The organism is Nonomuraea mangrovi (assembly GCF_042681425.1).
Classification (GTDB): Bacteria; Actinomycetota; Actinomycetes; order Streptosporangiales; family Streptosporangiaceae; genus Nonomuraea; species Nonomuraea mangrovi.
Genome location: NZ_JBHUFV010000005.1, coordinates 162,590 through 216,328, shown reverse-complemented (window position 1 = coordinate 216,328; position 53,739 = coordinate 162,590). Strand labels below are relative to the sequence as shown.

The window sequence follows — 53,739 nt, the reverse complement described above, 5'->3', positions numbered from 1 at the left end:
ATCGTCCAACTCCCAGTCCTCGTACCGTTTGCCCGGGTAGACGGGGCAGGCATCGCCGCAGCCCATCGTGATGACGACGTCGGCGGCGCGGACGATCTCCTCGGTCCAGGGTTTGGGGAACTCGCCGGCGATGTCGATGCCCCGCTCGGCCATCGATGCCACGGCCGCGGGGTTGATCTCGCCGGCGAACTCCGAGCCGCCGGACCAGGCCAGCGCTCGGTCGGCGGCCAGGTGCTGGAAGAAGCCCAGTGCCATCTGGGAGCGTCCGGCGTTGTGGACGCAGAGGAACAGCACGACGGGCCGTCCGTCGCTGTGGCCTTCCACGCGGGCCAGGGCGTGAAGGCGCTGGCGGGCGAAGCGTTCGGCCAGGAGCGGCAGATAGTTGGGGATCTTGCCGTGGATGGCGAACTGGTCGTAGCTGGTGTGCAGGAACCGTTCGATGGTCTCGGTGCCGAAGGTGCCGGTGAATTCCTCGGCCAGACGGCGGGCGGCGGTGAACAGGGCGTGCTGCTGATCGATGGACAGGTCAGGGTGGCGGTAGGTCTGGGACATGGCTCACTCCTGCGGGGGGTGCACGGCGGGCGCCAGCCGTTGGACGCGGTCGGCGATGTCGGTGTAAGCCCGTTCGAACGCCTCGTCGTCGCCGGCGCGGACGGGGTCAGGGATGGACCAGTGCAGCCGGTCGATGTCGAGGAGCTGCTCGTGGGCGGCGTCGCAGACGGCCACGACGAGGTCGTCGGGGCGCAGCGTCTGATCCACGTGGCGGGTGGCGGCGTGGTCGAGGTCGAGGCCGTGATGGGCGGCCAGGGTGAGCGCGCGGGGGTGGACGCGCGAAGCGGGGTGGGTGCCTGCCGACGTGGCGGGCACGGTGCTGGCGCGGCTCCACAGGGCGGCGGCCAGCTGGGAGCGGGCGGAGTTGTGGGTGCAGACGAAGACGATGCGAGGGGCGGGCCGGGCCGCGGCCGGCAGCAGGCCGGACAGCGATTGCGGCACCAGCCGCAGGTACGTGCGCCTGCGGTCGCCTTCGGATCGGTGGCGTTCGACGACGCCCGCTTCCTGCAGCAGCTTCACGTGGTGGGCGAGCAGGTTGGTGCGCAGGCCGAGCGCCTGGCCGAGCTCGCCCGGCGACGCGTCGCCCAGCAGCAGCCGATCCACGATGGCCAACCGTCCCGCGTCGCCGAGCGCGGCGTGCACTCGCGCTCGGGCCTCCACCGAAGAACTCCAGTCAGCGTTCATTGAGTCAATAATTATTGAGTAATCATGACCGCGTCAAGCGGCGACCGGTCAGCGGGAGTCCGGATGCGGGACGACCGGCTCGGCCGTGCCCACCGCCGGGCGGCCGAACAAACCGTGGACCAGCAGCAGGCCGATAATGCCGCCGGCCAGTTGGGCGACGACGAAGCCGGGCAGCGAGGCGGGGGCGATGCCGGCGAAGGTGTCGGAGAAGGCGCGGCCGACGCTGACGGCGGGGTTGGCGAAGCTGGTGGAGGAGGTGAACCAGTACGCAGCGCCGATGTAGCCGCCCACGGCCAGCGGGGCGAAAGCCGTACCGCCCGACCGGGTCAGGCAGAAGATCACCAGCACCAGGCCCGCCGTAGCGACGACCTCTCCCAGCCACAGGTGCGCGCTCGCCCGCTCCGTGGTGGACCAGGTGATCGCGGGCTTGTCGAACATCGCGTTGGCCAGCACCGCGCCGCCGATGCCGCCCAGCACCTGGGCAGCGATGTAGCCGCCGAGCTCGCCCGTCTGCAGCCCCAGGCCGGTCTGCCGTCCCTGCCACCAGTCGGCCAGCGACACCACCGGGTTGAAGTGGGCGCCGGAGACCGGGCCCAGCACGACGATGAGCACGGCCAGGCCGAAGACGGTGGCGGTGGAGTTCTCCAGCAGCTGCAGGCCCACGTCGTCCGGAGAGAGGGTCTGGGCCATGATGCCCGACCCCACGACCACGGTCACCAGCAGCGCGGTGCCGAGGAACTCGGCCAGCAGCCGGCGCCTCACTTGGTCACCTCGGCGGGTGCGGCGAGGAGGGCGGACAGCTCGGCGAGCCGGTCGGGCACGATCCGGTAGTACACCCACGAGGCACGCCGCTCGCTGGTCAGCAGGCCGGCGTCCTTGAGCACCTTGAGGTGGTGGCTGATCGTCGGCTGGGCCAGGTCGAAGCTCGCGGTCAGGTCGCACACACACGCCTCGCCGCCCTCGTGCGCGGACACGATCGAGATGATGCGCAGCCGTACCGGGTCGCCCAGCGCCTTGAACGCCCGCGCCGGCCCTGCGGCGCTCTCCTCGTCCAGCGGTTCTCGCGCCAGGGGCGCGCAGCAGTCCAAGACCGTCAGCTCATCCATGGGCGTCAATATTGACGTCCATGGATATCAGCATGGTCAAGCCGACATGAACGTCAGATGGACGCGCCCTCCACGCCGACCTCCGAGCTCCGGCGCTCCATGAGGATCACGTCGCGCCAGAGACCGTGTTGGCGGCCGATGCGTCCGCGGGTGCCGACCATCCGGAAGCCCAGCGCCTGGTGCAGGGAGAGGCTGGCGGTGTTCTCCGGGAAGATGCCGGACTGGATCGTCCAGATGCCGGCGTCCTCGCTGGCGGCGATGAAGGCGGTCAGCAGGGCGCGGCCGATGCCGTGGGCCTGGCAGCCGGGGTGGACGTAGACACTGTGCTCGATCACCCCGGCGTAGACCGGCCGGGAGGACACCGGGGAGGCGGCGATCCAGCCGACCACCTCGCCGGTCTCGGTGTCGGCGGCGACGTAGCGCAGCTGCGGAAGCTTCCCCTCGGTGAAGCCCTCCCAGCTGGGGGCGACGGTCTCGAAGCTGGCCTGCCCGGTGTCCAGCCCGGCCTGGTAGATGGCCAGCACCTGGCTCGCGTCGGCCTCGCACATCGGGCGGATCTCCAGGCCAGGGCCGATCGCGGGTTTGACCGCCTGGACGATGGCCGAGTGGACGCCGTCGCCGTGGTCGGCGGTGAGGGTGACCGAGGTGCCGACGAAGCCGGTCGAGCGCAGCAGGTCGCGGTACTCGGCCACCTCCAGGGAGCCGGCGACGCAGCCCACCCGCTGCTCGGCGGCGGCGCGCCGTACCGGGTCGAGCGTGCCTTCGGTCACCATGTCGCTGATCCCCAGCCGCCCGCCCGGGCGTAGGACGCGGAAGGCCTCGGCGAGCACGGCCGCCTTGTCGTCGGACAGGTTGATCACGCAGTTGGAGATGACGACGTCCACCGACTGGTCCGATAGCGGGATGGCCTCGATGGTGCCGTGCAGGAACTCGACGTTGGCCGCGCCGGCCTCCGCGGCGTTGCGCCTGGCGAGCTCGGTCATGTCGCCGCTGGCGTCCAGGCCGTAGGCCTTGCCGTACGGGCCTACCCTGCGGGCCGACAGCAGGACGTCGATGCCGCCGCCCGAACCGAGGTCGAGCACGGTCTCGCCGGCGCGCAGCTCGGCGACGGCGACCGGGTTGCCGCAGCCGAGGCTGGCCCGCGCGGCGCCGCCTGGCAGCTCCGCGATGTCGTCGTAGCCGGCGGTGCCGAAGCAGCCCTTGTCGAACTCGTCGGCCGAACAGTCGATGATCGTCTCGCCGGTCATCGCCGCGCGAGCGAGTCCGGAGTATCGCTTGACGACCTCGTCGTGGGCCATGGCTGTCTCCTTCAGTCGCAGATCGGAGTGGCGGGAACGGGCTTGCCCATCACCACGTCGGCGGCGGTGGGGAAGCAGCTCACGCAGTTCTCGTTGATCCGGTACAGGCTGCTGGTGCCCTGCCGTTCGACCAGGACGAAGCGCACCTCAGCCAGGATCTTCAGGTGGTGCGACACGGTCGACTGGCCGACGCCCGAGGCGGTCACGATCTCGCCTACGGTCATCGGCTCGCGGCGGCGCGCCAGCAGCGACACGATCTGGATGCGCGTGGCGTCGGCCAGCGCTTTGAACCAGCTCGCGTACTCCTCGGCCTCGGCCCGGTCCAGCGGCTTCGCATCGTTATTCATCGATTATCGACGATAGTCGATTATCAAGCCAAGGTCTAGGGGGCGGTGCTGAAGCACGCCCGGGACCGGCTTACCCTTGATCGCCTTCTCGGCGAACCAAGGAGGGCGGGTGACACGTCCCAACGGGATGAGATCTCTTCGGGTAGTGCTCGCCCTGCTCTCCGTCCTTGTTCTGACCGAGCGGGACAGCGCGGAGGACAAGATCCCACAAGTGGATCACGTCGTCACCGCTTCCTGCCCGAAGATACCCAGCCCCGACTTGTTCTCCATGCCCCGCCAGAAGCTCCCCGCCGGCTTCGTCACGGCTCAGGTCATCCGCTGCCGCTGGGGGTTCCGTTACTTGGCCGGGAAGGGAAAGTGGGAGGTTGTGGTCGAGGAGCACGCCGACGGCCCGGCCGACGGGCTGATGAAGGAGCTACGCCGCCCCTCCGAGAGTTCGTTCTTTCCCCCGATGTGCACGATGGAAGCCGTCCTCGTTGACTACTTCGTCGTGGTGGACTCCTCTGGCAAGGCGGTGCTGCCCAAGCTGCCGACCGGGATATGTGGAAAGCCATTCCGCTCCGCCTTGGACGCCCTTCGCCACCTGCCGTTCCAGGTGGATGGACAGATACCCGTCCGGATGCTCGAGAGCGAGAAGTCATTCCAGGCCGGTTGCTACAAGAAGTATCTGGACGTGCTCCAACGCTTTGGACGGCCGAAGGGCCCGCAGACACGGAATCGCCCGCGTACCTGGAACCCCGCACCCGAGGGCCTGCGGGTATGCATCTTCCGTACCGCGAATAAGACCTCTGACAGGCCTGACCCGGTGGACATTCCATGGGGAAGATTCGAGTCCTCGCGCATCCTCAAGGGCCGTAGTATGCGCGCCCTACTCGCCGCCCTGGACAGCGCGCCGGCCAGTGACTGTCCCAGCCACCACACCCGCTTCGCCATTCTGGACCCCGGCTACTCGGAGGCATACGTCGAGCTTGACGGATGCCGTAACCTCCTGCGCCCCGACGGAACCCTTGGCCGTCTCACTCCTGATGCTGTTGCACTTCTGACGAAGTGATCAGATCTGCCATCAAGAACGTCTTCGTGCGCACTTGGGAGAGGGCTCGGTCCTCATATTCGTGCGGCCACGAAGGTGCACGATCGACGGTGACTCAGGCGCCCCGGTCTACACCTTCCGCAAGAGCGATGGATACGTGGTGGCCAAGGGCATTCACCACGGCAGCGAAAGCGCCGACAACAACCCTGTCCAGTCCACCTGCATCAATTACTTCACCGACATCCATGACGTGATGAAGGCCGTCGGCAAGGATACCTACAAGAAATGAACCCCTGGCGCATGTGCTGCCTCCTGGTGCTGGCCGTCGCCGTCTCCATGGTGGCTGGCATGCGGGAGTCCCGGCCGGTCGAACCACCCTTTCCCGGGCGGATCGACACGGTCATGGTGGAAGGACGGGTCCTCATCCTGCACGTCTTCGGCGGGGCGAGCGACTCGGCATGTCTCCAAACCGACAAAGTCGAAGCCGTCGAGTCCGAGGCGGGTGTTCGGCTTCGGATAGTGCTTCGCGACGCCTGCCCGCCCCCCGGGCGCACGCTGCTGGAGATGTGGCGGGACGAGTTGTGGCCGCCTGCCGTGCTCGACATCCTCCGTGGCGTCGAAGTGCCGGTCCTGCTCGAGCGGCCCTTGGGACGCAGGAAGGTCGTCGACGAGACAGGCCGCGAGCTCAGGGTCTGCCCGATCACGGGCTCGCGACGGAAGACCATGCAACAGTGCCTGACGTAGGGTGCGGGCGCCGAATCTCCAGCCAAGCGCACGTCTGGAGTTGGCGGCGCGATTCGTAGTGTCGCCAGCCCTACCTTTCTCGCTTTCGGGCGGCTCCTGGCAGCGGGACCGCCTCGGGGGTGAGCATCTCGGCGGTAACGCAATCTGCCCCGCCGCCGCCACGGCTGGGCAGATTGCGTTACCGCTATCAGGCGGCGAGGCTGTACTCGAACCTGGGCAGCTCGATGCCGAGAATCGCCTCGATGATGGCGCAGGTCAGGACCGCGGCCATGGGCGGCGGGATCGCGTTGCCGATGAGCCCACCCGCGATCAGTGGGCGCTGCGCGGGCTCAAGCACCGGGCGGCGGGGGAGATCAGGCCGGTTCCGATCCAACCTGAGTTGTGCGCTCTGCTCAGGGAGCACATCAAGAGATTCGGAACCGGTTCTGGTGGACGGATCTTCATCGGCCCCAGGGGAGGGCTCATGACTGACCGCGCCTATCTCAAGGTGTTCCACGAGGCGCGCGAGAAGGCGTTCACCGAGGCGGAGTTCAAGTCGCCCCTTGTGGATGTCCCGTACGCCCTTCGTCACGCGGCTGTCTCCACGCGGCTCAACGCCGGTGTTCCGGCCCCGCAGGTCGCCGAGTGGGCAGGGCACAGCGTGGACGTTCTCTTGCGTGTCTATGCCAAGTGCATCCATGGCCAGGAAGCGGCGGCAATGAAACGAATCCTGGGATGCGACTCGATCATGATTCCCCGAGGGAACGAATAAGGAACGATCAACCGTGAATCGCCGTAGGCGACCGTAACCAACCGGAGTGAACAAAAGAGGCCCGCCACCGCGTTTCCGCTGGTGACGGGCCTCTTCGTACTGCTGTGGCAGGTCCAGGGTTCGAACCTGGGTAGGCTAAGCCGACGGATTTACAGTCCGCTCCCATTGGCCACTCGGGCAACCTGCCGTGTCATCCGCTCGCGGCGACAGACAGAAGAATAGCGGACTTTGGAGGTGTGCGTGACATCGGTTTGTCCCATGCCCGATCCCCACCCCAGCGCCTCGTGGTCGCTAAGGTCGGAGGGGACGAAGAGAGGACACTCACACCGATGGCCGACAGCAGCTTTGACATCGTCAGCAAGATCGACCGCCAGGAGGTCGACAACGCGCTGAACCAGACGGTCAAGGAGATCGGACACCGCTTCGACTTCAAGGGCACTGGGGCGGCGATCAGCTGGTCCGGGCAGAACAACATCGAGCTCAAGGCCAACAGCGAGGAGCGGGTCAACGCCGCGCTCGACGTCTTCAAGGAGAAGGTGGTCAAGCGCGGCCTCTCCCTGAAGATCCTCGACGCCGACGAGCCGAAGCTGTCCGGCAAGGAGTACCGGCTGCTGGTCGCCCTCAAGGAGGGCATCGACCAGGAGCATGCCAAGAAGATCTCGAAGATCATCAGGGACGAGGGCCCCAAGGGGGTCAAGGCCCAGATCCAGGGCGAGGAGCTCAGGGTCAGTTCCAAGAAGAAGGACGAACTGCAGGACGTCATCTCGCTGCTCAAGGGCAAGGATCTCGACATCGCCCTGCAGTTCACGAACTACCGCTGAAAGCGGGTGGATCACGGCTCCGGCCTGGGCGGTTGCCGCCGGGAGGAGCGTGGAGGGCACATCCGGGGCACACGGTCAGCGCGCTGTCCGCGAGGGCACGCGTCTTCTCGTGTGCCTCGGGCCGCTCCTCCCGATGTGATCATCGGCGAGGAGCGGCCGAGGGCGAGCTGAACGGTCTTCACCGAGGCGAGGCGCCCTTGTGGATCAGCGGAGCCGCGAAGGCTGCCGGAGGGTGATGCGGGACGGGAGGTCCGGCGTCCGAGGCCACTGGGTGAGCCCGCTTCTGCGAGACGACCCCTTCGGCGCGAGCGCTCCGGGTGGCACGCCCGGTGCTGACCCGATGGGAGCCGTCGTTCGGTGGTGAAGGGGACATGCCGATCCTCCTCGTTCGGCATGTCCGCCCGGCTTGGCTTCTTCGGAACCCCTGATCGCTGCGCCCCTCGGCTGTACGGTGAACGAGACGTGGTCCGGACTCAGTCCTTTGAGGGTGCCCATGGTGTCTCGAGTGGTGAGTTGGCTGGGACTGGTCGGTCACCTGTGCACGCTGCCCTTCTACCTGGCGAGCGGGCTGGTGGCCCCGCTCTGGGCGATCATCGTCCTTCTCCTGGTGTGGGCGGGGCTGCTGGGTGTGGCCGTATGGGCGGTGCGCACGCGTTCCGCCTGGGGGCTGGCGACGCCGTTCCTCGCGGTGGCCATCTGGCTGGGTGGCGTCTCTGCTGGCGAGGCGTTCCTGGATTGGTCGGCCTGACCGCTCCTCCGCCCGTTCACGGTGTCCATGCTGCTGATCGGGCCGGTGTCTCCGCTCGTCACCCAGGCCGTTCGTCGCCGTCCACCGCTAGGCCCACCTGCGCCTGGGAGAGTCGGCCGCCGACGACGTGTCTTCGCCTGTCATCCGGGCCGGTGTCTCCGCCCGTCACCCAGGGTGGTGTCTCCACCTGTCATCCGGGCCGGTGTCTCCGCCTGTCACCCGGGCTGGTGTCTCCGCTCGCCCAGGCCGGTGTTTCCGCGCGCGGTGGTCGTCGTGGGCGGCATGGTCGTCCGGCGTGGTGTTCTCCGCGGTCCTGGCTGGTGGAGGCGCGTGGCCGGCCGCCCGGATAGGCGTCCGGGCGCTGGGCGCTTGCGCTCCGGCCGCGCTGGTCAAGATTGCTTCCGAGATACGGCTTCAAGCGGCGTTTCGGCGAATTGAGTGGGTAAGCGTGGAACATGAGTGATGCGCCGAGACACGTCGTCGAGCTCGCCGAGCGGCGGGCCAAGGCAAGAGCGGAGCGGGACTACCCTGTCGCCGACGCGCTCAGGCGCGAGATCGAGCGCGCGGGTTGGCTGGTCCGCGACTCACAGCAAGGTTTCGAGCTGACGGTGAAACCGTTGTTCGAGATGTGGCCGTCGGTGCGGTCGATCCCCATCAGCGCGGTGACGGACGATCGGCCGCGGTCCGGCGGGAAGCTCTCGCCCATCAGCCCGGCGGCTGAGCTGGGCTTCTCCGGGGATCCCGCGCAGCGAGGCGATCCCGGCAAGCGCGGCGGCATGGCGGCCGGGGGCGGCATGGTGACCGGCGGGGACAAGGCAGCGAGAGGTGGACCCGCCAAGGCCGGGCAGGCAGAACAAGGCGGGCGTGCCGGGCGGGCAGAACAAGCCGAGCAGGCGCAACGAGCTGGGCAGGCAGAACAAGGCGGGCGTGCCGGGCAGGCCGGACAAGCCGAGCAGGCGCAACGAGCTGGGCAGGCCGAACAGGCACAACGGGCTGAGCAGGTCGGGCAGGCCACGCAGGCCGGGCAGGCTGAGCAGGGGGAAAGAGGCAGGCAGGCCGGGCGGGTCGGGCGGTATGTGTGGCATCCGCACGAGGTGGCCGAGGACATGGTGCACGCCCAGCAGATCTGGGACTCCTCGCTGGCCGTCAACCGGCTCGACGAGGCGGGCATCGACGTGGAGCGGCAGCGGATCGAGACCGCGGACGTGACGGTCGGCGTGGGCCTGGTGGTCGACGGCTGGGGGGAGGACGTGCGCCGGTGCGTGTCCGCGCTGCTGGAGCACACCCACGCCAAGATCCTCGCCATCGACCTGGGCAACCACGAGGGCGCGGGGGAGGTGCTGCACGAACTGGCCGAGGATCACCACGAGCGGCTCACCGTGTGGCATGTCGCGGAGGCGCCGCACTGGCGTGGGGGGACGGCCGAGTGGGGCGCGTGCCGTACGACGCTGATGAGGTTGGACACCTCGGACGTGCACGTGCTGATGGAGACCTCCACCGTCCTGGAGGGTGACGCGCTGACGCCGCTGGTCGCGGCGATCAAGGATGGCGCGGTGGCGGCGGGCTGGAAGGGCGTCGAACCGGACGAGAGCGGGATGGAGTGGCACGAGGCGGGTCCGGGCCAGGTGAGAGCGCTGCTGGGGTACCTGATGGCGGTACGGCGGGGTGCCGCGCTCGGCGCGTTCCCCGAGGAGGCGCGCTATTACCGCAACGCCGACCTGGAGCTGTCGCTCGCGCTGGAGGGCCCGCTGGTCGTCCCCGACAAGCGGCTCCCTGTACGGCAGGAGCGCCATCACGGCTACCACGACGTTCCCGCCGACTACAGGGACAAGGAGTCGCGCAGGACCTACGACAGGGTGCTGCGCATGCTGCGTTCCTCATAGGCTTGGGGCTTATGGGAGATCAGAGGCTGCTTGCGCCGTACACCACGCTTGGCCTGGGCGGGCCCGCGCGCGCCTATGAGGAGGCGACGACGGCGGAGGAGCTGGTGTCCCTGGTGGCCGACGCGGACCGGCGTGAGATACCGACGCTGATCCTGGGCGGCGGCAGCAACCTGGTGGTGTCGGACGACGGGTTCGACGGGCTGGTCGTCAAGGTGGCCACGCGCGGGGTGACGGTCTCGCGCGACGGCGACCAGATGGTCGTCGAGGCTGAGGCGGGCGAGGACTGGGATCCGCTGGTGGCGCGCGCCGTGGCGGAGGGCTGGTCCGGCGTGGAGTGCATGTCGGGCATCCCCGGCCAGACCGGGTCGACGCCGATCCAGAACGTCGGCGCGTACGGGCAGGAAGTGTCGCAGACGGTGCGGTGCGTGCGGATCTACGACCGGCGCACGCGCGAGGTGCGCGACGTCGAGGCGCGGCGGTGCGGTTTCGCCTACCGGACGAGCGCCTTCAAGCAGGACCTCGGCAGGTACGTGGTGCTCGGCGTGACCTTTCTGCTGGATGTTTCGGCGATGTCGGGTGCGCTCACCTATAAGGAACTGGTCAACAAGGTCGGCGAGCGGGCGCCGCTGCCCGAGGTGCGCGAAGCCGTACTCCAGCTGCGCAGGGGCAAGGGCATGGTGCTCGACCCCGCCGACCCTGACACTCGCAGCGCCGGCTCGTTCTTCACCAACCCGATCGTGTCCGCGCAGGAGGCCGCCGCGCTCGGGGACGGGACGCCGCGGTGGGACATGCCCGACGGAACGGTCAAGGTGCCCGCTGCCTGGCTGATCGAGCAGGCCGGGTTCCCGAAGGGCTACGCGCGTGGCCCCGTGCGGATCTCCACCAAGCACACGCTCGCGCTGACCAACCCCGACGGCGACGGCACCACGGCCCACCTGCTCGCGCTGGCCCGCGAGGTCCGCGATGGGGTGCGGGAGAAGTTCGGCGTCACGCTGGTCAACGAGCCCACGCTGATCGGCTGCTCGCTCTAGCCACGCATCCAGCGGGTGTCGGAGATCACCCAGTACTCCACGAACCTGCCGCCCTCGGCGCGCAGGATGTCGTGCCCGCTGAAGGTGATTCTGGTCACTGCCACGCCGGGGATGGCGCCGGTGTGGTCACCGGAGAACGTCCAGCGGGCCGCCACGAGGTCGCCGTCGACGATCGGGCCCGCATCCAGCGTGACCGAAACGTTCGCGAACGGCTCGAAGCCCTGCGCCAGCGCGCCTTTCAGCCCCTCGGGCCCGTGCACGTCCATGCCCGGCCAGTGCCCCACGAACTCGGGCGCCACCAGCTCGTCGGCCAGGTTGAAGTCGCCGTTCCACATCTCCAGCAGCCAGCGACGGTACAGCTTGTCCATGGGGTAAACTCACTCCAAATACCGAAGGGGAGTAGTCCTCAATTCGCGTGGTCGACATGCTGGCATCTGCCCGGTCACGCGGGCCTGTAACAGGCGGACGAGACCTTCGGCCTGGCAATCTCGCCGGGCCGAAGTTGTGCTGCCCTTTTTGAGTCGCTTCTGGTCCGGCCGTATGGAAGAGGACCGTTGGAAGCCTTCTGGATCAGTCTTGGCGTGATCTTCGTCGCGGAGCTGGGCGACAAGAGCCAGTTGATGGCGATGACGTTCGCCACCCGTTTCAAGCCGTGGCCCGTGCTGGCCGGCATCACGATAGCGACCACGGCGGTGCACCTGGTGAGCGTCGCCGTCGGCGGGCTGATCGGCGACGCGCTGCCGACCACCGCCATCTCGATCGTCGCGGGCCTCGCGTTCCTCGGATTCGCGCTGTGGACGCTGCGCGGCGACGAACTCACCGAGGAAGAGGCGCAGAAGGCCAAGCGGACCACCCGCAGCGCGCTGATCGCGGTGACGGTGGCGTTCTTCCTCAGCGAGCTGGGCGACAAGACGATGCTGGCCACGATCACGCTGGCCACGCAGCACGGCTGGCTCGGCACGTGGATCGGATCGACCGTGGGCATGGTCGCCGCCGACGCTCTGGCCATCGTGGTCGGGCGGATGCTCGGCCATCACCTGCCGGAGAAGGTCATCCGGTACGGCGCGGCCGCCGCCTTCGCCGTGTTCGGCGTGCTGCTCCTGCTGGAGCCCCTCTTCTAGGGCATGGTCGCCGCGCGGGGCTCAGGACCGGCCGCGGACCGCGAGCCCCGGACGGTCAGCCCTGGGCCGCCGTGATCTCCTTCAGTGCGAGGCGGTGCGGTAGCGGGCGCGGAACTCGGCGAGGAGTTCGTCCGTCACCTCGGCGCCCGCGGCCACGGCGGCGTGCACGTCGCGGAAGTATCCCTCGTATCCGGCGGGAGTGTAGAGGCACAACGCCCGTGCCGTTCCGGTACCCGCGTTGCGGAAGCCGTGGGGCGTTCCGCGCACCGCGGACAGCAGGTGCCCGGGCCCCACGGTGACCTCTCCGTCCCCGTTGTGCAGGGTCAACTCGCCTTCGAGGACGTAGAAGTACTCGTCGTGCTCCGCGTGCACATGCGGACGCGCCCCGACGATCCCCGCCTCCAGGGTGAACTCCTCGAACGCGAAGCGCCCGCCCGTGTGCTCGCCGGTCAGCCGGAAGAAGTGCGCCACCCCGGCGACATCGATCAGCTCGCCGTCCTCGGGGCGGCGCAGCAGCGGGCGCGGCGCGGGAACCTCGTGTTCGATCATGACCGCATTCTGGCAGAGCGGTGGGATCTCGATGTTCTCGGGTGGCTCGCCCGATCTCGGCTGGGGTCGTGCGCCCCTCCCGGCACCGGCTCGGCCGCGCGCGGGGCGGGCGTCGGCCTGGGCTGACCGTCGCCGCGGGCCAGGCCCGCCTGATCGGGTGCACGCCGACCTACATGAACGCTCCCGGCGGCGGCGCGCAGGTCCTGCTCACCTTCGCCGAGGAGGCGCGGGCCGGGTGAAGGGCATGCCCTGTCGCCGGGGCTCAGACCGTCAGCAACGCCATCCGGTGGGCGGCCGCGGTGGCCTCGCCTCTCGTCGAGACGCGTAGCTTGCCCAGGATGTTGGACACGTGCACGCTCACCGTCTTGGCCGAGATGAACAGCTCGGCGGCGATGTCCCTGTTGGTCCGGCCGAGGGCGACCAGCCGCAGCACCTCCAGCTCGCGCGGGGTGAGCAGCTCGGGCGAGGGGGCGCTCTCCTCCACCAGGGCGACGCCGAGGCGGCGGGTCAGGCCCTCGATCTCGGCGACCAGCGGCGGGGCGGGCAGCGCGGTCGCCAGCGGGTAGGCGGCGCGCAGTCGTACGGCGGCGCCTTCCTTGTCGCCGGTGTGGGCCAGCGCGGAGGCGGCCCGCAGCAGCGACTTGGCGTGGGAGTGGGGCCTGCCGAGCCGCTCCCAGGCGGCCGAGGCCGCGTCGAAGTCGCCGACGAAGGTCAGCCGGTAGGCCTCGGAGACCGGCCCGATGACGGCGAGCGAGCCGGCGACCTCGGTGGCCAGAGCGTGGACGACGGCCGCCCGCTCGGGAACCGCGGGGGCGGCGGCGTCGCACACGGTCCTGATGAGGGACAGCAGCCTCCAGGCCAGCCCTGCCTTGCTCGCCTGGGTGGGCCTGCTGAGCATGCGTTCGGCGACGGCGAGCGCGTGGTGGGGCTCGCCCTTGAGCAGGTGCCATCCGATGTGCAGGCGGGTGCTGTTGGTGATGTCCTGCATGAAGGCTTCAGGACGCTCGCTGAGCACGCCGAGCTCGGACAGGATGCCTTCCAGCAGGTCCAGCTCGCCCCTGGCCAGCGCGATGTCGGCGCGGGCGCGCATGAGGTGGTAGCGGGTGCTGATGGTGGGTCCGAGGCTGAGCGCGTGCTCGATGACCTGCACGGCCTCGTCCCACCTGCCGAGCGACTCCAGGCATTCGGCGAGGTTGTTGAGGATGAACGTGCCTGAGGCCCGTACCCTGCCGTATTTCTTGGCCAGCACCTCACCCTCGCGGGCCAGCTCGATGGCTTCGGCGGAGCGGCCGAGCTCGTTCAGCGCGTCGACGTTGTTGGCCATCGCGCGCAGGACGAGCTGGCCCGAGCCGACCTGCTCGCCGATGCGCATGGCACGCAGGTTCGCCTCGAAGGTGCGCTCGATCTCGCCGTCGAGGGAGTACCCGAGGGCCAGGTTCATGATCAGGTCGCCCTCGATGACCTGGAGCCCGAGTGTCCTGGCCAGCGCCAGGCCCTCCTCGGCGAGCGCGGTGCCCTCGGCGAGCTCGCCGGTGAGCATGAGGTGGCGGCTGAGCTTCACCAGCACGTCGGCGCGGGCGGGCCCGGGCTCGGGGACCAGGCTGAGAGCGTGCTTGAACTTCTCCATCGCGCCGGGCTTGGCCTTGGCCAGCTGGAGGTTGCCCCAGCGGACCAGTAGGGCGGCCACCCGCTCGGGTTCGGCGCGCTCGTCGAGCTGGTCGAGCGCGGCCTTGACGAACTTCACGCCCCTGTCGATGTCGGCGCAGGCGTGGCTGGCCTCCGAGGCGCGTTCGAGCACGGCGGTGTGGTCCACGCCGATGTCGCCGCAGGCGCCTGGCACCTTGTCCCACAGCATGAGGACGCGTTCGAGCAGGGGGATGGCCTCGGTGTAGGCGAACGCCCGGAACGACTTCTGCGCCGCCTCCCATGCCGAGATGAGCGCCCACTGGTCGTCACGCGCGCCGTACCAGTGGTGGGCGATCTCGACGGCCGCCCTGCCGGGCGGCACGAGAGCGCGGTCGCGGGAGATCTCCTCGGCGTAGCGCGCGTGCAGGCGCTGGTGCTCGCCTGGCAGGAGTTCGTCGTGGACGGCTTCTCGGATCAGCGCGTGCCTGAAGACGTAGGCCCGGTTGTCGGCGATCTGCAGCACGTTGCCCGCGATGGCGGGGCGCAGCGCCGTCTCCAGGTCGATGTCGGACAGCCCGCTGACCGCCGAGAGAAGAGCGTGGCCGACGCGGATGCCGCCCGCGGCGGCGATGCGCAGGACCCGCTGGGTGTCCTCGGGGAGGCGTTCGACCGAGCCGAGGATGAGGTCGGTGAGGGAGTCGGGCACCTCGCCCGCGCCGTCGTCGCACTCCATCAGGGCCTCGACGAACAGCGGGATGCCCTGGCTGCGCTGGTAGACGGTCTCGATGCGGGAGTACTGCGGGGTGGCGCCGAGGATGCCGGCCATCTGCGCGGCCACCTCGTCGCGCGACAGGCGCGGCAGGTCGAGCCGCATCACGCCCGCCACCCTGCCCAGCTCGGCCAGGACGGGCCGGAGGGGATGCTGGCGGTGCAGGTCGTCCGAGCGGTAGGTCAGGACCATGAGCAGCTGCGACTCGCGCAGGTTACGGCTCAGGAAGGCGATCAGGTCGCGGCTGGACCTGTCGGCCCAGTGGATGTCCTCGACGAGCAGGACGACGGGCCGCGACTCGGCCAGCCGTTCCAGCAGCGTGAGGAACTGCTCGAAGAGCCTGGCCCTGCCGGTGTCGGTCTCGCCGTCGGCGCTCGGCTCCCCGAATTCGGGCAGCAGCCTGGCCAGGTCGCGCTCCGCGCCGTCAGGCAGCAGCGCGCCGATCCTGGCTGTGCCCATCTCGCGGACGAGCTGGCGCAGCGCGGCGGTGAAAGGGGCGTACGCCAAACCGTCGGTGGACAGCTCGACGCAACCACCGAACAGCACGTGCGCGCCGTCGTTCGCGGCACACTCGGCGAAACTCTGCACCAGCCTGGTCTTGCCGACTCCTGCTTCTCCACCCAGCAGCACGGCGGTCGCCGCGCCCTTGCGGGCCTCGTCGAAGGACTCGGTCAGGACCGACAGCTCTGCTTCCCGTCCGACGAAGACTGGACTTACGGAACGCCCCAACACGTCCTCAAGCATGTCATATGACCCTTGGTGATTAGGGGGGTTGTGAGGCCCGGCCGCGAGGGAGGATGCGGCCGGGCTCTCTTGCGGTGGTCATGCCTTGCGGAGCTTGCCGAAGACCGAGCGGTGGCGACGCTCGGTCTCGCCGGACTTCTGGGCCTCCCGTACTCGACGGTGGGCGGCGGCCGCCTGGCGGAGCTCCTGCGTGTGGGACTGGATGAGCTGGTACTCAAGTTCGGGGTTCATAGCTGCTTTCTCCTGCTCTTTGCTGACATGTTTAAGATTCGCCCTAAGGCCCACCCCGCGGCATCGGTCGGATGCCTTATCTCTGCCGAACCTTCGGCTTAGGACTACCTAGGACACGCCTGAGTGCCGCCTTAGACAGGCCACGATGGTGCGGCGTGAAGCTATGGATGATCGCCGCGACGGTAGGCGCGCTGCTCGTCGCGGGCGTCCCCGTCGCAGCTCAGGACCGCGAATGGCGCGTCTCGGCCACGGCTGAGGCAAGCGTCTGGGGTGGTGTGGGCGAGGTGGGCGCCACCGGCCCGGACGACGCGTGGGTCATCCGCCCGGGACTGCCGCTCATGCGGTGGAACGGCGTGACATGGCAGGACGAGGCCGATCAGGCCATGCCGTACCTGGTCACCTCCCCAGGACCTGGGGTGAGCTGGAGGTTCGCCGACAATCCCGACCAGATCGAGGTCTACCGGTTCGTGGAGGGACAGTGGAGCAGCCTGCCGATCGCCGTGGAGTCCGCGCATGTGACGGCCGCGGCGTCCACGGGCGCCGGCGACTGCTGGGCGGCGGGGCTCAGGTTCGGGCCGCGCGGCATGACGGACGAGCTCTGGCACTGGTCCGGTACGGCATGGCAGACGGTGGCCGCGCCGTACCCGATCAGCGACTTCGCCGCCGTGTCCGCGCGGGAGGTGTGGGCGCTGAGCAGCCCCGGCGAGGACAAGCTCGGCTACGACGGCGAGCGCGTCGCCTCCATCCTGCGGTGGAACGGCAGGCAGTGGACGCGCACGCCGCTTCCTGCGATGGAACTGCCCATGGGCGGCTACCTGGAGCTCAACGACATCGCCATGCCGTACGAGGGGCTGGGGTACGCGGTCGGGGCGATCACGGTGGGCGGCCTGCCGCTCGAGGCGGTCGTCCTGCGCTGGGACGGCACGTCATGGCAGCGGCTCGACCACCGCGCGCTCTCGACCACCTATACATACGTGGCCACCGACGGAGGGAGCGGACTGTGGCTAGGCGCGGCACGGCCACGGCAGTCGGGGGCGCTTGTCCGCTTCGTCGACGGCGCGTGGTCGGAGATCCCTTTGCGTTCGCCCGGCGCGCCGCGCACGGAGATCAGAGGGTTGACCAACGTGCCGGGCACCACGCGGATGTGGGCGACGGTGGAGATCGGAGCCCCCACGGGGGTACGGCAATTGGTGCTGACCTATCAATGAACATTCCGGCAGGTCCGGTTTGGAACTACCCGTCCCGGTCGGCGATGCTGTGATGGTGTCAACTGTGACTACCTCGCTCGTGGACGTGGCCTCCTCCGATGCCACTCTGCGAGCCTTCCTGCACGGCCTGCCCGGTGTCGACCGGGTGGGCGCGGACCAGCGGGCGGCGATGCTGTCCACCCGCTCCATCAAGACGACCGCCAAGGCGGAGGCCATCGACCTGGCCATCTCCATGGTCGATCTGACCACCCTGGAGGGCGCCGACACCGCCGGCAAGGTCAAGGCGATGTGCACCAAGGCGATGTACACCGCCGCGGGAGCGCCGAAGGTGGCCGCGGTCTGCGTCTATCCCGACCTGGTGCCGGTGGCGGTCGAGGCGCTGCGCGGCTCGGGGGTGAAGGTCGCCTCGGTGGCCACCGCGTTCCCCAGCGGCCGCTCCTCGCTCGAGGTGAAGGTGAGCGACACCGCGCTGGCCGTCGCCGCCGGCGCCGACGAGATCGACATGGTGATCGACAGGGGCGCGTTCCTGTCCGGCGACTACGTGAAGGTGTTCGAGGAGATCGTCGCGGTGAAGGCCGCCTGTGGCGACGCCCACCTGAAGGTGATCCTGGAGACGGGCGAGCTGGCGACCTACGACAACGTACGGCGCGCCTCGTGGCTGGCGATGATCGCCGGAGCCGACTTCATCAAGACCTCCACCGGCAAGGTCGCCCCCGCGGCCACGCTGCCGGTGACGCTGGTCATGCTCGAGGCCGTGCGCGACTTCCGGGCACAGACCGGCCGCCAGGTCGGTGTGAAGCCCGCGGGCGGGATCCGCACGACCAAGGACGCGATCAAGAACCTCGTGCTGGTCAACGAGACCGTCGGCGAGGACTGGCTGAACCCCGACTGGTTCAGGCTGGGCGCCTCCTCGCTGCTGAACGACCTGCTCATGCAGCGGCAGAAGCTCGCCACAGGCCGGTACGCCGGTCCCGACTACTTCACCCTGGACTGATGACGATGGTGTTCGAGTACGCCCCCGCACCCGAGTCGCGTGACGTCGTCGACATCAAGGCGTCGTACGGGCTGTTCATCAACGGCGAGTTCGTGGACGGCACAGGGCCCGCGTTCAAGACGGTCAACCCGGCCACCGAGGAGACGCTGGCCGAGATCGCCTCGGCCTCCTCCGACGACGTGGACCGGGCGGTGCAGGCGGCCCGCAAGGCGTTCGGCGTCTGGTCGTCACTGCCCGGCTCCGAGCGCGCCAAGTACCTCTTCAGGATCGCCAGGATCATCCAGGAGCGGGCGCGGGAACTGGCCGTCCTGGAGTCGCTGGACAACGGCAAGCCGATCCGCGAGTCGCGGGACGTCGACGTGCCGCTCGTCGCCGCGCACTTCTTCTACTACGCGGGCTGGGCCGACAAGCTCGCCTACGCCGGCTTCGGCGACCGGCCGCTGGGCGTGGCGGGCCAGGTCATCCCGTGGAACTTCCCGCTGCTGATGCTGGCCTGGAAGATCGCCCCCGCCCTGGCGTGCGGCAACACGGTGGTGCTCAAGCCCGCCGAGACCACGCCGCTGAGCGCGCTGCTGTTCGCCGAGATCTGCCAGCAGGCCGAGCTGCCGCCCGGCGTCGTCAACATCGTCACCGGCGCGGGCGAGACCGGCGCCGCCGTCGTCGCGCACCCCGACGTCAACAAGGTCGCCTTCACCGGGTCCACCGAAGTGGGCAGGATCATCGCCCGTACGGTGGCCGGCACGTCGAAGAAGCTCACGCTGGAGCTCGGCGGCAAGGCCGCCAACATCGTCTTCGACGACGCCGCGATCGACCAGGCGGTCGAAGGCATCGTCAACGGCATCTTCTTCAACCAGGGACACGTGTGCTGCGCGGGATCGCGGCTCCTGGTGCAGGAGTCGGTCCAGGACGAACTGCTCGACTCGCTCAAGCGCCGGCTGTCCACGCTCCGCCTCGGCGACCCGCTGGACAAGAACACCGACATCGGGGCGATCAACTCCGCCGAGCAGCTCGCCAAGATCAAGGAACTGTCGCAGGCGGGGGAGGCGGAGGGCGCCGAACGCTGGTCGCCCGTCTGCCCGCTGCCCGACAAGGGCTTCTGGTTCCCCCCGACGATCTTCACGGGGGTGGCGCAGTCGCACCGCGTGGCCCGCGAGGAGATCTTCGGCCCCGTGCTGTCGGTGCTGACGTTCCGCACCCCGGCCGAAGCCGTCGAGAAGGCCAACAACACGCCCTACGGCCTGTCCGCCGGCGTGTGGACGGAGAAGGGGTCGCGCATCCTGTGGATGGCCGACCGGCTGCGGGCCGGCGTCGTCTGGGCCAACACCTTCAACAAGTTCGACCCGACCTCGCCCTTCGGCGGCTACAAGGAGTCGGGGTACGGCCGTGAAGGCGGTCTCGCGGGTCTGGAGGCCTACCTTGATGTGTGATCATCGCCTGCGGCGCAGGCGGGCCAGGCGCGCCCACGCCACCCGCGGCCACGCCTACGCCCGCGCGGGCCGCCCCGTGCGGACCGGCTGGTTCGCCCACCGCTGCGGAGTCAGCCGCTGCGGTCAGATCTTCGTTCCCGTACGGCCGGCGGAGGAGAAGCGATGAGCAGGCTGACTGTTCGCAAGACCTACAAGCTGTTCATCGGCGGGGCGTTCCCGCGCTCCGAGAGCGGAAGGTCGTACGTCGTGACGTCCCCGAAGGGCGACTTCCTGGCCAACGCGTCCAGGGCCTCGCGCAAGGACGCGCGCGACGCCGTGACGGCCGCGCGCAAGGCGTTCCCCGGATGGTCGTCGGCCACGCCGTACAACAGGGGGCAGATCCTCTACCGCGTCGCCGAGATGCTGGAAGGCCGCCGCGCCCAGTTCGCCGAGGAGATCGGCGGCGGGAAGAAGGCGGCGCTCGAGCAGGTGGACGCGGCCATCGACCGGCTCGTCTGGTACGCGGGCTGGTCCGACAAGATCGCCTCGGTGCGGGGGTCGGCCAACCCCGTGGCAGGGCCGTACTTCAACCTGTCCTCGCCCGAGCCGACCGGAGTGGTCGCGGTGATCGCGCCCGCTGACCCGCTGCTCGGGCTCGTCTCCGTCGTCGCACCGGTCATCGTCACGGGCAACACGTGCGTGGTCGTGGCGTCGGAACGGTCACCGCTGGCCTCTATCACGCTGGCCGAGGTGCTGGCCACCTCCGACCTGCCCGGCGGGGTGGTCAACGTCCTCACGGGGCACCAGGCCGAGATCGCGCCGTGGCTGGCGGCCCACATGGACGTCAACGGGCTCGACCTGACCGGGGTGACGGACACGGACCTGGCGCTACGCTGCGAGCAGGAGGCGGCCGAGAACCTCAAGCGCGTGCTCAGGCCCGCTGAGGGCGACTGGGGCGCGGACCCGGGAATCGGCCGGATGACGGCCTTCCTGGAGACCAAGACGGTCTGGCATCCGGCGGGCGTCTAAGGGACGGCACGCCCGCCGCCACCCGACGCACGGCCTTGGGCCGGGTGGCGGCAGACGCCGCCGGTCAAGGGCACCTGGTGCCCGGCCACGAGAAACAGCCGTCGTGAGATGAGCTCGTTCAGCCAGTCGCCGTGGGCCGAGCCGCCACTGATCCACGTCTTTCAGCGGTGCCGTGTAGGTCACTGTGACAACGAACATGCCTGAATTGCGGCAGGTGAGGCCGGGGAAGATCGCAGGGCGGCCGGGGTCACAGGGTGAAGGTGCGGGTGATCGCGATGAGGTCGCCGTCTTCGCGGGTGGCCGCCACCAGGCCCGGCGGCCGGGGGGTGAAGCCGGGCACCGCGGCCAGGCCGTCCGTCTCGGCGATCGCGGTGAGGCGGACCCGGCCCGCGCCCGGCACCCGTACCGTGATCAGCGCGCCCTTGGCGGGAATGCCGCGGAAGCGGATCTCGGCCGGCCAGGTGTTGACCCGCGTGCCCGAGACGGGGACGGTCACCGCGTCCATCTCGGCGGCCGACGCCGTCACCTCCGTGATCGGCTGATCGAGTCGCAGCGTGACCGAGCGCGCGCCCCGCCCGGCGGTCACGCGCAGCCTGAACGTGTCCCCGCGGCGTGCGAGCACGGAGACTCTGGGGCCGTCGGCCTGGACCGCCGGTGCGGCGCCGGTCCACAGCGTGCCCCGCGCGTATCCCTCGGGCAGCGCCGTGACGTCGCGTCCGGACACGTACCGCCTGGTCCACTCGCCGGGATCGGTGTCGGCGCTGACCCACCGCGCGTCGCGGGTGTCGGCGTCCATGACGTACGCCAGATGGGTGCGCCGCGGATGCTCGGCGTCGAACCGGTCCGTCACCAGTCCCGCGCCGGTCAGCACCACCGCGAGTCCCGCGGCCGCCAGGGGCACGGTGGCCATGATGCCGCGGCCCGGCCCGCGGTCGGGTCCGGGCAGGAACAGCTCCACGACCGGCAGCGCCGTCAGCCCGAACAGCGCCAGCACGAACCCCGGCGCGCCGCCGAGCGCGAGCCCCATCCCGTCGAAGGCGTTCCCCGCCAGGGCGGGCAGCAGCATCGCGGCCGTCGCCGTGCCCAGCGTCGTCGCGGCGACCCGCCCCCACACGGGCCCGGGAAGCAGGAGAGCGGCCAGCCCGCCGAGCGCGCAGGACAGCGCGGGCAGCGCGAACATGTAGGACGCCCCAGGCGCGGCCTGGGCGCACAGCACGCCGAGCCCGGCCGGCCATACCAGCGCGCCGACGGCCAGCGCCGCGGGCCCGAGCCTGCGCCGCAGCGGCAGGTACCAGCTCAGCAGCGCCAGACCTGACAGGGCCACGATGGCCGCCTGGAACCCCTGCGGGCGGTGCAGCAGCCCGCCCATCCCGTCGTACTCGGGCCGCCAGGCCACCAGCAGCTCCCACAGCGCCTGCGCCAGGACCACCGACACCACGAGCGGCACGACGGCCGAGACGGCTGCGGCGAGCAGGCGGGGAACGCCGGCCAGCCGCATCCGGCGCGCGAGCAGCGCCAGCCCCGCCACCGCGAGTACGGCGAGCACAGCCAGCGGCCAGACGAGCCCGCCAGGGTAGGTGACCATGGTCCCGAAGACCCTGAAGTAGGTGACGTCGTGGTCGGAGGCCAGCGCGGGCAGATCGGCGTCGCCCAGGGCTCGGGTGAGCGCCAGCATGTTCTCGCCGTGGTGCTGCAGGCTGCCGCGGTCGAGGTTCGCGATGGAGTCGCCGGCGGTGTGGTAGTGCGAGGAGCCCTCGATGTAGGCGAAGTTCAAGCCGGTGAACCCGGCCTTGGTCAGCGGGGTGAAGTCGGTGTTGTTCGGCAGCAGCCGGTACAGCTCGCCCATCGAGGAGTCGCCGCGCGGACGCGGCACGCCGTTCACGAACGCTTCTACCAGCCCCGCGTTGTTCCTCGAGGTCTGGAACATCAGCGAGGGGCCGCCGACCCCGCGGGCCTCCCAGTTCAGCAGCACGCCGCCCTTGCGGCCCAGCGGGTGCTCCCGGACGAACGCCTCGGCGCCCAGCACGCCGTCCTCCTCGCCGTCCGACATCAGCAGGACCACGTCGTTACGCAGCCCGCCGCCCGCCCGCAGCGCCCGCACGGTCTCCACCATCGCCGCGACCGCCGCGCCGTCGTCCGAGGCGCCCGGTCCCATGGCCGCGGAGTCGTAGTGCGCGGCGATCAGCACGGTGCCCGTCGAGTCCGTGCCGGGCAGGGTGGCCACGATGTTGTCCACCTGGCCGAACGTCGCCAGGCCCGTCGACGACCACGCCCCGACGGAACGCTGGATCCCGACCTCGAGTCCCGCCGCGCGCAGTTGCCCAGCCAGGTAGTCCCTGGCCCGGTCGCCTGCGGGACTGCCGAGGGGGCGCGGCACGGCGGCGAAGCTCTCGAGGTGGGCGAGCGCCCGTTCGGCGCTGAACTCCCCGCCCGGCGCGGAGGCGGGGCGCGGCTGCGCCGTGCTGTCCGTCATCGCGGTCAATATGATCACTCCGGCCAGCGCGAGCAGGGCTGACATCCCCGCCAGCACGCGGCGTGGGACGTCGAAGAACTTTCCCGTCATGGGCAGGAACGTTAGGTTCCGTCGCCTGGCCGCCGTAATGATGCGCATACCCGGATAGACCTGTGGTTTTCCACAGGTTCGGGCCTTCGCTTCGCCTCACCTGTCGACGCCGCTTCGGTAGGGTTTCGGCGTGCCGAGATTAGAGCTGCGCCGGTCGGTCAGGGCCATCCTGGTCGATGAGGATGACCACGTACTCCTTTGCTGCCACGATCTGACGTCCAGGGGCGGGCCCGTCGTGTGGGCGATGCCGGGCGGCGGGGTGGAACCCGGTGAGTCCGATCTCACGGCTCTTCGGCGCGAACTGGACGAGGAAGTCGGTCTCGCTCTGCGCGACGATCCCCTCCACGTGTGGCATCAGGAGGTACGGGGCCCGGACTACGCGGACGGGCATGACGGCGTGATCAATGATTACTTCCTGATCCGGACGCCGCGCTTCGCGCCCCGCGGGTCGTGGACGGACCGGCAACTGGCCGCAGAGAACATCACCCGCTTCCGGTGGTGGACGGTCGCCGACATCGCGGCCCACGGCGGTGAAGAGGTCTTCTCGCCGCGCGCCCTCGCCGACAGGCTCCGGTCGCTCCTGACGGACGGCCTCCCCGCCGAACCGATCCCCATGGGCCTCTGACCCCGGCCACCCTCTTCGGGGATCTTCGATCGTGCGGGATCCTGAGGAGCCGGCGTGCCTGATCAGAGCCGTCACCCGCGTCGCATGGCGAGGATCTCTCGCCCTCGCTCCGGCGTGATCAGCCGAGCTACCTGGGGGTCGGCCAGCAGGGCGATGGGGGCGAGATGGTCGTCGCTTCGCGGACGCCACATCGAGAGGGCGTCTCGTAGGCGCGGCCAGGCATCGTCCCGGACGGGGTCGGCGGTCGCGGCGCGCACCGCGGCGTCGAACTCCGTGCCGCCGAACCGAACCTGGAAGCCCAGCGCGCTCGCCTGCCGCCGGTAGTCGGCGATCAGTCGCTGGACAGGTTCGGGCCCGTGCTCCGCCAACCTGGCGAGAGTGGAACGGGAACGGCACCCATCGTCGATGCGCTCGTGCTCGGCGAAGAGGACAGGCAGGACCTCGGCCAAGAGGAGGGGAGCGTCGAGGTGCCGGCTAGGAGCGTCGCCACGCCTCAATGCCGACTCGATCCGTTCACCTGCGTCGGTGGAGCCCAGCATGACCGCCATCTGGAACAGCAGGACCTCGGCGCGGTCGCGGCCGAATCGCGCGGCCTCCTCCAGCACCGCTAGCGGCCCGTCGACCTCACCCGCCAGGCTCGACCGGCGGGCTTGCTCGATTCTCGCGTCCCACTCACGCTGGGTCTGACACTGCGGGCGGTCCAGCGCGTGGAAGCCGGCATGAAGGTCGTACATCAGCTCGTAGAAGGAGACGTGCCGTTCCGGGCCCGTGGCCCTCCATGAGAACAGCTCGTAGGCGGCCCATTCTCCGTGCTCATCCACGTCTTCCGGGTCGAGGAACAGGATGCCCGCGTCCGCCTCCAGCGAGATCAGCAAGGCCCGCCGCAGCATGGCAAGCTCGCCGCTTTCGTCCTCCTCTCCGTAGACGTCCTCGAAGATCTCGGCCCACATCGGGTCCAGGTCACGCAGCCACCCGAGCTCGTCTGCGCCGCGGAGCCGGTTGACGAACGAGCCGGCGTCCCGCCAGCCATCGGTCACCAGGAGGAACTCACGCAACGACGGCGGCAGCCTGCGGCCCAGCCGCGCCTCGGCCGCGGCCACCTGCGCGGCGGAGGCAGGCGGGAAGCCCAGCCAACCGTCGATGACCGGCTCCTCGAACGCCGAGCGTGGCTCCACGTCGTGGACCGCGAGCCACTCCTCACTCCAGCGCTTCAAGAACGGCTTCCAGACGTCATGGTTCACGGGGCACTCCTGCACATCGGTCATGTCGCGCTCATCCCAGCAGAGACCACCGACATTCAGCGATCGCTCGAGGAAGAGGCCCGGGTCGAGGCCAGACGACCGCCGCGGGCTGCTTGGGGGTGCGCGCCGCGCTGCCGGGTGAGCTATCGTGGTGATATCACTTCGATACCAGGAGGATGTGGATGGAGAGAAGAGCTTTCCGGCTGAACGGTTTCCTCGTCCTCGCCGTGCTGATCGTGCTGGGCGCCCTGGCCGCCGTCGTCGGCCTGGGAAGGGGCGAGGCCATGACGGCCGTCCTCGCGATCGCGTGGTCCGTGGTGGCGGTCGTCGTCCTGACCGGCTTCACCGTGATCAACCCCAACGAGGCCAAGGTCGTCCAGTTCCTCGGACGCTACGTGGGCTCGATCGCCGACGCGGGGTTCCAGTGGGTCCTGCCGTTCACCAGCAAGCGTAAGATCACACTCAGGGTGCGCAACTTCGAGACGGCCAAGCTCAAGGTCAACGACGCCGACGGCAACCCGGTGGAGATCGCCGCGGTGGTCGTCTACAAGGTCGTGGAGACGGCGAGGGCGACGTTCTCCGTCGACGACTACGAGGAGTACGTCGCGATCCAGTCGGAGGCCGCGGTGCGGCACCTGGCCACCACGCACCCGTACGACTCGCACGAGCCCGACCGGACCAGCCTGCGTGAGGGCGCGGAGGTGGCCACCGAGCTGACGACGGAGCTGCGGGACCGGACGGAGCTGGCGGGCGTCGAAGTGCTGGAGGCCCGCATCACCCACCTCGCCTACGCCCCCGAGATCGCGCAGGCCATGCTCGTACGGCAGCAGGCCGCCCAGGTCGTCGCGGCGCGCACGCGCATCGTCGAGGGCGCGGTCGGGATGGTCCAGCTCGCGCTCGACCGGCTGGCCGCCGAGGGCGTGGTCGACCTGGACGAGGAGCGCAAGGCGCAGATGGTGTCCAACCTCCTGGTCGTGCTCTGCGGCGACCGGGCGACCCAGCCGGTGGTGAACACCGGCAGCCTGTATGCCTGACACGGACGACGAGCAGGGTCCGACGACGCGGGGCGCACGAGCGTCCGAGCGGAAGAAGCTCCTGCTCCGGCTCGATCCAGCGGTCCACGAGGCGATCGCCAAGTGGGCCGCGGACGACCTGCGGAGCGTCAACGCGCAGATCGAGTACGCGCTGCGCCTGGCGCTGAGGCAGGCGGGCAGGGAGCCCCGGTCGTGACCCCGCCGGCCCTGCGGCTCCGCCGTCCCCCGTGAGCCCCCATCGGGACCGTGACGGATAGTAGCCGGACGCCGCCTCTGGTGGACGCCTTCCGCTGAGGACAGAATCGGTTCATGGTGTGGGCAGGCAGGTCCGCGATCGAGATCGCGGCGGCCGTACGCCAGGGGGAGGCATCGGCCATCGCGGTCGTCGAGGAGCATCTCCGCGCGATCGCCGAACGGGATGTCGAGGTCGGCGCGTTCAGGATCGTCAGGGAGCAGGCGGTCGACGAGGCGCGCGCCGTACAGAAGAGGGCGGATCTGGACGCGCTGCCGCTGGCGGGCGTGCCCGTCGCGGTGAAGGACAACCTGGCGGTCGAGGGCGAGTGCTCGCGCAACGGGTCGAGGGCGACGTCGGCGGCGCTCGCGCAGGGGGACCACCCGGCGGTGGCGCGGCTGCGGGCGGCCGGCGCGGTCGTGGTCGGGCTGACGAACGTGCCCGAGCTGTGCCTGGTCGGGGTGGGTGACAGCGCGTTCGGGACGGTCAGGAACCCGCACGACCCCGCGCGCACGGCAGGCGGTTCGTCGAGCGGGAGCGCGGCGGCGGTGGCCGCGGGCATGGTGCCCGTCTCGCTCGGGAACGACGGGCTCGGCTCGCTCAGGATCCCGGCCGCCGGCTGCGGGGTGTTCACGCTCAAGCCCGGCCCCGGTGTGGTGCCGCCGCCCACGCGTGACTGGCGGGGAATGTCGGAGAACGGGCCGCTGGCACGCTCGGCCGCCGACCTGGCGCTCGCGCTGTCGGTGCTGGCGGGCGAGCCGGGCCTCGCCACCGCATGGAGGGAATGGCCGCCCGCGTTACCCGAGGACGACGATGAGGACTCCGAGGACGACGACTGGCTGCTCAGACCGCCCCGCGCCCTCGCGCCGGTACGGCCCGGCCTGCGCGTCGCCTACGCGCCGCAGCCGTTGCCGCCGGGGTTCGGCATGGACGCGGAGTTCGCCCAGGCGACCGTCGCCGCCGCCGAACGGCTGCGCGAAGCCGGTCACACCGTCGTCGAACACCCGGAGCGGCTGCCCGCCGAACTCGGGCCGTCGGCCGTCGCGACGTGGCTGGCGTGCGCGGCCGACGAGGCCGCCCACCTGGACAGGGGGCTCATGGAGCGCCGCACCCGCGCCCTGGCCCGCGCGGGCCGCGTGCTGGGCAGGTTCGGCCTAGACGGCCGCAGGGTCCGCGAACGCTGGCGCGACTACGGCGCCGACCAGTGGTTCGGCAACGCCGACGTGCTACTCACCCCGACCCTGGCCACGCTCCCGCCGCCCGCGGACCGCTGGGGCTCGCGCGGGCTGCTGCGCAACGTCCTGGTCAACGTCCGCAGCGGCCCCGCCACCGCCCCGTGGAACCTGGCGGGCTGGCCCGCCCTGTCGCTGCCTTACGGCAGCCATTCCAGCGGACTGCCCATCGGCCTCCAGCTGGTCGCCCCGCCCGGCGGCGAGCCCTACCTGCTGCTGCTCGCCGCCCACCTCACCACCCATTCCGTCCCCTCCACCCCGCCGGCTCCGACCCCTCCTGCCCCGTCTGCTCCTTCCATCTCCGCCACGCCCAACCCGTCCATCCCTTTCAACCCGTCCATCCCTTCCAGCCCGTCCATCCCTTCCAGCCCGTCCATCCCTTCCAGCCCGTCCATCCCTTCCAGCCCGTCCATCCCTTCCAGTCCGTCCATCCCTTCCAGTCCGTACGGCAAGCCCGGCCAAGCCCACCGCGGTCACCGGTGACCGCCCGTCCACCACGCGTGCTCCAGCAGGACTCCGGCCGCCGCCGTAACGTCGCCCCCAACCTGCACCTGCCAGAACCGACGGGTCGCTGCCTGTCTGCGGTCGATCGGCCGGTTGTCGGGTGATCCTGGGTCGATCGGTGGGTTGTCGGGTGGCTCCGGGTCGACCGGGCGGTTGTCGGGTGACCTGGGCCGACCGGCGGGTTGTCGGGTGGCTCCGTCCGACCACGGTCCCGTCCGGACCCAGCGCGCGGTTGTTTCGGGGCGTGATGATCGGCCCAGCTAACGCGCCGTTCCCGGTGTTGGGGTCAGCGGGGTTTGGCGCGGCGGGTGGGGGTCGCGGTGAGCGGGTCCTCCGGCCACGGGTGCTTGGGATAGCGGCCGCGCAGTTCGGCGCGGACGGCGCGGTAGCCGTCCCGCCAGAAGGAGGCCAGGTCGGAGGTGACGGCGGCGGGCCGTCCCGCCGGAGACAGCAGGTGGATCAGCAGCGGGACGCCGGACACGCGCGGCGCCTCCTGCCACCCGAACAGTTCCTGCAGTTTGACGGCCAGCACCGGCTGCTCGCCCGAGTAGTCGACGCGGATCCTGGAGCCGCTGGGTACCTCGATGTGCGAGGGCGCGTCGTCGTCCAGGCGGCGGCTCCACGGGACCAGCCGTTTGAGCGCGGCGGCCACGTCGAGCCGTTCGAGGTCGGCGCGGCGGCGCGCGCGGGAGAGCTCGGGTTCGAGCCACTGGTCGGCGAGGTCGATCAGGTCGTCCATCGACGGCCACGGGTCGCCGATGGCGCGATGGCAGAACGCCATCCTGTCCCTGACGGCGACCGCTTCCCTGGTCCAGGTGAGGACGTTCTCCGTGCGCAGGCCGTGCAGGAGGGCCGGTCGGACGTCGGCGTCCTTCAGCGGGCTGACGGACAACTCGATGGCGCCGAGCCGTTCCACGACGCGGGCGGAGACGTCGCCGCGGCGCCAGCCCACCTCCTCCTGTACGGTCACCGGCACGACCCGCCTGGCGATGCTCTCGTCGATCACGACGGCCTGTCTGATCCTGGCGGAGGCGGCGCCGGTGGGACGGTCGGCGACGGCGATGGCCAGCCATTCGGCGGTGCCGAGCCTTGAACCTTCCGGGAGTTGGGCCCTGGTGCCCGAGGCCATGAGGTAGCCGCCGCCGCTCCTGCGGGCCACCCGCTCGGGGAAGGCCATGGCGACCGCCAGGCCCGCCGCCTCGTCGTCGGGGCCCTGGATCCTGGCGTTGGTGAGGCGTTTGACCTCGCGGGCCCATCGGGGGTCGCGGTCGCGGGCGGCCTTCCTCCAGACGTCGACGAGGTCGTCACCGGCGTCCCGGGGGAGTTGGTCGGACAGGAGCGCCACCACCTCGGCGGCGCGCGGGCCCGCGTCGAGGAGGGCCCTGGCCAGGCGCGGGTGCACCCCCGCCGCGGCCATCCGCCGCCCTCTGTCGGTCACCCGAACCCGCCGCACCACCCCACCCGCCGGGCTTCCGCCTGCCGGCCTTGTCCCTGCCGGAGTCCCGCCTGTCGGCCTCGTCCCTTCCGGAGTGCCGTCTGCCGGAGTGCCGCCTGCTGGCCTCGTCCCTCCCGGAGTCCCGCCTGCTGGGCGCTCACCCGCTGGCAGTTCGCTCTCGGGCAGTTCGCTCGCCGGGGTTTCTCCCGGCCTCCCGTTCCGCTGAATCCGGTCACGCCGCTGAACCCGATCACGCGACGGGCCGCCTCCGCCTCCGCCGTCTTCGACGCCGCTGTCCGAGGGAATGCCGCCGTCTTCGATGCCGCTGTCCGGGGCGATGCCGCTGTCCGGGGGGATTCCGCTGTCCGAGGCGCTGCCGCTGCCCAGGGGGTCCTTTTCGATGCCGCCGTTCTCTCGAGGGGCGGCCTCGAGACGGGCGGCGTCGGACGGGCCGGCGGCCGGGTGGCCGTTCTGCGGCGGCCGGTCACCCCCGCGCCCGTCGTCGACGATGTCATCCGAAGGCGGCCGGTCACCCCCGCGCCCGTCGTCGAGGACGTCGTCTGAGGGCGGCCACGCGCCGGCATCCTCGTCGAGTGGTTCGACGGCGCCGAGGCTGCGGAGAGTGCGGGTCGCGGCGGCCATCGCGGCGGCCGGTGGGCGATCGAGCAGGGCGAGGTCGGAGGCGTCGGGTGAACCCCAGCACGCCGCCTGCAACGCGAACCCTGTCAGGTCGGCCAGGAGGATCTCCGGCGGCGCCTGCGGCGCTAGCCGTGCGTGGGTGGCCTCGGTCCAGCACCGGTAGACGGTGCCAGGCCCTTCGCGTCCGGCGCGTCCTGCCCGCTGGTCGGCGGAGGCGCGGGAGACGTGGACGGTGGTCAGCGAGCCGAGTCCTCGGGCGTGGTCGGTCCGCGGTTCCCTGGCCAGCCCGGAGTCCACGACCACCCGCACGCCCGGCACGGTCAGGCTGGACTCGGCGACGGACGTGGCCAGCACGACGCGCCTGGTCGAGGCTGGTCTGAGGACCGCGTCCTGGACGTGGGCGGGCGCCTGGCCGTGCACCTGGAGGACGTCGAAGGACGTGTCGAGCATCCCGGCCACCCGGGAGATCTCACCGACGCCGGGCAGGAAGCACAGCACGTCTCCTTCCCGCTCGGCCAGCGCCCGCCGTACGACGTGGGCCACGTGGGCCAGCAGTGCGGGGTCGACGCGCAGGCCGTGTGGTGGCGCGACGGGCCGCGGCGGCGGCGCCCAGACGATCTCGAGGGGGTGGGCGACGCCGGAGGCGGAGATCACGGGAGCGTCGCCGAGCAGCCGCGACCATGGCGTGGTGTCGGCGGTGGCGGAGGCGGCGAGCAGGCGCAGGTCGGGTCGGAGCGTCTCGCGGACGTCGAGCAGGAAGGCGAGGGCGGTGTCGGCGTCGAGGTGCCGTTCGTGGCACTCGTCGATCATGACGACGTCGACGCCCGGCAGTTCCTGGTCGCGTTGGAGCCGCTGCAGCAGCACACCGGTGGTGACCACCTCGACGCCGGGGCGGCGGCCCTCGCGGTGCTCGCCGCGGATGGTGTAGGCGACGTCCATCCGGCGCGCCGCGGCCCGCACGGCGAGCCTGCGCGGCTCGGCGACCAGCACCCGCAGGCCCGTCTCCGCGAGCGCGAGCGGCACGACCGTGGTCTTGCCCGTGCCGGGCGGCGCGGTCAGTACGGCGCGGCCGTCGTCGTCGAGCGCCCGCAGCAGGGCGGGCAGCGCGGCGTGGACCGGCAGCATCAGCGCACCGCGCCGAGCACCGAGTCGAGCAGGCCGGGAAAGCGCTGGTCGAGGTCGGCCTTACGCAGCGTCATGAACTTCTTCCTGCCCTCCTGCCGGGTGGAGACGACTCCCGACTCGCGCAGGACCCGGTAGTGGTGGGACATCGTCGACTTGTGCAGTCCGATCGACTCGCCGACGCCGCTGCACGTCAGCTCCGCCTCGGCGGCCAGCTGGGTGATGACGTCGAGCCGCGCGGGGTCGGCGAGCGCGTGCAGTACCTCGGTGAGCTGGATGTCTTCGGTCGCCGGTTGAGGTAGCAAGCGCATGGCATCACCCTGCCCTCGGTTTGAAAGTTTGACAACAATCCAACTATAGGCGAACTTGGTCCCCATGACCCACAAGCTGTACGCGCTTGCCCTGGGGAACTTCTCCGTGGGCACCGGCATGTTCGTCACCGCGGGCCTGGTCCTGCCCATCGCCCACGACCTGGCCATCTCCCCCTCAGCGGCGGGTCAGCTGATGACCGTGTTCGCGCTTGCCTACGCGATCCTCTCTCCGATCCTGGCCGCGCTCACCGCCCGGCTGTCGAAGAAGCGGCTGCTGCTCATCGGCCTCGGCGTGCTGGCGGCGGGCAACGCGCTGACGGCGCTCGTGCCCACGTTCGCCCTCATGCTGGGCACCAGGGTGATCGCCGCCGCGGGAGCGGCCATGGTGACCCCGGTCGCCTCCGCGGTGGCGACCGCGCTGTCCGAGCCGGAACGGCGGGGCCGCGCGCTGTCGGTGGTGATGGGCGGCCTGACGGTGGCCTCGGCGGTGGGCGTGCCGCTCGGGACATGGATGGGCGGCGCCGCGGGATGGCGCGCGGCGGTGTGGATGGTGGTGGTGCTCGCCGCCATCGGGTTCGCGGCCGTCGCGCTCGTGGTGCCCGAGGTGCACCTGCCCGCCTCGACCAGGATCAGGGACCGTTTCACCCCGCTCGCCGACAGGGCGGTGCTGGCCGTTCTGCTGACCCAGTTGCTGATCTTCGCTGCCGCCTTCACCGCCTACACCTACATCGGCTCGCTGTTCGACCTGCCGTTGGCGGCGGTGCTGTGGGCGTGGGGCATCGGCGGCGTGGTCGGCAACGCAGTCGGCGGGCGTCTCACCGACGCCTACGGCCCGCGCAGGATGGTCTTCATCGGCATCGCGGGGGCGACCGTGCTGCTCGGCCTCATCCCCGTGGCGAACCTCAACCTCGGCGTCGCGCTGGTGTGGGCGTTCACGTGGGGCGCGCTCGGCTGGCTGGTCGGTCCCTCGCAGCAGTTCAGGACGGTGGCCGCGGTGCCGGGCAACGTGCCCGTCGGTCTCGGGCTGCTGGCCTCCAGCCAGTACCTGGGGCTGTTCGTGGCGGGCATCGCCGGAGGCGTCGCCCTCGACCTGTACGGCAGGGCGGGTGTGACCGTGCTGGCGACCGCGCTGGGCGCGGTGACCCTGCTGTTCACGCTGGCCACCTACCGGCCGGTCAGAGTCGCGGAGTCCGCCGTCGCGGCGTAGACCAAAGGCGAATGCCTTGGTGGAAGGCGGCTCGCCAGAATGGGGCCATGACCGATCCCCGTGACGAGCCCGCCCCGTTCGCCCCGGTCGTGCTGCTGACCACGCTGTCGGCGGTGGCGGTGGCGGCGCTCCAGTACGTCGTGGCCGAGCGGCTCAATCTCAAGATGCTGCTGCTCGGACCGGTCGCGCTGGTGGCATTCGAGGTTGTCGTCCACGAGGTGTGGTGGCGGCGCTGGTGGGGCGCCGTTCCCGGGGCTCTCGTGGGGGCGGCCGTCTACTTCGAGGGGCGCCAGATGGTGTGGGAGCCCGTGGCGTACGTCGCGGGGTGGGCGCTGTTCGCGGTGATCTTCTGCCTGGCCGGCCGTGTCGCGCTGGGGGATCTGCGGGGCCGGGAGGCCGGCCCCGCGGGGTCAGGCGGGGATCAAGCCGAATGACACGGCGGCGATGACGAAGACGCCCAGCAGGATCCGGTAGACGACGAACCCGGTGAAGCGGTGCGTGCTGATGTACTTCAGGAACCAGGCCACCGCCGCGTAGCCCACGACGAACGAGATGACCGTGGCCAGGATGGTCGGCCCCCAGTCGGGCGCCTTCCCGTCCCCGATCTCGAACAGCTCGAGCACGCCTGACGACAGCACCGCGGGGATCGCCAGCAGGAAGGAGTACTTCGCCGCCTCCTCCCGCCGGTAGTCGAGCAGCAGGCCCGCCGTGATCGTGCCGCCCGACCTCGACACTCCGGGGATCAGCGCGAGCGACTGCGCGAAGCCGTAGATCAGGGCGTGGGTGAACGACAGGTGCTTCTCCAGCGTCAGCTTGGTGCGCGCCGTGCGGTCGGCGAACCACAGGATGACGCCGAAGACGATCAGGGTCGTGCCGATCAGGCGCAGGTCGCGGAAGACGGTCTCGATCTGGTCCTTGAACGTCACGCCGAGGACGGCGATGGGGATCGTGCCCACGATGACGTACCAGCCCATCCGCGCGGGGAACGCCGAGCGGAGGGAGGGCGTCCACAGGGAGCGGGTCCAGGTGGAGATGATCTCCCAGAGCTCCTTGCGGAAGTAGATGAGCACCGCGGTCTCGGTGCCGAGCTGGATGACCGCGGTGAAGGCCGCCCCCGGGTCCTCCCAGCCGAAGAAGGCCGAGACGACCCTGATGTGCGCGCTCGAGGAGATCGGCAGGAATTCCGTGAGCCCTTGGAGCAGCCCGAGGACCACCGCTTCGAACCAGCCGATCACGAGACGCACCTTCCGTTGGGTATCGAGGTGTTGGCCAAACGATCCTGAGTTTGGCACGTGATCGGCATGGTCGTGTCATGGGCCGGTGTGTCGCCTTGCCGGAGGACCTGCCGGATGATCAGTCCGTGGGGGTGACCCTCCTCGGGCCGAGGAGCTGTTCGCGTAGGCCGGTCAGCTGGTGGGAGTAGGCCACCGAACGGTTCTCGTCGAGGGAGTCGATGGCCAGCAGCAGGGCGTCGGCGACGATGATGCCGGTCAGCGGCTCGGCGGTGATGCCGGTCGGGGTGTGGGGCGCGGAGAGGACCGCCTCCACCTTGCCCTCGAATGCGGCGCCCAGCTCGTCGGAGACCAGGACCACTCCCGCGCCGACCGCGCGGGCCCGGTCGATCAGCACGTCTATCTCCTTCAGCCGCCTGCCGGGCTGGAAGATCACCACGGCGTCGCCGTGGCTCAGCCAGAGCAGCTCGTCGGCCAGGACGAAGCCGGTGGCGGTGATGGCGCGGGCGCGGTGTCCCCTGCGGCCGAGCTTGAGCGCGAGGTGGCGGGCGGCGGGCTCGGAGGCGCCCGCGCCGTAGACGAGCACGGAGCCCGCCGCGGCGACGACCGAGACCGCGCGGGTGAACGCCTCCTGGTCGAACAGCCGCTTGCAGTGCTCGATCCGTTCGAAGGCCTCGTCGAAGACCCTCGTCCAGATGTCGGACAGGTCGTGGCCGACGTGGCTGATGCGCTGCTGCAGCCGTACGTCGGGGGCGACGGAGGAGGTGAACTCGGTGGCCAGCGCCCGCTTGAGCCCTGGCAGGCCGCCGAAGCCGAGCCGCTGCATGGTCCTGATCACGGTGGCGTTGCTGGTGCCCGTGGCCGTGCCCAGCTCCTGGGCGCTGGCGAACAGGATCTGCTCGGGCGCCGCGGAGACCAGGAACTGGCACACCGCGCGCTCGGCGGGCGACAGCTCGTCCCACACCTGTTTGACGACCGCTCTGAGCTGCTCGATCGGACTGAGTGAATTTTCCATTACGGCTATTGACTCCCACGGAACGAGTTTGGAAACCTGCGTTACAGAGTTCCCCGGGCCCTGAAACATAGATTACAGGGCTAGGTTCCAAGGAGCACCATTGAGCCTCATCTCCCTGCCTCTCGTCGAGATCTCGGGCCCGCCGCGAGAACGCGGCCGCCAGTACGGCGAGCAGGCCCGCGAGCTGATCGAGCGCGCGCTGACCTACTACCGGGAGGCGTTCGCCCACTCGAGCGGCCTGCGCTGGGACCAGGTCACCCAGCGAGCGACCCGCTGGGTCGCGCCCTCCACAGCCTTCGCGCCAGAGCTGGTCGAGGAGATGGAGGGCATCGCCGAGGGCGCAGGCGTCGGCTTCCTCGACATCCTGGCGCTCAACGCGCGCGGCGAGATCATCTACGACAGCACGTTCGGCACGATGGAGCCCGACGGCTGCACCTCCTTCGCGCTGCTGCAGGAAGCCTCGGGCGACGGTCACGTCTACGCGGGCCAGAACTGGGACTGGCGCCACGGCGTCGCCGACACCGTCATGGTGCTCAGGGTGGTCCAGCCCGGCAAACCGACGGTCATCATGCACGTCGAAGCGGGTCAGGTCGGGCGGCAGGGAGCCAACTCGGCAGGCATCGCGCTCAACGCCAACGGGCTCGGCGGCAGGTTCGACGACGCGGTCGGCGTGCCCCAGACGCTCATCAGGCGGCGCGTCCTGGACAGCCCCAACCTCAACGCCGCGCTCGAGGCGCTCACCAAGTCCCGCGCCCACATCGCCAGCAACGCGCTCGTCACTCACCGCGACGGGTTCGCCATCGACCTGGAGACCACGCCGGGCCCGGTGGGCTGGATGTACCCGACCGACGGGCTGCTCGTCCACGGTAACCACTACCAGGCGTTCGTGCCGCCGCAACTGGCCGCCACCTACCGGCCGGGCTCCGCCGACTCCCTGTTCAGGGTGCCGCGCGCGGAGGCGGGGCTGCGCGCCGTACGGCACGCCTCTGGCGGCGACGAGACCCGCAAGCTGATCCGCACCGCCATGTCCGACCACCTCGGTCACCCCGAGTCGCTGTGCACCCACCCCGACCAGGACCAGCCCGCCGTCAAACGGTGGGCCACCCTCCTGTCGAGCTGCGTCGACCTCACCACGGGCGACTACCTGATCGCTGCCGGCACGCCCTGCGACCACGAATACGAACGCGTGCCCTGGAACCTCTACGACGGAGACACGCAATGAAGAAGAAGACCCTGACCCCGGTGGTCCTGGTAGGCCTGCTCGGGGTGAGCGCCGCGTGCGGCGCCCCCGCGGCCACCACGAAGGCGCCAGACGTGGCCAAGCTGACGCTGGTCGACAGCACGCCCAAGGCGACGGGCGCGCTGGAGAAGGCGACCTGGCTGCTCGGCGAGGAGCCGGGCACGCTCGACCTCGACGGCGACGGCGGCACGCCCAACCGTACGATCACGTCGAACGTCTGCGAGCGGCTCATGCAGACCCAGCCCGACATGACGATCAAGCCGTGGCTGGCCGAGAAGGCCGACCAGGTCGACCCCACGACGCTGGTGTTCACGATCAGGAAGGGCGTCACCTTCCACGACGGCAGCCCGCTGACCGCCGACGACGTGGTGTGGAGCCTCCAGCGCCACGCGGGCGACGGCATGAACGAGTCCGACGAGTTCGAGGACGTCGCCGCGGTCACCAAGGAGGGCGACGACCAGGTCAAGGTCACCTTCAAGAAGGCCAACGCGCTGTTCATCCAGGCGATGGCGGGCGACGCGGGCATCGTGCTCAACAAGAAGGTCGTCGAGAGGCTCGGCAAGGACTACGGCACGCCGGGCCACCCTGACGCCTGCTCCGGGCCCTACGAGCTGGGCGAGTGGAGGTCGGGCACGGAGATCACGATCGACCGCCACGAGGGCTACTGGAACAAGGACGTCAAGCCGCTGACCAAGGCCGTCACGTTCAGGTGGGCGGACGACAGCGCCATGGTCAACAGCCTCACCACCGGAGCGGCCGACGGCGCCTACCTGGCCGAGACGGGCCCCGCGGTGGCGCTGGCCGGGAACCCGGCCGTCAGCGTCGCCTACGGGCCGACGACCAGGGTGTTCGTACTGCTGCCCACCGACAGGGGTGTGCTGAAGGACCCGAGGATCCGCAGGGCGCTCTCGCTGGCCGTCGACAGGGCGGGCATCGCGAAGTCGGGCTTCGCGGGGCTGGCCAGGCCGTGGAAGGTACCCGTGGGCGCGGGCGCGTGGTCGTACGAGAGGCAGACCTTCCAGAGCGCCTACGACCGGCTCGAGGGCGCGCCCGACGCGCCCGACGTGGAGGCGGCGAAGAAGCTCGTGCAGGAGGCGGGCTCGCCGCGGACACCGATCGTGATCGCCTCCGACGGCGACCAGGCCAGGTCGGTGATCGCCAACGCGGTCGTCGACGCGGCCACGAAGATCGGGCTGAAGGCGGAGATCAAGACGATCCCGAGCTCCGAGTACGGCACCTTCTACACCGACAAGGCGAAGCGGGCCCAGGTCGACCTCGTGCCCGACGACTGGTACATCACCAAGAGCGACCCCGTCGGTTTCTACGACAACGCCCTCAGCGGGTCGTCGAACAACTGGGTCGGGTTCAGCTCGCCCGAGTACGACGCGCTGGTGGCCAAGGCGCTGGAGACGACCGACGCCGCGGCCAGGGCCGGGCACGTGATCGAGCTGCAGCGGCGCTTCACCGCCGACATGGTGTGGATCTCGCTGGTCGAAGTGCCGTCCACGGTGGTGCTCGGCGGCAAGGTGACGGGACCGCCCGCCTCCATGACGTACTTCGGCTACCCGTGGGCCGCCGACCTGGGCGCGAAGGGCTGACATGGCGACGCGACCCGGGCACGGCGGGCCGACATGGTGACGCGCGCGGCCCGCAAGGTGGCGGGCCTGGTGGCGACCCTGCTGGCCACGTCGTTCGTGATCTTCGGCGCCGCCTACGCGGCGCCGGGTGACCCCGTGACGTTCCTGGCGGGCGGCAAGGAGAACCTGACCCCCGAGTACCTGGCGGCCATCAGGGCGCAGTACCACCTCGACGACCCGTTCCTCGTGCAGTACCTGAGGTGGCTCGGCGACGCCGTCACCGGCGACCTCGGACGCTCGCTGAAGTACAGCGACCAGGTGGCGGACCTGCTGGCCGCCAGGGTCCCGACCACGCTCGGCCTGGTCGCCTACGCGGCGGTGCTGTTCGTGGTGTTCGGCGTCGCCCTCGGCGCGCTGGCCGCCGTCCGCGGCGGACGCACCGACGCCGCGGTCGTGGCGGGCACCACGTTCGCCACCTCCGTGCCTCCGTTCGTGGTGGCCACGGGCCTGATCTCGCTGTTCGGCGTGCAGCTCGGCTGGTTCCCCGTCGGCGGGGGCGGGTCGCTGTGGCATCTCACGCTGCCCGCGATCACGCTCGCGCTCGGCGCACTGGCCATCATCAGCAGGGTGACCAGGCAGGCGATGGTCGAGCAGCGCGAGCTCGACCACGTCACGGTCGCCCGCGCCTCCGGGCTGTCCGAGCGGCTGATCGTGGTCCGACACGTCCTCCGCGGCGCGCTCGGGCCGATCGTCACGATGTGCGGCCTGGTCACCGCAGGTCTGCTCGCGGGCACGGTCACCGTCGAGAGCGCCTTCCAGCTCAGCGGCGTCGGCACCCTGCTCGTCGGCGCGATCAACACCCACGACTTCCCGGTGACGCAGGCGGTGCTGCTGCTCATGGTCACGGCCTACATCGCGGTCACCACGCTGGTCGAGCTCGCCCAGCCGCTGATCGACCCGCGGGCGAGGAGCGGGGCATGACCGTTGTCGCGACCCTGCCCTCAGCGAGGCGGCCCCTGGGATTCCAGCTCGCCGCCGCGCTGCTCGTCCTGGTGGTGGCGGGCGCGGTGCTCGCGCCCGTCGTCGCGCCGTACGCGCCGGACGCGGTCGACTTCGCCGCGACCCTCTCCCCGCTGTCGCCCGAGCATCTGCTCGGGGCCGACCAGTCGGGCCGCGACCTGCTGTCCAGGATCCTGTACGGCGCGCGGACCTCGCTGATCGGCCCGCTGGCGCTGCTGGCGATCGCCTCGGTGCTCGGCGTCGCGCTCGGCACGCTCGCCGCCTGGTGGCGCGGCTGGGTCGACGCGTTCGTCTCGCGGGTGACCGACGTGATGTACGCCTTCCCCGGGCTGCTGTTCGTGGTGCTGGTCGTCGCTGTGTTCGGCAACGGCATCACCACGGCGGTCGTCGCGCTCGGCCTGGCCTACACGCCGACGATCGCCAAGTACACCAGGGCGATCGCGATCACCGAATGCGCGAAGCCGTACATCGACGCCTACCGGGTGCAGGGCATGAGCGGCCTGCGCATCTGCGTGCGCCATCTGGTGCCCAACATGGCCAGGTCGATCGTCGGCTACCTCGTGGTGCTGTTCGGCGAGGGGCTGATGAGCCTGGCCACGCTGAGCTTCCTCGGATTCGGGGCGCAGCCGCCGTCGTCGGACTGGGGGCTGATGGTCAAGGAGGGGCAGGCGGCGATGGTGCAGGGCGCGTTCCTGCCGGTGCTCGTGCCGGGCGCGGCGATCGCGCTGGTGGTGGTGTCGTTCAACGTGATCGGGGTCAGGCTCGCTGACCGCCTGGCCGCGAGGAGGCCCTGATGCTGCTGGATGTGAAGGGCCTGACGATCGAGGCGGGCGGCGGCCGGCCTATCCTGCGCGACGTCGCGTTGAGCGTGGCGCGCGGCGAGGTCGTCGGGCTGGTGGGCGAGTCGGGTTCGGGCAAGTCCACGATCGCCCGCGCGGTGCTCAGACTGCTGCCGCAGAACGCGGCGGCGCGGGGCGAGGTGCTGGTCGAGGGTGCCGACGTGCTGACCATGGACGCCGCCGCGCTCCGGTCGTTGCGGGCCTCTCAGGTGGCGATGATCTACCAGGATCCGCGCTCGTCGCTCAACCCCGTACGCAGGATCGGCGACTTCCTCACCGAACGGATGGTCCACACGCTGGGCCGTACCAGGAAGGAGGCGCGAGTGCGGGCACTGGAGTTGCTGGCGGCGGTCGGCATGCGCGAGCCCGAGCTGCGGATGAGGCAGTACCCGCACGAGCTGTCGGGGGGCATGCTGCAGCGGGTGGTCATCGCCGCCGCGCTGGCCGCCGAGCCCGCGCTGCTGCTGGCCGACGAGGCGACCAGCGCGCTCGACGTCACCACCCAGGCCGACACGCTGGCGCTGTTGCGCGCGATCCAGGCCGAGCGTGAGCTCGGCATGCTGTTCATCACCCACGACCTGCATCTGGCCGCCGCCTACTGCGACCGGATCTACGTACTGTACGCGGGCACCGTCGTGGAGTCGCGGCCCGCCGAGGCGCTGTTCGCCGACCCGCGTCATCCCTACACCGCGGGGCTGCTGGCCTGCACGCCCGAGCTGGGCGACCCCCGACCGATCAGGCCGATTCCCGGTCGTCCTCCCTCGCTCGACGACGCCTTCGACGGCTGTCCCTTCGCGCCGCGCTGCGCCATGGCCGGCACCGCGTGCGAGGAGCGGCGGCCCGTCCCCGTGGCCGTCGCCGGCGGGGTGGCCGCCTGTCACCTGATCGAGGAGGGGGCCCCGGCATGCTGACCGTCGAGAGGCTGCGCAAGACCTATCCGGGCGCGGTCGCCGCCGACGACGTGTCGTTCACGCTGCCGAGCGGCGGCTCGCTCGGGCTGGTGGGCGAATCGGGGTCGGGCAAGACGACCGTGGCCCGCATGCTCGTCGGCCTGGTCGCCCCCGACTCGGGGACGATCACCGTCGACGGTCGCGCCAGAGGCCCACGCGAGCGCGGCCGCGCGGCCAGGCTGCGCAGGGCCCGCGAGATCCAGATGGTCTTCCAGGACCCCTACGTCTCCCTCGACCCGAGGCTGACGGCCGCCGAGTGCCTGCAGGCCGTGCTCCGGCTGCACGGCAGGGACCGCTCGCACGCCGCCGCCCTGCTCGACCGGGTGGGGCTCGGCAGCCGTGAGGCCACCGCGCGGCCCCACCAGCTCAGCGGAGGTCAGCGCCAGCGGCTGGCCATCGCGAGGGCGCTGGCGGTAGAGCCGTCGGTGGTGGTGCTCGACGAGGCGGTGGCCGCGCTCGACGTCTCCATCCAGGCGCAGATCCTCGACCTGCTCGCCGAGGTGCGCAGGGAGTCGGGAGTGGCGCTGCTGTTCGTCAGCCACGACCTGGCCGTCGTCAGGCACCTGTGCGAGGACACGCTGGTGCTCCACCGGGGCAAGGTGGTCGAGAGCGGCCCGGTCGCCAGGGTGCTCGAGGAGCCCGAACACCCCTACACCAGGCTGCTGCTCGCCTCGGTTCCCAAGCCGGGCTGGGATCCGGCTCAGGTGGCCGTCATCCGGAACGGCATGCCTTCGACGTCATAGCCGGGCTCAGCGGGACTGAAGGGCGTCGAGCGCGACCGCCATGGCGATCACCAGCCGCCGGTCCGTCCGCGGATCGTTGATGTCGACGACGTAGCGGTCGCGCAGCCCCCACTTCTTGACCACGGAGAACACGTCGCCGAAGTCGAAGTGGTACGGCAGCCACGACAGCGAGTCCACGAACCTGCGCAGCACCGCGACCAACGGGCTGCGCTCCTGCCCGGTGAGCGTCGGCATGCCCGGCTGGTCGAGGTGCCAGGTGGAGCGGATCAGCGACTGGCCGAAGTTCTTGCGGAACAGCCCGATGGGCCGTCCGGCGTCGTCGAAGACGTCGTAGCCGCTGCCGAGGTCGATGACGTTGCGGGCCTTGAAGCTCGCCAGTACCCGGGTCCTCGACTCGTCGGTGAAGAGGATCACCTCTTCCTTGAGCTTCATGCGCTTCTGCTCGGCGAAGGCGACCATCGGACCCTCGGAGCCGTCGGGGTTGGGGGCGTGGACGACATACCGGTTCACCATCATGGTGACCTTCTGGCGTACCAGGAGGCGGGTTTGCGCTTGGAGGGAGTGCGAATCCATGCAGGGCACCCTAGGGTAAATCGGGTGAAGCCCCTGCTGCTTGTGGATGTGGACGGCGTGCTCAATCCGTTCGGCCGTCCGAATGGGGACTTCAGGCGCTACCTGTGCACGATCGGCGCGGACTCGTACACCGTGCACCTCAACGTCCGCCATGGTGCCAGGCTCATGGAGCTGGCGCTCAAGACGCGGTCGGAGCTGGTGTGGGCGACGACGTGGGAGCACAGCGCCAACGAGTGGATCGCGCCCAGGGTCGGCCTGCCCCGGCTGCCGGTCGTGCCCATGGAGCCGAAGCGGCCGAGCGAGCGGGGCGAGTCGTTCAAGACGCCCTGCGTCGCCGACTACGTGGACCGCAGGCCGTTCGTCTGGTTCGACGACCACCTCTGGGCCGCCGACGAGGAGTACCTCAGGGCGCATCAGGGAGTCGACGACTTCCTGCTCGTTCCCGTCGACCCGCGCCACGGCCTGACCATGCGACATCTGGCCGCGGCGGAGCGGTGGCTGACCCTGTCAGGGTTCAATCAGGGTCGCGGTCAGGAACGCTGATCGAGGTCGGGTTCGTTGAACCAGGTGAATCGACACCACACGGAGGAGCTCGATGCACCGCTCGAGAGAACACCGAATCATCGCCGGCGTCTGCGGCGGGATCGCCGACCGTCTGGGCCTGCCGCCCACCTTCGTCAGGATCGTGTGGCTGCTGCTCTCGCTGATCCCCGGACCGCTGTGGGTCCTCTACGTGATCCTCTGGATCATCATGCCCAACGGGCCCGAGCGCTACTGACCGCGCTTATGCTCGAGGCATGAGGGAACGGTCGCTGACACTCATCCAGGACGAACTCGTCGACTACGACAAGGCCATGGAACGCATGACGGACCTGGTCGGCGAGCGCCAACGCGATGAGCGTCCCGACACGCTGTGGCTGCTGAGCCACCCTTCGGTCTTCACCGTCGGCAGGCGCACGCCGCTTCACCACCTGCCCGACCCCACGCGCGGCATCCCCGTGGTGGAGACGGGCAGGGGCGGTCAGCTGACCTACCATGGCCCCGGCCAGCTGGTCGGCTACCTCATCGTCAAGCTCGGCGAGGACGAGGGCATCGTCGACTACGTGCGCGAGGTCGAGCTGCGCCTGGTCTCGGCGCTGGCCGACCTCGGGCTGGCGGCCGAGCGCCGCGACACCCCGCCGGGCTCCGAACTGCTCACCGGCGTCTGGACCAGCGAGACCGGCCGCAAGGTGGTCTCCATCGGCATGCGCCAGTCGCGCGGCGTCACCAGTCACGGCTTCGCCCTCAACGTCGACGGCGATCTCGAGCCGTGGCACTGGGCGATCCCGTGCGGGATGCCCGAGGCCGACATGACCTCCCTCCTGCGCGAGCGCGGTTCGGCCGACATGGCCGAGGTCCGCGCGGTCGTGGCCGCGGCCTTCGACGCGTCCTAGCGCAGCGGGGGTACGGCGTGCGGGCCGTACCCCCGATGGCTCAGCCGACGGTCTCGTCGACGTTGCGGCGGGGTCCGGTGAACCACTTCTTGGCCGACAGCGTCCACCACAGGGCGATGCCGAGCAGGACGCCGCCCACGGCGATGGGCGCGTAGTTCACCGCGGTCCAGGTGAAGTCGGGATTGCCCGGCACGCCCGCCGGCGACAGCGGCATGATGAAGTAGATCGAGATGATCGCGATCTCGATGACGGCGATCCATCCGAGCACCTTGTACTTGGATCCCAGCGTCCACGGCCCCGGCCTGAACGCGTCGCCCATCCGCAGCCTCAGGTAGATCGGGATGAGGAAGGCCAGGTAGAGGCCGATCACCGCGATCGAGACGACGGCGTAGAACGCGATCGGCGTGCCGAGGCCTGCGGGCGCGTAGAGGGCGGGCAGGGTGATCAGGCCGGCGGCCACGCAGCCGGCGATGATGGCGTTGACCGGCGTGCGGTTGCGGTCGACCTTAGACCACAGCCTCCAGCCGGGAACGGCGCCGTCGCGGGAGAAGGCGTAGGTCATGCGCGACATCGAGGTCACACAGCTCATCCCGCAGAAGAACTGGCCGATCGTGGAGATCGCGAAGATCGCCGTGGCCAGGCTAGCGGGCAGCGCCGTGTCGAAGATCGCGCCGACGAAGCCGAACTGCTTGTTGATCTCGTCGACGTTCGTGGCGGCGAACAGGAACGCCAGCAGCAGGATCCAGCCGCCGATCGCCGAGTAGAAGATCGACTGCCACAGGCCCCTGGCCGCCGACAGCGACGCCCCGTGGGTCTCCTCGGAGACGTGGGCGCACGCGTCGAACCCGGTGATCGTGTACTGCGTGAGCAGGAAACCCAGCGGCAGCACGTAGAACCAGAACGACGAGTCCGAGAAGCCGGAGTTGTTGATCGTCTCGGTGAACACGAACCGGAGCGTCTGGTGCTCGCTCGGCGCGAAGACCAGGATGGCGACCACGATCGCCGCGCCCGCCACGTGCCACCAGACGGAGACGTTCTGCAGGAGCGAGATGAGCCGGTGGCTGTAGATGTTGATCAATGCGTGCAGGACCAGGACGATCACGAACAGCAGGAACGCGTTGGTGAGCGTGGCCTCCCACGCGCCCCCCGTGAGGCGGCTGATCGTGATGTTCAGGAAGGTCGCGCAGCCGTAGTCGACCGACGCGGTGACGGCGACCAGCCCGATGAGGTTCAGCCAGCCGGTGAACCAGCCGTGGATCGGCTTGCCCATCGTGGCCGCCCACCAGTAGATGCCGCCCGCCGTCGGGTACGCCGACACCAGTTCCGACATGCAGAAGCCGATGATGAGGATGAACATCGAGATCAGCGGCCAGCCCCAGGAGATGGCGATGGGACCGCCGTTGTTCCATGCCTGGCCGAACGTGGTGAAGCACCCGGCCAGGATCGAGATGATCGAGAATGAGATGGCGAAGTTGGAGAAGCCGCTCCAGGTCCTCGATAACTCCTGCTTGTAACCGAGCTCGGCGAGCCGCCGGGAATCCTCGTCTAATGTCTGGGAATCCTCGTCCAATGTCATGGAATCTCCTCGGGTTGTGCTAGTGCCTCCGGACGTCGTCGATCAGACGGCCGACACCGTCCAGGTCTCGTACGGCTCGCGCGAACTTGCCCGCGGCTTCCGCTTCGTAGTCGAAGTCGGCCTGCCGTACGAGGAGGCCGTGATGGACGGAGAACCAGAGGGTCCACGTCACGTTCGACATGATCTGGAAGAGGCGGACGCGGGAGTCGTGGTCGCCGTTGCTGAAGTAGGCCCTGGCCAGGTGTGCGGTCTGGTCAGGGTCGAGGTCCGCTTCCGCGGCGATGTCGCCGAGTTCGAAGGCGGGGTCGTTGTTGCCTGAGAGTTGGTAGTCGACGATGCGGATCTCGTCGTCCTGGGCGATGAAGTTCTCGGCCAGCAGGTCGTTGTGGCACGGCACGGTAGGGACGGCGGGGATGGCCCGCTCGATGTCCGCTATCGCGGGAAGGACGTCGTCGTAACCGTGGGGAACTCCCAGGTCATGGGTGTGGCAGCGGGCGCGGAACTCGCGCAGCTTGTCGAAGATGGAGAAGTCGTTGACGAAGCGGGAACCGGCGTGAAGTCGCCGGCAAGCGATAGCCACCTTTTCCAGATTTTTACTGATTTGTCCGGCATTAAGGGTGATGCCGTCCAGGTATTCGATCAAGAGGGCGTGAGCCTCGGGGAAATGGTGGATCACCTTCGGGCCGACGCCGGTCTCGGCGGCCCTGATCGTGTTCTCGACCTCCTGGTCTATGGGAATGCCCAGGCCTGCCGCGCACACGGCCGGATCGAGCACGCGCAGCAGCCATCGCTCCCCGTCCCCTGTCTCGACCTTGGCGATCAGGTGACTGAGCCCACCCTTGATGGGGGTCTGACTGACCGGTCGCCCGGCCCAATCGGAGACCAATTCGATCACGTCTGGCATGCGCGACTCCCTTTGGCCTACATTTAGACCATTCCGATCCTGCGGGCAAGGTGGCTCATGAGAAACGTGCTCACCAGATCTCCACCACACGTCCGCGCCATACCCGGGTCCTGGTGGCGGTCCACCTAGCACGTTTCTCATAGGTACATGGCGGTTTCGATCATGGGAATACCCGATTCGGCACAGGCGATAGTGATCGGCGGCGGGGTGGCGGGCTGCAGCGTGGCCTACCATCTGGCCCGCCTCGGCTGGAAAGACGTGGTGCTCGTCGAGCAGCACGCGCTCACCGAGGGCACCACGTGGCACTCGGCCGGGTTCGTCGGCCAGCTTCGCTCCACGGTCACGCAGACACGAATGATCATGTACTCGGCCGGGCTCTACCCCGAGCTGGCCGAGCTGACCGGCCTCGACCCCGGCTGGCACGGCGTCGGCGGGCTGCGGCTCGCGACCACGCACGACAGGGTGGAGGAGCTCGTCAGGCAGGCGGGCGCCGCCGAGACGTACGGCCTGGACATGTCGCTGCTGTCGGGCAGGCAGACCAACGACCTGATGCCCATGCTGAACGACGAGGACATCCTGGCCTCGCTGTGGTTGCCGGGCGACGGGTGGCTGGACCCCGCGTCACTGGCGCGGGCCCTGGCCGAGGGGGCGGCGAAGCTCGGCGTCCGGATCGTCACCGGCGTGCGGGTCACCGGCGTGGACGTGGCCGGCGGCGCGGTCCGCGGGGTCCGTCTGACCTCCACCGCGGGGGACGGTGACGAGAGGTTCGTCAGCACCGAGACCGTCGTGAACTGCGCCGGAGCGGCGGCGGGGAAGGTGGGCGCGCTGGCAGGCGTGGACGTCCCGATCGTGCCCATCAAGCACCAGTACGTCGTGACCCACCCCGCGGACATCCCCTCGTCCACGCCGACCGTGCGCGACCCCGACAACATCGTCTACTTCCGCGAGCACGAGGGCGGGATCCTCGTCGGCGGCTACATCCGCACGCCCGAGATCTGGGAGGCGGCCGACCCGCTGGCGGAGTCGAGGCTGCTCTTCGAACCGAACCTGCCCAAGTTCAGGGAGTCGTGGGCGTCGGCCCGTCACCGGCTGCCCGTCATCGCCAAGCGGACCACGGACGACTTGGACGCCGGCCAGGTGGCGCGGATCGTGCACGGGCCCGAGGCGTTCACCCCCGACGGCGAGTTCCTGCTGGGAGAGACCGCGGTGCGCGGGTTCTGGGTCGCGGCGGGATTCTGCGTCCACGGGCTGGCGGCCGCCGGAGGCGTCGGCAAGGTGATGGCCGAGTGGATCGTCGACGGCGTGCCCGAGTACGACCTGTTCGGGATGGACGTCAGACGGTTCGGCGGCTACGCCGGATCGGAGCGCTGGGCCAGGACGAAGGCGCTCGACTCCTACTCGAAGTACTACGACATCGTCTATCCGGGCGAGGAGCGCACCGCCGCCAGGCCGCTGCGCCGCTCACCCGCCTGGCCCAGACACGCCGACCTCGACGCGGCGTTCGGCGAGAAGGCCGGGTGGGAGCGGGTCAACTGGTTCGACTCCAACGCGACCGGTGACGGGCCACGACCGCTGGGCTGGGCGGGCCGGGTGTGGTCGCCCGCCGTACGGGAGGAGTGCCTGGCCACCAGGGACGCGGCGGGGCTGTTCGACCAGACCTCGTTCGCCAAGCTGGAGGTGTCGGGGCCGGGCGCGCTCGACCGGCTCCAGCGGCTGTGCGCCAACCAGATCGACAGGAAGACCGGCGCGGTCGTCTACACCCAGCTGCTCAACCACCGGGGCGGCATCGAGGCCGACCTGACCGTCACCCGGCTCGGCGAGGACAGGTTCCGGCTGGTCACCGGCACCGCGTACGGGACGCACGACGCCGCGTGGCTGCGCCGCAACGGCCTCGACGTCGCGGACGTCACCTCCGCCTACGCCTGCTACTGCCTGTGGGGCCCGCAGGCGGCCGCGATCCTGGAGCGGATCTGCGACGACGACCTCGGCTTCCCCTACCTGCAGGCCAGGCACATCAGCGTCGCGCACGTGCCGGTGCTGGCGCAGCGGGTGACGTTCGTGGGCGAGTACGGCTGGGAGCTGTACTGTCCGGCCGAGTACGGCCTGACCCTGTGGGACGCGCTCATGGCGGCGGGCCTGCCGTACGGCATGCGTCCAGGGGGGTACCGGGCCATCGACTCGATGCGCCTGGAGAAGGGCTATCGGGTCTGGGGGCTGGACATCACCCCCGAGACCACGCCGTACGAGGCGGGGCTCGGCTTCGCCGTCACCACGGGCAAGGACTTCCTCGGCAGGGACGCGCTGGATCCCGCGCCCGAACGGACGCTGCGCTGCCTGGTGCTGCGCGACCCGCGGCGGGTGTGCCTGGGAGGGGAGCCCGTGCGGGTGGACGGCGTGCCCACCAGCCGCGTGACGAGCGGCGGCTACGGGCACCGCGTGGACGCCTCGATCGCCTACGCCTACCTGCGGGGCGAGCCGCGGGACGTGACCGTCGGCGTGGACGGCACCTGGGTGGAGGCCGCGGTCGAGGAGCGCCCGCCGTACGACCCCGGTCACGAGCGGATCAGGTCACGTCCAGCACGATCTTCCCCCTGACCTGCCCGGAGAAGAGCGCGTCGGCGGCCTCGCCGGCGCGCTCCCACGAGCCGCGCCAGCCGATCGACGGCGACAGCAGGCCGCGGGCGACGAGGTCGACGAGGATCTCCAGGTCGGGGCCCGGCTCGGAGACGTCGCCGAAGGAGTGGATGGACCTGGCCGCGCCGAGCGCGAACAGCGAGGTGAACGCGGCGGGCTCGCCCGAGGACCAGCCGATGCTCTGCAGGTTGCCGCCGGGTGCCAGCAGCTCCCACGCCCTGACCAGGTGAGGGCCGCCGAGCAGTTCGAGCACCACGTCGACGGGCCCGACGCCGTCGAGCGAGGCGACCACCTCGTCGGCGCCCAGCTCGCGTAGCCCTTCGCCGCGCCGGGCGGCGGCGATCACGTGCGCGCCCGCATGGTGGGCCAGCTGGACGGCCAGCCTGCCGACGCCGCCCGACGCGCCGGTGATCAGCACGCGCCTGCCGAGCAGCGGTCCTGCGGCCCTGAGCGTGCGCAGCGCGGTGAGGCCCGCCATCGGCAGCGCCGCGGCGTGCGCGAGGTCCACGCCGTCGGGCACGGCGGCCACGGACGACCGGGGGAAGACCGCCCGCTCCGCCCAGGCGCCCGGCCCGAACGCGACGACCCTGCCGCCCTTGCCCGGGCCCTCCAGCACGATGCCCGCGGCGTCGTGGCCGCCGATCCGGGGGTGCCGGAGCTCGCCGTGGTTCGCCGAGACGTGGCGGACCTCGACGAGCACCTCGCCAGGGCCGGGCACGGGCTCGGGTGCCTCGGCCAGCCTCAGTTCCCGCAGCGCACGCATGATTCTCCTTCGGCACGGAATGCTCGGCCCGGTGCGGCCCGCCGCTACGGAGCCTGAACCGGACTGTCGGTCCGCTTGATAGTATGAGGACCGTCAGTCCGCTTACAAGGGGGCCACCGTGGTGCGATCCGACGCGACCAGAAACCGCGAGGCCATCCTGCGGGCGGCCGAAGAGCTGCTCGCCACGGGCGAGAGCGTCTCGCTGGATCGCGTCGCCGAGGCGGCGGGCGTGGGCAAGGGCACGGTGTTCCGCAGGTTCGGCAACCGCACGGGGCTGTTCCAGGAACTGCTGGCCGAGCGGGCCGAACGGCTGGCCGCCCGGATCGCCGCCGAGGATCCGGCCATCCCCGCCAGTGAGCGCCTGTTCGGCTTCCTGGACGAGCTGGCCGATCTGGCGGGGCGGAACATCGCGCTGTTCGCGGCCCACGAGCGCGCCTGCGCGGAGGACAAGTACGCCGACCCGACCTACCTGCGCTGGCACGCCCACGTCACGGCCCTGATCGCCGAGGCGCGGCCGGACAGGGACGCGGGCTTCCTCGCCCACACGGTGCTCGCCTGCTTCGACGGCGAACTGGTGCGCCATCTCGGCGTCGACCGGCTCAAGCGCTCGGTCCGCGAACTGGCGGCGGCCTTGACAGCCTGATCGTCGATATAACACCCTTTCACTATTGCAATAGTGAAAGGGTGTTATCGGGCGTGATCGACTTCTATCTCGACAGGAGCTCGGGGGTGTCCACCTACCTCCAGCTCGTCCACCAGGTCAAGCAGGCTCTACGGCTCGGCACCCTGCGACCGGGTGACAAGCTCCCCACCGCGAAGGAGGTCGTCGACCGGCTGGCGATCAATCCCAACACCGTGCTCAAGGCCTACCGCGAGCTCGAACGCGAGGGCCTGGTCACCGGGCGTCCCGGCATGGGCACGTTCGTGCAGCGCTCGATCGGCGGCGCCTCGCCGGCCGCCCAGGCGCGGCTGCGCGCCTCCCTCGCCGCATGGGTACGGCAGGCACGCGAAGCCGGGCTGGCCGACGAGGACCTGCACGCCCTCTTCGGCGCGGTCGTCAGGGAGGCCGCCGCATGATCGAGGTGACCGGGCTCAGCGTCGGCGACAGGCTGCGCGACTGCTCGCTCCACGTGCCCGCTGGACGGGTCGCCGCGCTCGTCGGGCCGAACGGCGCGGGCAAGACCACGCTCCTCCACACGGTGGTCGGCCTGCTCACCCCCGATAGGGGCACGGTCAGGACGGCGGGCGAGGTCGCGTTCGTGGCGCAGGACAAGCCGCTCTACGACTCCTTCACCGTCGCCGAGACGCTGACGCTCGGGCGCAGGCTCAGCACGCGATGGGACCCCGCGCTGGCCACGGCACGGACGGCCGAGTTCGGCATCCCGCTCGGCCGCAGGATCGGCAGTCTGTCGGGAGGGCAGCGGGCCCAGGTGGCGCTCACGCTCGCGCTGGCCAGGCGGCCCGACCAGCTCGTGCTGGACGAGCCGCTGGCCAACCTCGACCCGCTGGCCAGGCACGAGGTGATGCGTTCGCTCATGACCGCGGTGGCCGAGACGGGGATGGGCGTGATGATCTCCTCGCACGTGGTGTCCGATCTGGTGGACACCTGCGACTGGCTGGTCGTGCTGAACGGGGGGCGGGTGCAGGTCAGCGGCGACATCGAGGAGTTGCTGGCCGAGCACCGCATGATGACGGGCCCGCCGGAGCTCACGCTGAACGCGGCGGCCGTGGGCGGGAGCCGTACCGAGAGGGAGCAGAGCTGGCTGGTGCGGGGCGCGCCCGTGGCCGACCCGCGGTGGCGGACGCGGACGGTCGGCCTCGAAGACCTGGTGATGGCCTATCTGCGCAGCCCCGAGGCGGCGGCGCTGCCGAGGCCGGCGGGGGTGCGGTCGTGATCTGGCTGACCTACCGCCAGCACAGGGGGCAGTTGCTGGTGATGGCGGGGCTGCTGGCCGCCCTCGGGGTGATGTTCACGGTGTCGTGGCTGGAGGCGTCGGCGTTCGTGGCGTCGCACCGAGGGCTGGGCGCCGGCGATCTCGACGCGGCGCTGGGCGAGCGCTACCAGGCCGTCTACACCCTCTTCGGCTGGCTGCCGATCGTGGCGCCCGCGTTGATCGGGGTCTTCTGGGGCGCGCCGCTGCTGGGAAGGGAGTTCGAGCGGGGGACGCACCAGCTGGTGTGGACACAGGGGGTGTCGCCGCGCAGGTGGCTGGCGATCAAGCTGGCGGTGCTGGGCGGGGCGGTGGCGCTGGGCGGGCTCGCCATGTCGGCGATGGTGTCGGCGTGGCGTCCGCTCTTCCGCACCGACACGTTCGGCAACGTCGGCATCTTCAACATGCTCGGGGTGGAGCCGGTCGCCTGGTGGGTGTTCGCCCTCATGCTGGGAACCGCGGCGGGGGCCGTGCTCCGGCGCACTCTTCCCGCGATGGCGGTGGTCGTCGGTGTGCTCGTGGTCATGACGTTCGCGCTGTTCAGCATGAGCGACCACTACGCGACGCCATCCAGGGTGGTGACGGCCGACGGAAGCCTGGCTCAGGACGTGCGGCTCGTGTCGCGGGCCTGGGCGGACCCCGCGGGCGCCGAGCTCACCTCGCCGCCGCCGGGGGTGTGCCCGCGCGAGTCCGGGCTGGGGCGAGGGGAGCGGGCGCAGGTGGCCCACGAGCGCTGCCTGATCGTCAAGGGCTACCGCTACGTGTTCTACGTCCACCGCCCTGAGATGTTCTGGCGCTTCCAGCTCACCGACGCGGCGATCCTGCTGTCGGGGGCGGGGCTGCTCGGCTGGCTCACCGTCCGCCGCGTCCCCCGGTAGGTGGGGGTGTACGGCTGGCGGGCGCCAGCCGTACGAGGTGGTCGCCGGTTGGCGGAGGGCCACCGGTCAGGTCCAGGAGACTCCGCGCTGCACGGGTGCCACCCCCCTTCCCTCAGGGATGCCACAGCGGTGAATCGTGATTTATCGCTGATTATGGTGATAAAACGATCTACGCTGCGTTCGTAATGATCTGAAATTGTCCGGGGCATTGCAAGTCCTTGATCGCGCCACTCGATCTTGTTAGGTTGCAACCGTTTGCGATCTATGGGTACGGGTGGCGATGATCCATGGAAAAGCGGTCCCCGGGCTTCGGCGAGGTCTTCTCCGTCGCGGAGTACCGCCGTCTCTGGAGCGCGACCGTCATCTCCGAACTGGGTGACCAGCTGGCCAGGGTGGCCGTCGTCATGCTGGTCCACCAGCGGACGTCCTCCGCCTGGCTGACCGCGCTCTCCTACGCGCTCACGTATGTGCCCACGATCATGGGCGGCTCTCTGCTCGCGGCTCTCGCCGATCGATACCCGCGCAGAAACGTGATGATCTCCGCGGACCTCATCCGCGCGATTCTGGTCGTTCTCATCGCGATCCCCGGCATGCCGCTGGGGGCGCTCTACGCGTTGCTCTTCGCCGTCCAGGCGCTGGAGTCGCCGGCGCGTGCCGCGAGAGCCGCGATCCTGCCCCAGATGCTGTCCGGCGAGCGGTACACCGTCGGCGTCGCCGCCTACCACGTGACCAACCAGGCCACCTATGTCCTGGGCTTCCTGGTCGGCGGCCTGGTCGTCGCGGCGACGGGGCCGCGGCCCGCCTTCGTGATCGACGCGGCCACGTTCGTGGTGTCCGCGCTGCTGGTTTCGCGTCTTCCCGCGTACGCGCCCGCCGAGTCCGCGCGGGTCGCGAAGCCCCGACTCCGTGATCGCATCGAGACGATCACGGGGCATCCCCGTCTGCGCCGGCTGGCGGCGCTGGCGCTGCTCGCGGCCTTCTCGATGACGCCGCTCGCGCTCGCCGTGCCGTACGGCAGGCAGATCGGACTGGACGAGGACCTGTCGAGCCTGCTCATGGCCGCGATCCCCGCCGGGTACGTGGCGGGGACCGTCGTGCTGACCAAGCGGGTCCGCCCCGAGACGCGGCCGCGCCTGCTCGGGCCGCTCGCGCTGGCGAGCTTCGTGCCGCTGCTCGGCGCGGCTCTGCTGCCGCCGCTGCCGGTGATGCTCGTCCTCCTCGTGGCGTGCGGGGCCTTGACCGCCTACCAGGTGGTGGCCAACGCCGAGTTCGTCTCGCTGGTGCCCGACGAGCGGCGCGGAGGCGCGATCGGCGTCGTCGCCGCGGCGCTGACCGCGGCGCAGGGTCTCGCGATGGTGCTGGCGGGGATCGTGGCCGAGTTCGCGGGCGCGGGCGGCGCCATCGCGCTCTTCGGTGCGGCGGGCGCGCTCGCCGCCCTGGCCCTGCTGAGGGGCGTTCGGTCGGAGCTTCAGGTCAGCTGAAGGCGTCCACGGCCGCCTGGTCGAAAGCCTTGAGATCGTCGGGCTTGCGGCTGGTGACCAGCGTGTTGGGGCCTGACGTGCAGATGATGACCTCCCTGTCCTGCCATGTCGCGCCCGCGTTGCGCAGGTCGGT

The 53,739-nt window shown here is 70.4% G+C and carries 57 protein-coding genes, 1 tRNA gene and 1 pseudogene (2 of these 59 only partly in view); 36 read left to right on the top strand and 23 right to left on the bottom strand.

Translation table 11 applies throughout. The features are described 5' to 3' along the window. The 6 genes in view from ACFSKW_RS05255 to ACFSKW_RS05230 are tightly spaced (at most 53 nt apart) and all read right to left on the bottom strand, a layout consistent with a single transcriptional unit that may run on beyond the window. A protein-coding gene (locus ACFSKW_RS05255; protein WP_379569689.1) for an arsenate reductase ArsC crosses the window boundary here: on the bottom strand, positions 1–552 show its 5' portion. The gene continues 99 nt to the left of window position 1, outside the view; the window shows 552 of its 651 coding nt (coding positions 1–552); the start codon lies at positions 550–552; its stop codon lies off the left edge, out of view. Positions 553–555: 3 nt separating this feature from the next. After that, entirely contained in the window at positions 556–1,236 is a 681-nt protein-coding gene (locus ACFSKW_RS05250; protein WP_379569687.1) for an arsenate reductase/protein-tyrosine-phosphatase family protein, read from the bottom strand. 48 nt (positions 1,237–1,284) lie between these two features. Beyond that, entirely contained in the window at positions 1,285–1,998 is a 714-nt protein-coding gene (locus ACFSKW_RS05245) for an MIP/aquaporin family protein (protein WP_379569685.1), read from the bottom strand. After that, positions 1,995–2,342 carry an ArsR/SmtB family transcription factor gene (locus ACFSKW_RS05240; RefSeq protein ID WP_379569683.1) on the bottom strand — a complete coding sequence of 116 codons (348 nt, stop codon included), beginning with the start codon at positions 2,340–2,342 and terminating at the stop codon, positions 1,995–1,997. The genes ACFSKW_RS05245 and ACFSKW_RS05240 overlap by 4 nt, the downstream gene beginning before the upstream one ends. Before the next feature lie 53 nt (positions 2,343–2,395). Further along, on the bottom strand, positions 2,396–3,640 hold the full coding sequence (locus tag ACFSKW_RS05235) for a GNAT family N-acetyltransferase (protein ID WP_379569681.1): 1,245 nt from the start codon (positions 3,638–3,640) through the stop codon (positions 2,396–2,398). Positions 3,641–3,651: 11 nt separating this feature from the next. After that, entirely contained in the window at positions 3,652–3,987 is a 336-nt protein-coding gene (locus ACFSKW_RS05230; RefSeq protein ID WP_354922652.1) for an ArsR/SmtB family transcription factor, read from the bottom strand. 109 nt (positions 3,988–4,096) lie between these two features. Between ACFSKW_RS05230 and ACFSKW_RS05225 the strand changes: the two genes are divergently transcribed. The 3 genes from ACFSKW_RS05225 (at position 4,097) to ACFSKW_RS05215 (ending at position 5,761) form a co-directional block, all read left to right on the top strand. Continuing rightward, complete coding sequence (locus ACFSKW_RS05225; RefSeq protein ID WP_379569679.1) at positions 4,097–5,038, top strand: hypothetical protein; 942 nt, start codon at positions 4,097–4,099, stop codon at positions 5,036–5,038. A 139-nt stretch (positions 5,039–5,177) separates the two neighbouring features. Continuing rightward, positions 5,178–5,306, top strand: a complete 129-nt coding sequence (locus ACFSKW_RS05220; protein WP_379569677.1) for a hypothetical protein — start codon at positions 5,178–5,180, stop codon at positions 5,304–5,306. Continuing rightward, complete coding sequence (locus ACFSKW_RS05215; RefSeq protein ID WP_379569675.1) at positions 5,303–5,761, top strand: hypothetical protein; 459 nt, start codon at positions 5,303–5,305, stop codon at positions 5,759–5,761. Before ACFSKW_RS05220 ends, ACFSKW_RS05215 begins: the two co-directional genes overlap by 4 nt. 187 nt (positions 5,762–5,948) lie before the next feature. On the opposite strand, the gene ACFSKW_RS05210 is transcribed toward ACFSKW_RS05215, so the two are convergent. Beyond that, a complete protein-coding gene (locus ACFSKW_RS05210) occupies positions 5,949–6,098 on the bottom strand; it encodes a hypothetical protein (RefSeq protein ID WP_379569673.1) in 150 nt (49 codons plus the stop codon). A gap of 126 nt (positions 6,099–6,224) precedes the next feature. On the opposite strand from ACFSKW_RS05210, the gene ACFSKW_RS05205 reads away from it, so the two are divergent. After that, positions 6,225–6,512: a hypothetical protein gene (locus tag ACFSKW_RS05205; RefSeq protein ID WP_379569671.1), complete on the top strand. Its 288-nt coding sequence runs from the start codon at positions 6,225–6,227 to the stop codon at positions 6,510–6,512. A gap of 105 nt (positions 6,513–6,617) precedes the next feature. On the opposite strand, the gene ACFSKW_RS05200 is transcribed toward ACFSKW_RS05205, so the two are convergent. Next, positions 6,618–6,699 (bottom strand) — tRNA-Tyr (locus ACFSKW_RS05200). 142 nt (positions 6,700–6,841) lie between these two features. On the opposite strand from ACFSKW_RS05200, the gene ACFSKW_RS05195 reads away from it, so the two are divergent. From ACFSKW_RS05195 to ACFSKW_RS05180, 4 genes are all read left to right on the top strand, one after another. Next, positions 6,842–7,333, top strand: coding sequence for a YajQ family cyclic di-GMP-binding protein (locus tag ACFSKW_RS05195; protein ID WP_379569669.1), 492 nt, complete (start codon positions 6,842–6,844; stop codon positions 7,331–7,333). Positions 7,334–7,841: 508 nt separating this feature from the next. Beyond that, positions 7,842–8,081, top strand: a complete 240-nt coding sequence (locus tag ACFSKW_RS05190) for a hypothetical protein (protein WP_379569667.1) — start codon at positions 7,842–7,844, stop codon at positions 8,079–8,081. 455 nt (positions 8,082–8,536) lie between these two features. Further along, entirely contained in the window at positions 8,537–9,964 is a 1,428-nt protein-coding gene (locus tag ACFSKW_RS05185; protein ID WP_379569665.1) for a hypothetical protein, read from the top strand. A gap of 11 nt (positions 9,965–9,975) precedes the next feature. Further along, a complete protein-coding gene (locus tag ACFSKW_RS05180; RefSeq protein ID WP_379569663.1) occupies positions 9,976–10,995 on the top strand; it encodes a UDP-N-acetylmuramate dehydrogenase in 1,020 nt (339 codons plus the stop codon). Here the strand turns inward: ACFSKW_RS05180 and ACFSKW_RS05175 are convergent. Further along, a complete protein-coding gene (locus ACFSKW_RS05175) occupies positions 10,992–11,363 on the bottom strand; it encodes an ester cyclase (protein ID WP_379569661.1) in 372 nt (123 codons plus the stop codon). The genes ACFSKW_RS05180 and ACFSKW_RS05175 overlap by 4 nt on opposite strands. Positions 11,364–11,549: 186 nt before the next feature. On the opposite strand from ACFSKW_RS05175, the gene ACFSKW_RS05170 reads away from it, so the two are divergent. After that, on the top strand, positions 11,550–12,116 hold the full coding sequence (locus ACFSKW_RS05170; protein WP_379569659.1) for a TMEM165/GDT1 family protein: 567 nt from the start codon (positions 11,550–11,552) through the stop codon (positions 12,114–12,116). Between the two features lie 81 nt (positions 12,117–12,197). Here ACFSKW_RS05170 and ACFSKW_RS05165 read toward each other — a convergent pair whose 3' ends face one another. Further along, positions 12,198–12,665 (bottom strand): cupin domain-containing protein, encoded by a 468-nt coding sequence (locus ACFSKW_RS05165; RefSeq protein WP_379569657.1) that lies wholly within the window; start codon positions 12,663–12,665, stop codon positions 12,198–12,200. A gap of 68 nt (positions 12,666–12,733) precedes the next feature. Between ACFSKW_RS05165 and ACFSKW_RS05160 the strand changes: the two genes are divergently transcribed. Beyond that, the gene (locus tag ACFSKW_RS05160) at positions 12,734–12,904 is read left to right on the top strand and encodes a hypothetical protein (RefSeq protein ID WP_379569655.1); all 171 of its coding nucleotides are present in this window, start codon (positions 12,734–12,736) and stop codon (positions 12,902–12,904) included. Positions 12,905–12,927: 23 nt separating this feature from the next. On the opposite strand, the gene ACFSKW_RS05155 is transcribed toward ACFSKW_RS05160, so the two are convergent. Then, positions 12,928–15,792 (bottom strand): ATP-binding protein, encoded by a 2,865-nt coding sequence (locus ACFSKW_RS05155; protein WP_379569653.1) that lies wholly within the window; start codon positions 15,790–15,792, stop codon positions 12,928–12,930. Between the two features lie 90 nt (positions 15,793–15,882). Beyond that, positions 15,883–16,035 (bottom strand): hypothetical protein, encoded by a 153-nt coding sequence (locus ACFSKW_RS05150; protein ID WP_379569651.1) that lies wholly within the window; start codon positions 16,033–16,035, stop codon positions 15,883–15,885. 155 nt (positions 16,036–16,190) lie between these two features. Between ACFSKW_RS05150 and ACFSKW_RS05145 the strand changes: the two genes are divergently transcribed. From ACFSKW_RS05145 to ACFSKW_RS05125, 5 genes are all read left to right on the top strand, one after another. Continuing rightward, the gene (locus ACFSKW_RS05145; RefSeq protein WP_379569649.1) at positions 16,191–17,243 is read left to right on the top strand and encodes a hypothetical protein; all 1,053 of its coding nucleotides are present in this window, start codon (positions 16,191–16,193) and stop codon (positions 17,241–17,243) included. A gap of 64 nt (positions 17,244–17,307) precedes the next feature. Further along, positions 17,308–18,237, top strand: coding sequence for a deoxyribose-phosphate aldolase (deoC, locus tag ACFSKW_RS05140; RefSeq protein ID WP_379569647.1), 930 nt, complete (start codon positions 17,308–17,310; stop codon positions 18,235–18,237). Positions 18,238–18,242: 5 nt separating this feature from the next. Continuing rightward, positions 18,243–19,664, top strand: coding sequence for an aldehyde dehydrogenase family protein (locus ACFSKW_RS05135; protein WP_379569739.1), 1,422 nt, complete (start codon positions 18,243–18,245; stop codon positions 19,662–19,664). After that, positions 19,657–19,830 carry a hypothetical protein gene (locus ACFSKW_RS05130; protein ID WP_379569645.1) on the top strand — a complete coding sequence of 58 codons (174 nt, stop codon included), beginning with the start codon at positions 19,657–19,659 and terminating at the stop codon, positions 19,828–19,830. The genes ACFSKW_RS05135 and ACFSKW_RS05130 overlap by 8 nt, the downstream gene beginning before the upstream one ends. Next, entirely contained in the window at positions 19,827–20,672 is an 846-nt protein-coding gene (locus ACFSKW_RS05125; protein ID WP_379569643.1) for an aldehyde dehydrogenase family protein, read from the top strand. The genes ACFSKW_RS05130 and ACFSKW_RS05125 overlap by 4 nt, the downstream gene beginning before the upstream one ends. 247 nt (positions 20,673–20,919) lie before the next feature. On the opposite strand, the gene ACFSKW_RS05120 is transcribed toward ACFSKW_RS05125, so the two are convergent. Continuing rightward, the gene (locus ACFSKW_RS05120; RefSeq protein ID WP_379569641.1) at positions 20,920–23,235 is read right to left on the bottom strand and encodes a M28 family peptidase; all 2,316 of its coding nucleotides are present in this window, start codon (positions 23,233–23,235) and stop codon (positions 20,920–20,922) included. Positions 23,236–23,365: 130 nt separating this feature from the next. On the opposite strand from ACFSKW_RS05120, the gene ACFSKW_RS05115 reads away from it, so the two are divergent. After that, positions 23,366–23,860: an NUDIX hydrolase gene (locus tag ACFSKW_RS05115; RefSeq protein WP_379569639.1), complete on the top strand. Its 495-nt coding sequence runs from the start codon at positions 23,366–23,368 to the stop codon at positions 23,858–23,860. Positions 23,861–23,931: 71 nt separating this feature from the next. Here ACFSKW_RS05115 and ACFSKW_RS05110 read toward each other — a convergent pair whose 3' ends face one another. After that, positions 23,932–25,101 carry an SMI1/KNR4 family protein gene (locus tag ACFSKW_RS05110; RefSeq protein ID WP_379569637.1) on the bottom strand — a complete coding sequence of 390 codons (1,170 nt, stop codon included), beginning with the start codon at positions 25,099–25,101 and terminating at the stop codon, positions 23,932–23,934. Positions 25,102–25,283: 182 nt separating this feature from the next. Here ACFSKW_RS05110 and ACFSKW_RS05105 point away from each other — a divergent pair, with 182 nt between their 5' ends. The 3 genes and pseudogenes from ACFSKW_RS05105 to ACFSKW_RS05095 all read left to right on the top strand — a co-directional run bounded on the left by ACFSKW_RS05105 (position 25,284) and on the right by ACFSKW_RS05095 (position 28,082). Then, positions 25,284–26,135: an SPFH domain-containing protein gene (locus ACFSKW_RS05105; RefSeq protein ID WP_379569636.1), complete on the top strand. Its 852-nt coding sequence runs from the start codon at positions 25,284–25,286 to the stop codon at positions 26,133–26,135. Further along, a pseudogene (locus ACFSKW_RS05100) lies at positions 26,128–26,328 on the top strand (type II toxin-antitoxin system antitoxin); the annotation flags it as partial. The gene ACFSKW_RS05105 and the pseudogene ACFSKW_RS05100, both read left to right, overlap by 8 nt. A gap of 116 nt (positions 26,329–26,444) precedes the next feature. Next, complete coding sequence (locus tag ACFSKW_RS05095; protein WP_379569634.1) at positions 26,445–28,082, top strand: amidase; 1,638 nt, start codon at positions 26,445–26,447, stop codon at positions 28,080–28,082. A 307-nt stretch (positions 28,083–28,389) separates the two neighbouring features. Here the strand turns inward: ACFSKW_RS05095 and ACFSKW_RS05090 are convergent, their stop codons facing one another. Continuing rightward, positions 28,390–31,302, bottom strand: coding sequence for an ATP-dependent RNA helicase (locus tag ACFSKW_RS05090; protein WP_379569632.1), 2,913 nt, complete (start codon positions 31,300–31,302; stop codon positions 28,390–28,392). Next, on the bottom strand, positions 31,302–31,610 hold the full coding sequence (locus ACFSKW_RS05085) for an ArsR/SmtB family transcription factor (RefSeq protein WP_379569630.1): 309 nt from the start codon (positions 31,608–31,610) through the stop codon (positions 31,302–31,304). The genes ACFSKW_RS05090 and ACFSKW_RS05085 overlap by 1 nt, the downstream gene beginning before the upstream one ends. Positions 31,611–31,674: 64 nt before the next feature. Here ACFSKW_RS05085 and ACFSKW_RS05080 point away from each other — a divergent pair, with 64 nt between their 5' ends. Next, complete coding sequence (locus tag ACFSKW_RS05080) at positions 31,675–32,817, top strand: MFS transporter (RefSeq protein WP_379569628.1); 1,143 nt, start codon at positions 31,675–31,677, stop codon at positions 32,815–32,817. A gap of 47 nt (positions 32,818–32,864) precedes the next feature. After that, entirely contained in the window at positions 32,865–33,251 is a 387-nt protein-coding gene (locus tag ACFSKW_RS05075; protein ID WP_379569626.1) for a hypothetical protein, read from the top strand. On the opposite strand, the gene ACFSKW_RS05070 is transcribed toward ACFSKW_RS05075, so the two are convergent. Continuing rightward, positions 33,228–34,052 (bottom strand): undecaprenyl-diphosphate phosphatase, encoded by an 825-nt coding sequence (locus tag ACFSKW_RS05070; RefSeq protein WP_379569624.1) that lies wholly within the window; start codon positions 34,050–34,052, stop codon positions 33,228–33,230. The two genes, ACFSKW_RS05075 and ACFSKW_RS05070, sit on opposite strands and share 24 nt — an antisense overlap. A gap of 118 nt (positions 34,053–34,170) precedes the next feature. After that, entirely contained in the window at positions 34,171–35,064 is an 894-nt protein-coding gene (locus ACFSKW_RS05065) for a MurR/RpiR family transcriptional regulator (protein WP_379569622.1), read from the bottom strand. A 100-nt stretch (positions 35,065–35,164) separates the two neighbouring features. On the opposite strand from ACFSKW_RS05065, the gene ACFSKW_RS05060 reads away from it, so the two are divergent. From ACFSKW_RS05060 to ACFSKW_RS05035, 6 genes are read left to right on the top strand one after another with little or no spacing between them, the layout of a single operon-like run. Next, the gene (locus ACFSKW_RS05060; RefSeq protein WP_379569620.1) at positions 35,165–36,286 is read left to right on the top strand and encodes a C45 family autoproteolytic acyltransferase/hydolase; all 1,122 of its coding nucleotides are present in this window, start codon (positions 35,165–35,167) and stop codon (positions 36,284–36,286) included. After that, positions 36,283–37,902, top strand: a complete 1,620-nt coding sequence (locus ACFSKW_RS05055) for an ABC transporter substrate-binding protein (RefSeq protein WP_379569618.1) — start codon at positions 36,283–36,285, stop codon at positions 37,900–37,902. The genes ACFSKW_RS05060 and ACFSKW_RS05055 overlap by 4 nt, the downstream gene beginning before the upstream one ends. A 33-nt stretch (positions 37,903–37,935) precedes the next feature. Next, entirely contained in the window at positions 37,936–38,862 is a 927-nt protein-coding gene (locus tag ACFSKW_RS05050) for an ABC transporter permease (protein ID WP_379569616.1), read from the top strand. Further along, on the top strand, positions 38,859–39,695 hold the full coding sequence (locus ACFSKW_RS05045) for an ABC transporter permease (protein WP_379569614.1): 837 nt from the start codon (positions 38,859–38,861) through the stop codon (positions 39,693–39,695). Before ACFSKW_RS05050 ends, ACFSKW_RS05045 begins: the two co-directional genes overlap by 4 nt. Further along, positions 39,695–40,651, top strand: a complete 957-nt coding sequence (locus ACFSKW_RS05040; RefSeq protein ID WP_379569612.1) for an ABC transporter ATP-binding protein — start codon at positions 39,695–39,697, stop codon at positions 40,649–40,651. Before ACFSKW_RS05045 ends, ACFSKW_RS05040 begins: the two co-directional genes overlap by 1 nt. Then, complete coding sequence (locus tag ACFSKW_RS05035) at positions 40,645–41,433, top strand: ABC transporter ATP-binding protein (protein WP_379569610.1); 789 nt, start codon at positions 40,645–40,647, stop codon at positions 41,431–41,433. The genes ACFSKW_RS05040 and ACFSKW_RS05035 overlap by 7 nt, the downstream gene beginning before the upstream one ends. 6 nt (positions 41,434–41,439) lie before the next feature. Here the strand turns inward: ACFSKW_RS05035 and ACFSKW_RS05030 are convergent, their stop codons facing one another. Then, positions 41,440–42,006 (bottom strand): LURP-one-related family protein, encoded by a 567-nt coding sequence (locus ACFSKW_RS05030; RefSeq protein WP_379569608.1) that lies wholly within the window; start codon positions 42,004–42,006, stop codon positions 41,440–41,442. A gap of 24 nt (positions 42,007–42,030) precedes the next feature. Here ACFSKW_RS05030 and ACFSKW_RS05025 point away from each other — a divergent pair, with 24 nt between their 5' ends. The 3 genes from ACFSKW_RS05025 to lipB are packed head-to-tail and all read left to right on the top strand — an operon-like array spanning position 42,031 to position 43,439. Next, a complete protein-coding gene (locus ACFSKW_RS05025; protein ID WP_379569606.1) occupies positions 42,031–42,549 on the top strand; it encodes an HAD domain-containing protein in 519 nt (172 codons plus the stop codon). A 52-nt stretch (positions 42,550–42,601) separates the two neighbouring features. Further along, entirely contained in the window at positions 42,602–42,784 is a 183-nt protein-coding gene (locus tag ACFSKW_RS05020; protein WP_358142826.1) for a PspC domain-containing protein, read from the top strand. 19 nt (positions 42,785–42,803) lie between these two features. Beyond that, entirely contained in the window at positions 42,804–43,439 is a 636-nt protein-coding gene (gene lipB / locus ACFSKW_RS05015; protein WP_379569604.1) for a lipoyl(octanoyl) transferase LipB, read from the top strand. Positions 43,440–43,479: 40 nt separating this feature from the next. Here the strand turns inward: lipB and ACFSKW_RS05010 are convergent, their stop codons facing one another. Continuing rightward, positions 43,480–45,015, bottom strand: a complete 1,536-nt coding sequence (locus ACFSKW_RS05010; protein WP_379569602.1) for an amino acid permease — start codon at positions 45,013–45,015, stop codon at positions 43,480–43,482. 19 nt (positions 45,016–45,034) lie between these two features. Then, positions 45,035–45,919 carry a phosphotransferase gene (locus ACFSKW_RS05005; protein ID WP_379569600.1) on the bottom strand — a complete coding sequence of 295 codons (885 nt, stop codon included), beginning with the start codon at positions 45,917–45,919 and terminating at the stop codon, positions 45,035–45,037. 162 nt (positions 45,920–46,081) lie between these two features. On the opposite strand from ACFSKW_RS05005, the gene ACFSKW_RS05000 reads away from it, so the two are divergent. Next, positions 46,082–48,514 carry a GcvT family protein gene (locus tag ACFSKW_RS05000; protein ID WP_379569598.1) on the top strand — a complete coding sequence of 811 codons (2,433 nt, stop codon included), beginning with the start codon at positions 46,082–46,084 and terminating at the stop codon, positions 48,512–48,514. Here the strand turns inward: ACFSKW_RS05000 and ACFSKW_RS04995 are convergent. Next, the gene (locus ACFSKW_RS04995) at positions 48,483–49,316 is read right to left on the bottom strand and encodes a zinc-binding dehydrogenase (protein ID WP_379569596.1); all 834 of its coding nucleotides are present in this window, start codon (positions 49,314–49,316) and stop codon (positions 48,483–48,485) included. The two genes, ACFSKW_RS05000 and ACFSKW_RS04995, sit on opposite strands and share 32 nt — an antisense overlap. Positions 49,317–49,434: 118 nt before the next feature. On the opposite strand from ACFSKW_RS04995, the gene ACFSKW_RS04990 reads away from it, so the two are divergent. From ACFSKW_RS04990 to ACFSKW_RS04970, 5 genes are all read left to right on the top strand, one after another. Further along, positions 49,435–49,959, top strand: a complete 525-nt coding sequence (locus ACFSKW_RS04990; protein WP_379569594.1) for a TetR/AcrR family transcriptional regulator — start codon at positions 49,435–49,437, stop codon at positions 49,957–49,959. A gap of 53 nt (positions 49,960–50,012) precedes the next feature. After that, positions 50,013–50,393, top strand: coding sequence for a GntR family transcriptional regulator (locus tag ACFSKW_RS04985; protein WP_379569592.1), 381 nt, complete (start codon positions 50,013–50,015; stop codon positions 50,391–50,393). Then, positions 50,390–51,211 carry an ABC transporter ATP-binding protein gene (locus ACFSKW_RS04980; protein ID WP_379569590.1) on the top strand — a complete coding sequence of 274 codons (822 nt, stop codon included), beginning with the start codon at positions 50,390–50,392 and terminating at the stop codon, positions 51,209–51,211. The genes ACFSKW_RS04985 and ACFSKW_RS04980 overlap by 4 nt, the downstream gene beginning before the upstream one ends. Then, the gene (locus ACFSKW_RS04975) at positions 51,208–52,125 is read left to right on the top strand and encodes a hypothetical protein (RefSeq protein ID WP_379569588.1); all 918 of its coding nucleotides are present in this window, start codon (positions 51,208–51,210) and stop codon (positions 52,123–52,125) included. Before ACFSKW_RS04980 ends, ACFSKW_RS04975 begins: the two co-directional genes overlap by 4 nt. Positions 52,126–52,412: 287 nt before the next feature. Next, positions 52,413–53,606: an MFS transporter gene (locus ACFSKW_RS04970; protein ID WP_379569586.1), complete on the top strand. Its 1,194-nt coding sequence runs from the start codon at positions 52,413–52,415 to the stop codon at positions 53,604–53,606. Here the strand turns inward: ACFSKW_RS04970 and ACFSKW_RS04965 are convergent. After that, positions 53,599–53,739, bottom strand: partial view of a type 1 glutamine amidotransferase domain-containing protein gene (locus ACFSKW_RS04965; protein ID WP_379569584.1) — the final stretch only. It continues 393 nt past the right edge of the window; only the last 141 of its 534 coding nucleotides appear in the window; its start codon lies beyond the right edge, outside the window; its stop codon occupies positions 53,599–53,601. The two genes, ACFSKW_RS04970 and ACFSKW_RS04965, sit on opposite strands and share 8 nt — an antisense overlap.

What these genes read in the sequence shown, in the direction of transcription:
- ACFSKW_RS05185 (WP_379569665.1), top strand. Translation starts at nt 8,537, where the DNA reads ATGAGTGATGCGCCGAGACACGTCGTCGAGCTCGCCGAGCGGCGGGCC.
- ACFSKW_RS05005 (WP_379569600.1), bottom strand. Translation starts at nt 45,919, where the DNA reads ATGCCAGACGTGATCGAATTGGTCTCCGATTGGGCCGGGCGACCGGTC.
- ACFSKW_RS04995 (WP_379569596.1), bottom strand. Translation starts at nt 49,316, where the DNA reads ATGCGTGCGCTGCGGGAACTGAGGCTGGCCGAGGCACCCGAGCCCGTG.
- ACFSKW_RS05035 (WP_379569610.1), top strand. Translation starts at nt 40,645, where the DNA reads ATGCTGACCGTCGAGAGGCTGCGCAAGACCTATCCGGGCGCGGTCGCC.
- ACFSKW_RS05235 (WP_379569681.1), bottom strand. Translation starts at nt 3,640, where the DNA reads ATGGCCCACGACGAGGTCGTCAAGCGATACTCCGGACTCGCTCGCGCG.
- ACFSKW_RS05165 (WP_379569657.1), bottom strand. Translation starts at nt 12,665, where the DNA reads ATGATCGAACACGAGGTTCCCGCGCCGCGCCCGCTGCTGCGCCGCCCC.
- ACFSKW_RS05050 (WP_379569616.1), top strand. Translation starts at nt 37,936, where the DNA reads ATGGTGACGCGCGCGGCCCGCAAGGTGGCGGGCCTGGTGGCGACCCTG.
- ACFSKW_RS05040 (WP_379569612.1), top strand. Translation starts at nt 39,695, where the DNA reads ATGCTGCTGGATGTGAAGGGCCTGACGATCGAGGCGGGCGGCGGCCGG.
- ACFSKW_RS05125 (WP_379569643.1), top strand. Translation starts at nt 19,827, where the DNA reads ATGAGCAGGCTGACTGTTCGCAAGACCTACAAGCTGTTCATCGGCGGG.
- ACFSKW_RS05175 (WP_379569661.1), bottom strand. Translation starts at nt 11,363, where the DNA reads ATGGACAAGCTGTACCGTCGCTGGCTGCTGGAGATGTGGAACGGCGAC.
- ACFSKW_RS05090 (WP_379569632.1), bottom strand. Translation starts at nt 31,302, where the DNA reads ATGCTGCCGGTCCACGCCGCGCTGCCCGCCCTGCTGCGGGCGCTCGAC.
- ACFSKW_RS05240 (WP_379569683.1), bottom strand. Translation starts at nt 2,342, where the DNA reads ATGGATGAGCTGACGGTCTTGGACTGCTGCGCGCCCCTGGCGCGAGAA.
- ACFSKW_RS05180 (WP_379569663.1), top strand. Translation starts at nt 9,976, where the DNA reads ATGGGAGATCAGAGGCTGCTTGCGCCGTACACCACGCTTGGCCTGGGC.
- ACFSKW_RS04980 (WP_379569590.1), top strand. Translation starts at nt 50,390, where the DNA reads ATGATCGAGGTGACCGGGCTCAGCGTCGGCGACAGGCTGCGCGACTGC.
- ACFSKW_RS05055 (WP_379569618.1), top strand. Translation starts at nt 36,283, where the DNA reads ATGAAGAAGAAGACCCTGACCCCGGTGGTCCTGGTAGGCCTGCTCGGG.
- ACFSKW_RS05215 (WP_379569675.1), top strand. Translation starts at nt 5,303, where the DNA reads ATGAACCCCTGGCGCATGTGCTGCCTCCTGGTGCTGGCCGTCGCCGTC.
- ACFSKW_RS05205 (WP_379569671.1), top strand. Translation starts at nt 6,225, where the DNA reads ATGACTGACCGCGCCTATCTCAAGGTGTTCCACGAGGCGCGCGAGAAG.
- ACFSKW_RS04970 (WP_379569586.1), top strand. Translation starts at nt 52,413, where the DNA reads ATGGAAAAGCGGTCCCCGGGCTTCGGCGAGGTCTTCTCCGTCGCGGAG.
- ACFSKW_RS05020 (WP_358142826.1), top strand. Translation starts at nt 42,602, where the DNA reads ATGCACCGCTCGAGAGAACACCGAATCATCGCCGGCGTCTGCGGCGGG.
- ACFSKW_RS05120 (WP_379569641.1), bottom strand. Translation starts at nt 23,235, where the DNA reads ATGACGGGAAAGTTCTTCGACGTCCCACGCCGCGTGCTGGCGGGGATG.
- ACFSKW_RS05130 (WP_379569645.1), top strand. Translation starts at nt 19,657, where the DNA reads ATGTGTGATCATCGCCTGCGGCGCAGGCGGGCCAGGCGCGCCCACGCC.
- ACFSKW_RS05000 (WP_379569598.1), top strand. Translation starts at nt 46,082, where the DNA reads ATGGGAATACCCGATTCGGCACAGGCGATAGTGATCGGCGGCGGGGTG.
- ACFSKW_RS05095 (WP_379569634.1), top strand. Translation starts at nt 26,445, where the DNA reads ATGGTGTGGGCAGGCAGGTCCGCGATCGAGATCGCGGCGGCCGTACGC.
- ACFSKW_RS05230 (WP_354922652.1), bottom strand. Translation starts at nt 3,987, where the DNA reads ATGAATAACGATGCGAAGCCGCTGGACCGGGCCGAGGCCGAGGAGTAC.
- ACFSKW_RS05030 (WP_379569608.1), bottom strand. Translation starts at nt 42,006, where the DNA reads ATGGATTCGCACTCCCTCCAAGCGCAAACCCGCCTCCTGGTACGCCAG.
- ACFSKW_RS05045 (WP_379569614.1), top strand. Translation starts at nt 38,859, where the DNA reads ATGACCGTTGTCGCGACCCTGCCCTCAGCGAGGCGGCCCCTGGGATTC.
- ACFSKW_RS05105 (WP_379569636.1), top strand. Translation starts at nt 25,284, where the DNA reads ATGGAGAGAAGAGCTTTCCGGCTGAACGGTTTCCTCGTCCTCGCCGTG.
- lipB (WP_379569604.1), top strand. Translation starts at nt 42,804, where the DNA reads ATGAGGGAACGGTCGCTGACACTCATCCAGGACGAACTCGTCGACTAC.
- ACFSKW_RS05150 (WP_379569651.1), bottom strand. Translation starts at nt 16,035, where the DNA reads ATGAACCCCGAACTTGAGTACCAGCTCATCCAGTCCCACACGCAGGAG.
- ACFSKW_RS05010 (WP_379569602.1), bottom strand. Translation starts at nt 45,015, where the DNA reads ATGACATTGGACGAGGATTCCCAGACATTAGACGAGGATTCCCGGCGG.
- ACFSKW_RS05250 (WP_379569687.1), bottom strand. Translation starts at nt 1,236, where the DNA reads ATGAACGCTGACTGGAGTTCTTCGGTGGAGGCCCGAGCGCGAGTGCAC.
- ACFSKW_RS05085 (WP_379569630.1), bottom strand. Translation starts at nt 31,610, where the DNA reads ATGCGCTTGCTACCTCAACCGGCGACCGAAGACATCCAGCTCACCGAG.
- ACFSKW_RS05075 (WP_379569626.1), top strand. Translation starts at nt 32,865, where the DNA reads ATGACCGATCCCCGTGACGAGCCCGCCCCGTTCGCCCCGGTCGTGCTG.
- ACFSKW_RS05065 (WP_379569622.1), bottom strand. Translation starts at nt 35,064, where the DNA reads ATGGAAAATTCACTCAGTCCGATCGAGCAGCTCAGAGCGGTCGTCAAA.
- ACFSKW_RS05195 (WP_379569669.1), top strand. Translation starts at nt 6,842, where the DNA reads ATGGCCGACAGCAGCTTTGACATCGTCAGCAAGATCGACCGCCAGGAG.
- ACFSKW_RS05135 (WP_379569739.1), top strand. Translation starts at nt 18,243, where the DNA reads ATGGTGTTCGAGTACGCCCCCGCACCCGAGTCGCGTGACGTCGTCGAC.
- ACFSKW_RS05080 (WP_379569628.1), top strand. Translation starts at nt 31,675, where the DNA reads ATGACCCACAAGCTGTACGCGCTTGCCCTGGGGAACTTCTCCGTGGGC.